General features: G+C 66.9%; 50 protein-coding genes and 1 pseudogene. 11 read left to right on the forward strand and 40 right to left on the reverse strand.

Translation table 11 applies throughout. The features are described from left to right. Window positions 1-504: 504 nt before the first annotated feature. Window positions 505-1,488, reverse strand: a complete 984-nt coding sequence (gene cysK, locus AC3A4T_RS13630) for a cysteine synthase A (RefSeq protein ID WP_487675875.1) — start codon at window positions 1,486-1,488, stop codon at window positions 505-507. A 31-nt stretch (window positions 1,489-1,519) separates the two neighbouring features. Then, the gene (gene cysG, locus AC3A4T_RS13635; RefSeq protein WP_487675876.1) at window positions 1,520-2,974 is read right to left on the reverse strand and encodes a siroheme synthase CysG; all 1,455 of its coding nucleotides are present in this window, start codon (window positions 2,972-2,974) and stop codon (window positions 1,520-1,522) included. A 335-nt stretch (window positions 2,975-3,309) separates the two neighbouring features. On the opposite strand from cysG, the gene AC3A4T_RS13640 reads away from it, so the two are divergent. Beyond that, window positions 3,310-4,293 (forward strand): LysR family transcriptional regulator, encoded by a 984-nt coding sequence (locus AC3A4T_RS13640; RefSeq protein ID WP_215497770.1) that lies wholly within the window; start codon window positions 3,310-3,312, stop codon window positions 4,291-4,293. Between the two features lie 231 nt (window positions 4,294-4,524). Here AC3A4T_RS13640 and AC3A4T_RS13645 read toward each other — a convergent pair whose 3' ends face one another. From AC3A4T_RS13645 to AC3A4T_RS13660, 4 genes are read right to left on the reverse strand one after another with little or no spacing between them, the layout of a single operon-like run. After that, a complete protein-coding gene (locus tag AC3A4T_RS13645) occupies window positions 4,525-5,277 on the reverse strand; it encodes a phosphoadenylyl-sulfate reductase (RefSeq protein ID WP_487675877.1) in 753 nt (250 codons plus the stop codon). Next, on the reverse strand, window positions 5,274-7,028 hold the full coding sequence (gene cysI / locus AC3A4T_RS13650) for an assimilatory sulfite reductase (NADPH) hemoprotein subunit (protein WP_487675878.1): 1,755 nt from the start codon (window positions 7,026-7,028) through the stop codon (window positions 5,274-5,276). The genes AC3A4T_RS13645 and cysI overlap by 4 nt, the downstream gene beginning before the upstream one ends. Continuing rightward, window positions 7,025-7,279: a hypothetical protein gene (locus tag AC3A4T_RS13655; RefSeq protein WP_487675879.1), complete on the reverse strand. Its 255-nt coding sequence runs from the start codon at window positions 7,277-7,279 to the stop codon at window positions 7,025-7,027. The genes cysI and AC3A4T_RS13655 overlap by 4 nt, the downstream gene beginning before the upstream one ends. After that, window positions 7,279-9,126: an assimilatory sulfite reductase (NADPH) flavoprotein subunit gene (locus AC3A4T_RS13660; RefSeq protein ID WP_487675880.1), complete on the reverse strand. Its 1,848-nt coding sequence runs from the start codon at window positions 9,124-9,126 to the stop codon at window positions 7,279-7,281. Before AC3A4T_RS13660 ends, AC3A4T_RS13655 begins: the two co-directional genes overlap by 1 nt. A 301-nt stretch (window positions 9,127-9,427) precedes the next feature. Here AC3A4T_RS13660 and cysD point away from each other — a divergent pair, with 301 nt between their 5' ends. Continuing rightward, window positions 9,428-10,405, forward strand: a complete 978-nt coding sequence (gene cysD, locus AC3A4T_RS13665) for a sulfate adenylyltransferase subunit CysD (protein WP_487675881.1) — start codon at window positions 9,428-9,430, stop codon at window positions 10,403-10,405. Next, window positions 10,405-12,399, forward strand: a complete 1,995-nt coding sequence (gene cysN / locus AC3A4T_RS13670; protein WP_487675882.1) for a sulfate adenylyltransferase subunit CysN — start codon at window positions 10,405-10,407, stop codon at window positions 12,397-12,399. Before cysD ends, cysN begins: the two co-directional genes overlap by 1 nt. Before the next feature lie 228 nt (window positions 12,400-12,627). On the opposite strand, the gene AC3A4T_RS13675 is transcribed toward cysN, so the two are convergent. The 10 genes from AC3A4T_RS13675 to AC3A4T_RS13720 form a co-directional block, all read right to left on the reverse strand. Beyond that, window positions 12,628-12,873, reverse strand: a complete 246-nt coding sequence (locus AC3A4T_RS13675) for a GlsB/YeaQ/YmgE family stress response membrane protein (RefSeq protein WP_487675883.1) — start codon at window positions 12,871-12,873, stop codon at window positions 12,628-12,630. Window positions 12,874-13,067: 194 nt separating this feature from the next. Then, complete coding sequence (locus tag AC3A4T_RS13680) at window positions 13,068-13,607, reverse strand: lipocalin family protein (protein ID WP_487675884.1); 540 nt, start codon at window positions 13,605-13,607, stop codon at window positions 13,068-13,070. Continuing rightward, window positions 13,561-14,697: an SAM-dependent methyltransferase gene (locus tag AC3A4T_RS13685; protein ID WP_487675885.1), complete on the reverse strand. Its 1,137-nt coding sequence runs from the start codon at window positions 14,695-14,697 to the stop codon at window positions 13,561-13,563. The genes AC3A4T_RS13680 and AC3A4T_RS13685 overlap by 47 nt, the downstream gene beginning before the upstream one ends. Beyond that, the gene (locus AC3A4T_RS13690) at window positions 14,694-15,476 is read right to left on the reverse strand and encodes a DUF1295 domain-containing protein (RefSeq protein ID WP_487675957.1); all 783 of its coding nucleotides are present in this window, start codon (window positions 15,474-15,476) and stop codon (window positions 14,694-14,696) included. Before AC3A4T_RS13690 ends, AC3A4T_RS13685 begins: the two co-directional genes overlap by 4 nt. Window positions 15,477-15,487: 11 nt before the next feature. Beyond that, on the reverse strand, window positions 15,488-16,042 hold the full coding sequence (locus AC3A4T_RS13695; protein ID WP_487675886.1) for a DUF2878 domain-containing protein: 555 nt from the start codon (window positions 16,040-16,042) through the stop codon (window positions 15,488-15,490). A 13-nt stretch (window positions 16,043-16,055) separates the two neighbouring features. After that, complete coding sequence (locus AC3A4T_RS13700; protein WP_487675887.1) at window positions 16,056-17,339, reverse strand: class I SAM-dependent methyltransferase; 1,284 nt, start codon at window positions 17,337-17,339, stop codon at window positions 16,056-16,058. After that, window positions 17,336-18,142: a DUF1365 domain-containing protein gene (locus AC3A4T_RS13705; RefSeq protein ID WP_487675888.1), complete on the reverse strand. Its 807-nt coding sequence runs from the start codon at window positions 18,140-18,142 to the stop codon at window positions 17,336-17,338. The genes AC3A4T_RS13700 and AC3A4T_RS13705 overlap by 4 nt, the downstream gene beginning before the upstream one ends. Continuing rightward, entirely contained in the window at window positions 18,139-19,443 is a 1,305-nt protein-coding gene (locus AC3A4T_RS13710; RefSeq protein WP_487675889.1) for an NAD(P)/FAD-dependent oxidoreductase, read from the reverse strand. Before AC3A4T_RS13710 ends, AC3A4T_RS13705 begins: the two co-directional genes overlap by 4 nt. 1 nt (window position 19,444) lies before the next feature. Further along, window positions 19,445-20,443, reverse strand: a complete 999-nt coding sequence (locus AC3A4T_RS13715) for an acyl-CoA desaturase (protein WP_487675890.1) — start codon at window positions 20,441-20,443, stop codon at window positions 19,445-19,447. An 87-nt stretch (window positions 20,444-20,530) separates the two neighbouring features. Then, complete coding sequence (locus tag AC3A4T_RS13720; RefSeq protein WP_487675891.1) at window positions 20,531-21,283, reverse strand: hypothetical protein; 753 nt, start codon at window positions 21,281-21,283, stop codon at window positions 20,531-20,533. 379 nt (window positions 21,284-21,662) lie between these two features. On the opposite strand from AC3A4T_RS13720, the gene AC3A4T_RS13725 reads away from it, so the two are divergent. After that, window positions 21,663-22,502: an outer membrane protein gene (locus tag AC3A4T_RS13725; RefSeq protein ID WP_487675892.1), complete on the forward strand. Its 840-nt coding sequence runs from the start codon at window positions 21,663-21,665 to the stop codon at window positions 22,500-22,502. A gap of 79 nt (window positions 22,503-22,581) precedes the next feature. Here AC3A4T_RS13725 and AC3A4T_RS13730 read toward each other — a convergent pair whose 3' ends face one another. Further along, window positions 22,582-24,075 carry a M20 family metallopeptidase gene (locus tag AC3A4T_RS13730; protein WP_487675893.1) on the reverse strand — a complete coding sequence of 498 codons (1,494 nt, stop codon included), beginning with the start codon at window positions 24,073-24,075 and terminating at the stop codon, window positions 22,582-22,584. Window positions 24,076-24,296: 221 nt separating this feature from the next. Here AC3A4T_RS13730 and AC3A4T_RS13735 point away from each other — a divergent pair, with 221 nt between their 5' ends. Together AC3A4T_RS13735 and AC3A4T_RS13740 are read left to right on the forward strand one after the other, a co-directional pair. Next, window positions 24,297-24,635 carry a ComEA family DNA-binding protein gene (locus tag AC3A4T_RS13735; protein ID WP_036110418.1) on the forward strand — a complete coding sequence of 113 codons (339 nt, stop codon included), beginning with the start codon at window positions 24,297-24,299 and terminating at the stop codon, window positions 24,633-24,635. A 409-nt stretch (window positions 24,636-25,044) separates the two neighbouring features. After that, window positions 25,045-25,659 (forward strand): HutD/Ves family protein, encoded by a 615-nt coding sequence (locus tag AC3A4T_RS13740; protein ID WP_487675894.1) that lies wholly within the window; start codon window positions 25,045-25,047, stop codon window positions 25,657-25,659. A gap of 12 nt (window positions 25,660-25,671) precedes the next feature. Here the strand turns inward: AC3A4T_RS13740 and AC3A4T_RS13745 are convergent, their stop codons facing one another. From AC3A4T_RS13745 to AC3A4T_RS13820, 16 genes are all read right to left on the reverse strand, one after another. Further along, a complete protein-coding gene (locus AC3A4T_RS13745) occupies window positions 25,672-25,992 on the reverse strand; it encodes an Imm1 family immunity protein (RefSeq protein ID WP_487675895.1) in 321 nt (106 codons plus the stop codon). Window positions 25,993-26,040: 48 nt separating this feature from the next. Beyond that, window positions 26,041-27,693 carry a sulfite reductase subunit alpha gene (locus tag AC3A4T_RS13750; protein ID WP_487675896.1) on the reverse strand — a complete coding sequence of 551 codons (1,653 nt, stop codon included), beginning with the start codon at window positions 27,691-27,693 and terminating at the stop codon, window positions 26,041-26,043. Beyond that, complete coding sequence (locus AC3A4T_RS13755; RefSeq protein ID WP_487675958.1) at window positions 27,690-28,604, reverse strand: FAD:protein FMN transferase; 915 nt, start codon at window positions 28,602-28,604, stop codon at window positions 27,690-27,692. The genes AC3A4T_RS13750 and AC3A4T_RS13755 overlap by 4 nt, the downstream gene beginning before the upstream one ends. Window positions 28,605-28,698: 94 nt before the next feature. Beyond that, window positions 28,699-29,514, reverse strand: a complete 816-nt coding sequence (locus AC3A4T_RS13760) for a DUF4198 domain-containing protein (protein WP_487675897.1) — start codon at window positions 29,512-29,514, stop codon at window positions 28,699-28,701. A gap of 128 nt (window positions 29,515-29,642) precedes the next feature. Continuing rightward, window positions 29,643-30,158 (reverse strand): DUF2271 domain-containing protein, encoded by a 516-nt coding sequence (locus AC3A4T_RS13765; RefSeq protein WP_046655827.1) that lies wholly within the window; start codon window positions 30,156-30,158, stop codon window positions 29,643-29,645. 32 nt (window positions 30,159-30,190) lie between these two features. Next, entirely contained in the window at window positions 30,191-30,802 is a 612-nt protein-coding gene (locus AC3A4T_RS13770) for a PepSY-associated TM helix domain-containing protein (RefSeq protein ID WP_487675959.1), read from the reverse strand. A 68-nt stretch (window positions 30,803-30,870) separates the two neighbouring features. Next, the gene (locus AC3A4T_RS13775) at window positions 30,871-31,557 is read right to left on the reverse strand and encodes a Fe2+-dependent dioxygenase (protein ID WP_056117021.1); all 687 of its coding nucleotides are present in this window, start codon (window positions 31,555-31,557) and stop codon (window positions 30,871-30,873) included. Between the two features lie 118 nt (window positions 31,558-31,675). Next, window positions 31,676-33,976 (reverse strand): TonB-dependent receptor, encoded by a 2,301-nt coding sequence (locus AC3A4T_RS13780; RefSeq protein WP_487675898.1) that lies wholly within the window; start codon window positions 33,974-33,976, stop codon window positions 31,676-31,678. 638 nt (window positions 33,977-34,614) lie between these two features. Beyond that, window positions 34,615-34,938 carry a Rieske (2Fe-2S) protein gene (locus AC3A4T_RS13785; RefSeq protein ID WP_036110399.1) on the reverse strand — a complete coding sequence of 108 codons (324 nt, stop codon included), beginning with the start codon at window positions 34,936-34,938 and terminating at the stop codon, window positions 34,615-34,617. Between the two features lie 88 nt (window positions 34,939-35,026). Beyond that, window positions 35,027-35,569 carry a GNAT family N-acetyltransferase gene (locus AC3A4T_RS13790; protein ID WP_487675899.1) on the reverse strand — a complete coding sequence of 181 codons (543 nt, stop codon included), beginning with the start codon at window positions 35,567-35,569 and terminating at the stop codon, window positions 35,027-35,029. Then, the gene (locus AC3A4T_RS13795; protein WP_487675900.1) at window positions 35,566-36,798 is read right to left on the reverse strand and encodes a cysteine desulfurase; all 1,233 of its coding nucleotides are present in this window, start codon (window positions 36,796-36,798) and stop codon (window positions 35,566-35,568) included. Before AC3A4T_RS13795 ends, AC3A4T_RS13790 begins: the two co-directional genes overlap by 4 nt. A gap of 235 nt (window positions 36,799-37,033) precedes the next feature. After that, entirely contained in the window at window positions 37,034-38,323 is a 1,290-nt protein-coding gene (gene sufD / locus AC3A4T_RS13800; RefSeq protein WP_487675901.1) for a Fe-S cluster assembly protein SufD, read from the reverse strand. Window positions 38,324-38,357: 34 nt separating this feature from the next. Next, entirely contained in the window at window positions 38,358-39,122 is a 765-nt protein-coding gene (gene sufC / locus AC3A4T_RS13805; protein WP_487675960.1) for a Fe-S cluster assembly ATPase SufC, read from the reverse strand. A 71-nt stretch (window positions 39,123-39,193) separates the two neighbouring features. Further along, entirely contained in the window at window positions 39,194-39,835 is a 642-nt protein-coding gene (locus tag AC3A4T_RS13810; protein ID WP_487675902.1) for a hypothetical protein, read from the reverse strand. After that, a complete protein-coding gene (sufB, locus tag AC3A4T_RS13815) occupies window positions 39,835-41,310 on the reverse strand; it encodes a Fe-S cluster assembly protein SufB (protein ID WP_487675903.1) in 1,476 nt (491 codons plus the stop codon). Before sufB ends, AC3A4T_RS13810 begins: the two co-directional genes overlap by 1 nt. A gap of 16 nt (window positions 41,311-41,326) precedes the next feature. Further along, window positions 41,327-41,788: an SUF system Fe-S cluster assembly regulator gene (locus AC3A4T_RS13820; RefSeq protein WP_046655838.1), complete on the reverse strand. Its 462-nt coding sequence runs from the start codon at window positions 41,786-41,788 to the stop codon at window positions 41,327-41,329. 257 nt (window positions 41,789-42,045) lie between these two features. Between AC3A4T_RS13820 and AC3A4T_RS13825 the strand changes: the two are divergent. The 5 genes and pseudogenes from AC3A4T_RS13825 to AC3A4T_RS13845 form a co-directional block, all read left to right on the forward strand. Beyond that, window positions 42,046-42,510: pseudogene (locus AC3A4T_RS13825) on the forward strand (SET domain-containing protein); the annotation flags it as partial. Between the two features lie 424 nt (window positions 42,511-42,934). Then, window positions 42,935-43,720 carry a 3-hydroxybutyrate dehydrogenase gene (locus tag AC3A4T_RS13830; RefSeq protein WP_487675904.1) on the forward strand — a complete coding sequence of 262 codons (786 nt, stop codon included), beginning with the start codon at window positions 42,935-42,937 and terminating at the stop codon, window positions 43,718-43,720. Between the two features lie 592 nt (window positions 43,721-44,312). After that, window positions 44,313-45,710 (forward strand): DUF3734 domain-containing protein, encoded by a 1,398-nt coding sequence (locus tag AC3A4T_RS13835; protein WP_487675905.1) that lies wholly within the window; start codon window positions 44,313-44,315, stop codon window positions 45,708-45,710. A gap of 303 nt (window positions 45,711-46,013) precedes the next feature. After that, the gene (locus tag AC3A4T_RS13840) at window positions 46,014-48,269 is read left to right on the forward strand and encodes a DUF5916 domain-containing protein (protein ID WP_487675906.1); all 2,256 of its coding nucleotides are present in this window, start codon (window positions 46,014-46,016) and stop codon (window positions 48,267-48,269) included. A 287-nt stretch (window positions 48,270-48,556) separates the two neighbouring features. Further along, window positions 48,557-49,033, forward strand: coding sequence for a hypothetical protein (locus AC3A4T_RS13845; protein ID WP_487675907.1), 477 nt, complete (start codon window positions 48,557-48,559; stop codon window positions 49,031-49,033). Between the two features lie 331 nt (window positions 49,034-49,364). Here AC3A4T_RS13845 and AC3A4T_RS13850 read toward each other — a convergent pair whose 3' ends face one another. The 7 genes from AC3A4T_RS13850 to AC3A4T_RS13880 all read right to left on the reverse strand — a co-directional run bounded on the left by AC3A4T_RS13850 (window position 49,365) and on the right by AC3A4T_RS13880 (window position 56,750). After that, window positions 49,365-51,449 (reverse strand): TonB-dependent receptor family protein, encoded by a 2,085-nt coding sequence (locus tag AC3A4T_RS13850; protein WP_487675908.1) that lies wholly within the window; start codon window positions 51,447-51,449, stop codon window positions 49,365-49,367. 290 nt (window positions 51,450-51,739) lie between these two features. Then, the gene (locus AC3A4T_RS13855) at window positions 51,740-52,714 is read right to left on the reverse strand and encodes a DMT family transporter (protein ID WP_487675909.1); all 975 of its coding nucleotides are present in this window, start codon (window positions 52,712-52,714) and stop codon (window positions 51,740-51,742) included. A 206-nt stretch (window positions 52,715-52,920) separates the two neighbouring features. Then, entirely contained in the window at window positions 52,921-53,745 is an 825-nt protein-coding gene (locus tag AC3A4T_RS13860) for an AraC family transcriptional regulator (RefSeq protein WP_487675910.1), read from the reverse strand. A gap of 31 nt (window positions 53,746-53,776) precedes the next feature. Then, entirely contained in the window at window positions 53,777-54,247 is a 471-nt protein-coding gene (locus AC3A4T_RS13865; protein WP_487675911.1) for a putative toxin-antitoxin system toxin component, PIN family, read from the reverse strand. Between the two features lie 22 nt (window positions 54,248-54,269). Beyond that, window positions 54,270-55,013: a hypothetical protein gene (locus AC3A4T_RS13870; RefSeq protein WP_487675912.1), complete on the reverse strand. Its 744-nt coding sequence runs from the start codon at window positions 55,011-55,013 to the stop codon at window positions 54,270-54,272. Further along, complete coding sequence (locus AC3A4T_RS13875; protein ID WP_487675913.1) at window positions 55,010-55,741, reverse strand: hypothetical protein; 732 nt, start codon at window positions 55,739-55,741, stop codon at window positions 55,010-55,012. Before AC3A4T_RS13875 ends, AC3A4T_RS13870 begins: the two co-directional genes overlap by 4 nt. A gap of 481 nt (window positions 55,742-56,222) precedes the next feature. Next, window positions 56,223-56,750 (reverse strand): hypothetical protein, encoded by a 528-nt coding sequence (locus tag AC3A4T_RS13880; protein ID WP_487675914.1) that lies wholly within the window; start codon window positions 56,748-56,750, stop codon window positions 56,223-56,225. Window positions 56,751-56,855 lie beyond the last annotated feature (105 nt).

Consider the following 56,855-nt stretch of genomic DNA (forward strand, 5'->3'; position numbering starts at 1 on the left):
GCACCTTCTCCCGCGGGCGGGAGAAGGGAGGGGCGGGGTTCGCCGAAGGATCGGGAGTGGCGCTCGTAGTGCTGCGAGGCGCGTGCGTCACTCGGCGCTGAGTGTCGTAAAGCCCTCTCCCGCGCGCGGGAGAGGGTGGGGTGAGGGCAGACACGCTCGCATCGCGCTGCCGTTCTCACGGATAGAAGTAGGGCGGAGCCCTCGCCGCAGGTTCCTCCAACGCAGTCGCCACCGCTGCCTTCGGATTTCCTGCGCCGACAACCCCGCCCTACAGGTACACCTGCATCAATCAAAACCGCTCAAGGAGAAAACCAGGAGAACAACTCAAGGAGAACAACTGCGTCTTTCAGCATCGACTGCTTTGCAACCAACTACCTAGGAACAACGAACCACACAAAACCGATCACATCCAATGAAGCGCGGGGCGAGGCCGGCGCGGCGCCGGGTCCCGCGTAGCGGCACGTGTACGCGGTTCCGTCGCGCACGGCCTCGCCCCGCCTGTTGCTAGGCCGCGACCGGCTCTTCGGTTTTATCCAGAGACGCCAGCCACTCGTCGTCCGATCCTTCCGATACGCCTTCGAACAGGAAGGTCGACAGATAGCGCTCGCCGGTGTCGGGCAGCATCGCCAGCAGCACCGAGCCTTCCAGCGCGCTTTGCGCGACCTGCAGCGCGGCGGCCACGGTCGCGCCGGCGGAGATGCCGACGAACAGGCCTTCCTCGGACGCGAGCCGGCGCGCGGTGTCGCGCGCGGTCACGTCGTCGACCGGACGGATTTCGTCAGCGACGCCGCGATCGAGCACGCCGGGCACGAAGTCCGGGGTCCAGCCCTGGATCTTGTGCGGCTGCCAGTTGGCGCCGCTGAGCAGGGACGCGCCGGCCGGTTCGGAGGTGACGATCTTCAAATCAGGACGCGCGAGCTTGAGCACCTGGCCGACGCCGGTCAGGGTGCCGCCGGTGCCCCAGCCGGTGACGAAGTAGTCCAGCCGCTTGCCGGCGAAGTCGAGCAGGATTTCCGGCCCGGTGGTGCTGCGGTGATAAGCGGGGTTGGCCGGGTTTTCGAACTGCCGGGCCAGGAACCAACCGTGTTTTTCCGCCAGTTCGGCGGCCTTGCGGACCATGCCGGTGCCGCGCTCGGCGGCCGGGGTCAGGATCACTTTCGCGCCGTACGCGCGCATCAGCTTGCGCCGCTCGATCGAGAAGGTTTCGGTCATCACCGCGACGAAGGGGTAGCCGCGCGCGGCGGCGACCATCGCCAGCGCGATGCCGGTATTGCCCGAGGTCGCTTCGACGATGGTCTGGCCGGGCTTGAGCGCGCCGCTGCGTTCGGCGTCGAGTACGATCGCCAGGGCGAGGCGGTCCTTGACCGAACCGCCGGGATTGAACGATTCGACTTTCGCGTACAGCGATACGTGCTTGGGCGCGATGCGATGCAGTTTGACGATCGGGGTGTTGCCGATGGTGTCGAGGATGCTGTCGTACAAAGGCATTGGAAGGTCTCCCGTGGCGTGGGTGATGAGGTCAGGCGGCCGCGGCGAGCGCGGTGTCGCTGGAGATTTCGAAAGCAGGAACATCGGTCAACGGCGCATCGCCGAACCAGTGCAGTCGCGTGGCGAGCGCGGCGACTTCGCCGACGATCAGCAAGGCCGGCGACTGCACCTCATGCCCGCGTGCGCGCTCGGCCAGATCGGCGAGGGTGCCGGTGACCACGCGTTGTTCGCGGCGTGAACCGTTTTCGATCAATGCGAACGGGGTGCTCGCGGCGCGGCCGTGTTCGATCAGCTTGTCGCGCAGCACGTCCAGGCCGGACACGCCCATGTACACCGCGAGGGTTTGTTTTTCCTGAGCCAGCGACTGCCAGTCGAGCGCGTCGGCGGAATCCTTCAGATGCGCGGTGACCACCCGCAGCGATTGCGCATGCTCGCGATGGGTCAGCGGAATGCCGGCATAGGCGGCGCACGCCAACGCGGCGGTGATGCCCGGCACCACTTCGAAAGCGATGCCGGCATCGGCCAGCACTTCGAGTTCTTCGCCGCCGCGACCGAACACGAACGGATCGCCGCCCTTGAGGCGCACCACGCGCTTGCCGGCGCGGGCGTGTTCGAGCATCAACTCGTGGATGCGGTCCTGGGTGGTGTGGTGGTTGCCGGCCTGCTTGCCGACTTCGATCAGTTCGGCGTCGCGGCGAGCGAGCCGCAGCACGTCGGCGCTGACCAATCGATCGTGCAGGATCACGTCGGCTTCGTTGAGCACGCGCAGGCCGCGCAAGGTCATCAACCCCGCATCGCCCGGGCCCGCGCCGACCAGCGCGACCGAGCCGGCCTGCGGCACCGCCGGCTTGTCGTCGATCAAGGCCACGCCGAATGCGCGTTGCGCCTCGTCGATACGGCCTTCGCGCAACAGCGACGGGATCGGACCGGACAGCACGCGGTCGAAGAAGCGCCGGCGCAGGCCCATGTCGGGGTAGTGCTTGCGGATGCGCGCGCGTTCGCGGGTCAGCAGGTTCGCGAGCGCGCCGAGCGATTCGTCGAATTGGGTTTCCAGGGTTTCGCGCAGATGGCGCGCGAGCATCGGCGCGCCGCCGCCGCTGGAAATCGCGATCTGCACCGGGCCGCGTTCGACCCGCGCCGGGACGTGGAAGCTGGAGGCCTCGACATCGTCGACCACGTTGACCCAGACCCGCTGCGCCAACCCGGCCTCGGCGACGGCGCGGTTGACCGCGGCATCGTCGGTCGCGGCGATCGCGAGCCAGGCGCCTTCGAGCCATTCGGGGACGAAGGACCCGTCGAGATGTTCGATCCGGCCCTGCGCGGCCCAGTCCGCGAGCGTGGCCGACAGTTCCGGCGCCCCGACCCGCACCCGCGCCCCGGCGTCCAGCAGCGCCGCGGCCTTGCGCTGCGCCACCGCGCCACCGCCGACCACCAGCACGAGACGCTCGCGCAGATCGGCAAACAGCGGGAACAGGAGGCTGGTCATGGCGGCGTGGACTGGATCCGGGGACGATGGGACGACCCTAAGGCCGCCGCCGGGCGACCGGAAATGACGCCGCCGCCTTTGCTCATGCCGTCACGTAATGAGTCGCAGCGTTGCGGCGCGGATACTGGACAAAGCCACCATACGCCGGCTAGCCTATAAATCCCTTTATCCGAATAGAGCGATAAATACGTGGACGCGACCCGTCAGCGAATGTCCTGCGCACCGGCTTCGGCCCCGGTCGTCCGGAAACGGAACGACGCGGGTTGTTGTCGCCCGTGCCGACAGCGCGCTGCCCATCGCCTCCACCGCGGTCCTCTTTTACGGATAGTTTCGCCATGACCCTGACTCAACTGCGTTATCTGGTCGCCATTGCCGATTCCGGCCTCAACATCACCCTGGCCGCCGAGCGCGTCCACGCCACCCAGCCCGGTCTGTCCAAACAGCTCAAGCAGTTGGAGGACGAGCTGGGTTTCCTGTTGTTCGTGCGCAAAGGCCGCAGCCTGGAAGCGATCGCGCCGGCCGGCGAGCGCGTGCTCGAACACGCGCGCCGCATTCTCGAAGAAGCCGGCAATATCCGCGCTTACGCCGCCAACGAGCGCGGCCAGCACGCCGGTCGTCTGGTGCTGTCGACCACGCACACCCAGGCGCGTTATGTGTTGCCGCCGATCATCGCCCAGGTCAAGCGCGACTTCCCGCAGGTCAGCGTGCATCTGCAGGCCGCGGCCGACGGCGAGGTGCTGTCGCATCTGTCGCACGGCAATGCCGATCTGGCGGTGATCAGCACCGCCGGTGCCGCGCCCGAGGGCGGGCTGGCGGTGCCGTTGTTCCGCTGGCGCCGGGTGGTGCTGGTGCCGCGCACGCATGCGCTGGCCAAGCTCGATCGCGCGCCGACGTTGGCCGATCTCGCCTCGCAGCCGTTGATCAGTTACGAATCCTCGACCCGGCCGGAATCCTCGTTGCGCCGCGCGTTCGCCGCCGGCGGGCACGAGCCGCAGCTGGCGATGACCGCGCGCGACGCGGATCTGATCAAGACCTATGTGCGCGCCGGATTGGGCGTGGGCGTGCTGGCCGAGATGGCGGTCACCTCGCGCGACGAAGACCTCAAGGCGCTGGTCGCGCCGGACGCGTTTCCCGAGTGCATCACCTGGGCGGTGATCCCGCGCGCGCGCGTATTGCGCGATTACGCGCTGGAGTTGCTGCATGGGTTGGCGCCGCAGATCGACCGGCGCGATCTGCGCCGGGTGCTGGAAGGCAATCTGGAGCCGCAGTGGCCGACGGCGCCGACCTGGGTTGAGTTGACCCAGCCGATCAGTTCCTGATCGCGCTTACCGTCGCTCCGTCTCCCGCTCCCTCTCCCGCTTGCGGGAGAGGGCTGGGGTGAGGGCGCGAGAATCCACAATCGCTGTTGTCGCCTGAAATCTTGATTCGAACTCACTACAAGACTTCACGATAATCGGATCGCCCGCGCGCCCTCATCCGGCCCTTCGGGCCACCTTCTCCCGCAAGCGGGAGAAGGACTCGGCATCGGGCCTGGCAAGCGCTCGAAGTCGTCAAGCCGCCTGATTCTCCGCCGCCGGCTCGCTATCAAAATGCAGCCCGCACTCGCGCTTGAGCCCGAAGAACCGCGTGTCCTCCTCGCGCATGCCCGGTTCCAGGCGGCGGGTGGTGTGGATATCGCCGATCGACACATAGCCGTCGTGCCACAGCGGGTGATACGGCAGATCGTGCGCCTGCAGGTATTGCCAGACTTCGCGGTCGCTCCAGTCGGCCAGCGGATGCAGTTTCCAGCGGCCGTCCTTGATCTGCAGGAAATCCAGGTTGGCGCGGCTGCCGGACTGGCTGCGGCGCAGGCCGGCGATCCAGGTGCGCACGCCCAATTCGTTCAAGGCACGCTGCATCGGCTCGACCTTGCGCATGCGGTTGTAACGCTCGATGCCTTCCAGCCCCTGCTCCCACAAACGGCCGAATTTCGCTTCCATCCAGGCGATGCCGATCTGCGGGCGATACACCTTGAGGTTGAGCTTGAGCCGGTCGCCGAGTTCGTCGATGAAGCGGTAGGTTTCCGGAAACAGATAACCGGTATCGACCACGATCACCGGAATCCGCGGCGCCTGCACCGTGACCATGTGCAGCGACACCGCCGACTGCGCGCCGAAACTTGACGACAGCGCGTGCTCGCCGGCGGTGTTTTCCAATGCCCAGGCGACGCGCTGTTCGGCGGTCTGCGTGCCCAGCCAGGCGTTGAGTTCGGCCAGCGCGCGCGGGGATTCGGCGGCGGTGACGGGATCGGTGGGAGCGCTCATGCGTGGGCCTCGGTGACCAGGACCACCGGGATGCCGGTGGGAGTGGGATAGGGGACGGATACGACGTCGCGGCGGACCAGGTAATCGCCGAAACCTTCCTCGCCGTCGCGCTCGCTGGCGTAGCCGGCGAACAGCGGATCGAGCGCGGCCAGGATCTCGGGTTCGGCGATGTTTTCGCGGTACAGCGTGTTCAAGCGCTGGCCGCGATGGTCGGCGCCGAGCATCAGGTTGTAGCGGCCCGGCGCCTTGCCGACCAGGGCGATCTCGCCCAGGTACGGACGCGAACAACCGTTCGGGCAACCGCTGATGCGCAGGTTGATCGAGGCGTCGGAAATCGCGTGCTTGGCCAGCAGTTTTTCGACCTCGCCGACGAAATCGGGCAGGTAGCGTTCGGCTTCGGCCATGGCCAGGCCGCAGGTCGGTAGCGCCACGCAGGCGAGCGCATTGCGTCGCACCGCGCTCGCGCGCACATGCCCGTCGAGGCCGTGCTGCGCGACCAGCGCATCGACCTGCGCGCGCCGCGCCGCCGGCACCCCGGCGATGACCAGGTTCTGGTTCGGGGTCATGCGGAATTCGGCGCTGTCGTGGCCGTCGAGCAACTGCGCGATCTCGCGCAAGCCGCTCAGATGGGTGACCGCTTCGCCCAGGCCATCGAGCGCGCCGTCGACGATACGGCCGGCCGGAATACGCAAGGTCAGATGCGCCACGCTTTCGCCGCCGGCACGGTCGTCGCTGTCGACCCAGCCGAAACGGTCGCCGTTATGGCGGAAGGCGAACGCACGCGCCGGAAGGAGAGGGAAACCGGCGCGGCGTTCGACTTCCGCCTTGAACCACTCGAGCCCACGGTCGTCGATGGTGTACTTCAGGCGCGCGCGCTTGCGCACCGCGCGATTGCCGAAATCGCGCTGCGCGGTCACCACCGCCACGCCGACATCGATCACCTGCTCGGGGGTGACGAAGCCGATCACGTCGGCGACCCGCGGATAGGTTTCCGCATCGCCGTGGGTCGCGCCCATGCCGCCGCCGACGGTGACGTTGTAGCCCAGCAGTTCGCCGTCTTCGATGATCGCGATATAGCCCAAGTCCTGGGCGAACACATCGACATCGTTGTACGGCGGAATCGCGAAGCCGATCTTGAACTTGCGCGGCAGGTAGGCGTTGCCGTAGATCGGCTCGTCCTCGCTGCCGCTGCCGTCGACCCGTTCTTCGTCCAGCCAGATCTCGTAATAGGCGCGGGTGTTCGGCAGCAGATGCTCCGACAGCGCCGCGGCCTGGGCGAACACTTGCGCGTGCGAGGCCGAGATCTGCGGATTGGCGGCGACCGCGACGTTGCGGTTGACGTCGCCGCAGGCGGCCAGCGTGTCGATCAGCGCGGCATTGATCGCCTGCATGGTCGACTTGAGTTCGGTCTTGATCACCCCGTGGAACTGGAATGCCTGGCGGGTGGTGATGCGCAGCCCGCGCTCGGCATAGGTCGTCGCGATCGCGTCGAGCTTGAGCCACTGCCGCGGCGACACCACCCCGCCCGGCGTGCGGGTGCGGATCATGAAGCTGTAGGCCGGTTCCAACAGCGCCTGGCGGCGTTCTTCGCGGACGTCGCGATCGTCCTGCTGGTAGCTGCCGTGGTACTTGATCAGGGTCTGATCGTCGTCGTTGAGCGCGCCGGTGACTTGATTGGCCAGACTCTCCAGCAGCGTGCCGCGCAGGCGCGCGCTGTTGTGCTTGATGTCCTCGACCGAATGCGCGCTCATGCGCGCGCTCCGCGCAGCGACGGATGCAGCCCGAACAGAACGCGGCCCGCCGGCGATGCCGCGCTCTTGCCGGCGCGTGCGGTCGAGACGGTGTCGTTTCCGCGTTCCATCCGGACTGCCGGGGCAACTGGCGTTCCGTCGCGATCAGTAGACACGAACATGCACACAGCGACCTGCGACGCGCGGCCCGATTCGATGAAGTGCCGCCCGATGAAATTCCGTTGCGAGCTGTGATGGCCTTGCGCGTGCATCAGTAAACGTCCCGGGCGTAGCGGCCCTGTTGCTGCAAATCGTTCAGATACTCTTCGGCGGCTTCGGCAGTCTTGCCGCCGTGTTCGGCGATCACCGCCAGCAACGCGGCATGCACGTCCTTGGCCATGCGGGTGGCGTCGCCGCACACGTACAGATGCGCGCCGCCTTGCAGCCAGTCGTACAGGTCGCGGCCGTGTTCGCGCAGGCGATGCTGGACGTAGATCTTCTGCGCCTGATCGCGCGAGAACGCGAGGTCCAGGCGGTGCAGCTGGCCGGCCTTCAACGCCGCCTGCCATTCCACTTGATAGAGGAAGTCGCTGCGGAAATGCGGGTTGCCGAACAGCAGCCAGTTGCGGCCGGCGGCGCCATCGGCGGCGCGGTCCTGGACGAAACCGCGGAACGGCGCGACGCCGGTGCCCGGGCCGATCATGACGATGTCGCGAGTGGGATCGCTCGGCAGGCGGAAGCGGTCGTTGTGTTCGATGAACACCGGCAGGCGTTCGCCTTCCTCGGCGACGGCGAGCAGATGCGAGGCCGCGCCCCAGCGCAGGCCGGCTTGCGTCGCGTACTCCAGGTGAGCGACGGTGAGATGGGCTTCGTCGCCGACCGCCTTCTGGCTGGAGGCGATCGAATACAGCCGCGGGGTCAGCGGACGCAACGCCGCGACCAGTTCCTCGGCCGACCAATCGCCGTCAAAGCGTTGCAGCAGGTCGATGACCTGGGTGCGCGACAGCAGTTCGGCAAATTGCACATTCTGGTCGGGCGCCAGCAGGCGGTTGAGTTCCTCGCTGCGCGAATGCGCGGCATGGCTGGCGACGAACGGCCGCGCCAGCTTGGTCAGTTCGCGCTTTTCGCTGAGCCACTGACGCAGCGGCAGGTTCTGGCCGCCGTGGCCGACGCTGGCCTCGCCGTCGAGTTGCAGCGTGTCGAGCACCGCCTGCACCAGCGCGGGCGGATTGCGCGGCCACAGGCCGAGCGCGTCGCCGGGCTGGTAATGCAGGCCGGAGCCTTCCAGCGACAGTTCGATATGGCGGATGTCCTTGTCGAAGCCGACCGCGCCGGCGGCGCTGGAGCCGCGCGCGATCAAGCGGCGGTTGGCGATCAGCTCGGCCGCGAACGGCGCGTCGCGATGGAACGCCGGCGCGGCTTGCAGCGGGCGCAGCGGCGTGACCGTGGCCAGATGCGCGGTGGTCGGCTTGAGTGCGTCGCGGGCGTGGCCCAGCGCCTGCTGCAGCCACGGCGTGGACACGGTTTCGAAATCCAGGTCGGCTTCGCCGCGCGCGAACAAGCGGGTCGCGCCGAGTTCGGCCAGGCGCGTATCGAGCTTGGCGCCGATCGCGCAGAACTGCGGATAGCTCGAATCGCCCAGGCCCAGCACGGCGAAACTCAGGCCCTTGAGCTCGGGCGCGCGCTTGCCGGCGATGAACTCGACCAGGCCGCGCGCGTCGTCCGGCGGATCGCCGTCGCCCTGGGTGCTGATGACGATATAAAGCAGTCGCTCGGTCTTGAGTTCGCGGATCGGGTAGGCGTCGGCGCGGACCAGCCGCACCGACAGCCCGGCCGCTTCGGCCTGGCCGGCGAGCTGTTCGGCCAGGCGCTTGGCGTTGCCGGTCTGGCTGCCGTAGACGATGCTCAGGCGCTCGCCGGTCTTGGCTTCCGCCGCGGGCGCGGCGGTGGCGGGCGCCAGGGCCGCGCCGGAGCGGGCCAGCCCGGCGGCATAGCCCGACAACCACCACAGACTGTTGTTGTCGAGGCCGTCGGTCAGGCGGGCGAGCGAATCGAGCCGGTCCGCGGGCAGCGGGCTGGCGAGCAGAGCGGGGGCGGCGAGCGGGGTGGCGGCGGGCACGGCGGTCGGCGTCTGGCTTGGGAGACTGCAGGCTACGAGCCGGACGGGCCACCGCGGAAAGGATGCTCGGTTATGCGGTCATGACCTGCGCTCATTTCTCCCCGAATCCGGGGGGATTTCTAATGGCCCCATCGAACGGCCGGTCCGGATGTGGTTCGATGGACGTCCGCGGAACCTTCCAGAAGGGTCCGCGCGGTGCTCCAGCCGCGTTGCAAGGACCGGGTTCACCGCTTCCGACTGGACGCCGCCGCGTCGTCCAGCCTGCCCTGGATACGCGGCCCTGCACCGAGTCCGTTGCCCGATGAGTGCCTCACCCGAACTCAGTCCGCTGTTCGATCCCGCAGCCGATGCGCCGCAGCCCGCGGGGCCGTTGTCGGCGCGGGCGCTGAGCCACCTCGACCGGCTCGAGGCCGAGAGCATCCACATCCTGCGCGAGGTCGCCGCCGAGTTCGCCAACCCGGTGATGCTGTATTCGGTCGGCAAGGACAGCTCGGTGCTGCTGCACCTGCTGCTCAAGGCGTTCTACCCGGCGCGCCCGCCGATCCCGCTGCTGCACGTCGACACCGGCTGGAAGTTCGGCGAGATGATCGCGTTCCGCGACCAGCGCGCGCGCGAAACCGGCGTCGACCTGCGCGTCCACATCAACCCCGACGGTCTGGCCCAGGGCATCGGCCCGTTCAGCCACGGCGCGGCGGTGCATACCGACGTGATGAAGACCCAGGGCCTCAAGCAGGCGCTGGACTGGAACAAATTCGACGCCGCGATCGGCGGCGCGCGCCGCGACGAGGAAAAATCGCGGGCCAAGGAACGCATCTTCTCGTTCCGTAACCCGCAGCACCGCTGGGACCCGAAGAACCAGCGGCCGGAACTGTGGAGCCTGTACAACACCCGCATCCACAGCGGCGAGAGCGTGCGCGTGTTCCCGATCTCGAACTGGACCGAGCTGGACGTGTGGCTGTACATCTACCGCGAGAAGATCCCGGTGCCGTCGCTGTACTTCGCCGCCGAACGTCCGGTGGTCGAACGCGAGGGCAGCCTGATCCTGGTCGACGACGAGCGCCTGCCGCTGCGCGACGGCGAGACCCCGCAAACCCGCAAGGTCCGCTTCCGCACCCTGGGCTGCTATCCGCTGACCGGCGCGATCGAATCGCAGGCCGACACGCTGGAGGCGATCATCGCCGAGATGCTGGTCGCCACCACCTCCGAACGCCAGGGCCGGGTGATCGATCACGATCCGGGCGCTTCGATGGAACGCAAGAAGCAGGAGGGGTATTTCTGATGAAGCCGGGATTGGGGATTCGGGATTCGGGATTTGCTGTGGAGCAGGACGTGGTGGCGGTTGATTCGAAGGCATCGGAAGCGAGGGTTCTGGCTTTTTCGAATCCCGAATCCCGAATCTCCAATCCCGCTGGCGACGCAATCGCCACCTACCTGCAACAGCACGAACACAAAAGCCAGTTGCGCTTCATCACCTGCGGTAGCGTCGACGACGGCAAGAGCACGCTGATCGGGCGGTTGCTGCACGACACTCAGTTGCTGTTCGCCGATCAGCTCGCCGCGCTCGATGCCGACAGCCGCCGTCACGGCACCCGCAACGGCGAGGTCGATTTCGCTTTGTTGGTCGACGGCCTGGCCGCCGAGCGCGAGCAGGGCATCACCATCGACGTGGCCTACCGTTTCTTCGGCACCGAAAAGCGCAAATTCATCGTCGCCGACTGCCCGGGCCACGAGCAGTACACCCGCAACATGGCGACCGGCGCCTCGACCGCCGACCTCGCGGTGGTGCTGGTCGATGCGCGCAAGGGCCTGCTGACCCAGACCCGCCGGCACAGCTATATCGTGTCGCTGCTCGGCATCCGCCACGTGCTGCTGGCGGTCAACAAGATGGACCTGGTCGGTTTCGACCAGACCGTGTTCGAGCGCATCGTCGGCGACTACCGCGAACTCGCCGAAAAGCTCGGCATCGACCACGTGCAGGCGATCCCATTGTCGGCGCTCAACGGCGACAACCTCATCGCCGCGTCGGCGGCGACGCCGTGGTATCGCGGGCCGAGCGTGCTCGAACACCTCGAATCGGTGGACGTCGCGCGCGATGCGTCCGCGCTCGGCCTGCGCTTGCCGGTGCAGTGGGTGAACCGTCCGCATCAGGATTTCCGCGGTTTCGCCGGCACCCTCGCCGCCGGTTCGGTGCGGCCCGGCGACGAGATCGTCGCGCTGCCCTCGGGGCGTCGCTCGCGGGTGCAGCGCATCGTCAGCGCCGACGGCGATCTGGCCCAGGCGGTCGCGGGGCAGGCGATCACCCTGACCCTGGACGACGAACTCGACATCAGCCGCGGCGACATCATCGCCGCCGCGACGCAGCCGCCCGAAGTGGCCGATCAATTCGCCGCGCATCTGCTGTGGATGGACAGCAAGCCGCTGCTGCCGGGCCGCTTCTATTGGCTGAAGATCGGCGCGCGCACGGTCAGCGCCAGCATCACCGAGATCAAGCACAAGATCGACGTCAACACCCAGGCGCAGCTGGCGGCGAAGCAGCTCGAACTCAACGAGGTCGCGTATTGCAACCTCGGCCTGGATCAGCCGATCGCATTCGAGGCCTATCGCGACAACCGCGAACTGGGCAGCTTCATCCTGATCGACCGCCAGACCAATGCCACCGTCGCCGCCGGCACCCTCGATTTCGCCTTGCGCCGCGCCGCCAACATCCACTGGCAGGCGGTCGACGTCGACAAGGCCGCGCGCGCGCGCAGCAAACAGCAGCGGCCGCGTTGCGTTTGGTTCACCGGCCTGTCGGGTTCGGGCAAGTCGACCATCGCCAACCTGGTCGACGCGCAATTGCATGCGCTGGGCCACCACAGCTTCATCCTCGACGGCGACAACGTGCGCCACGGTCTCAACAAGGACCTGGGCTTCACCGATGGCGACCGGGTCGAGAACATCCGCCGCGTCGCCGAAGTCGCCAAGCTGATGACCGACGCCGGCCTGATCGTGCTGGTGAGCTTCATCTCGCCGTTCCGCGCCGAGCGTCAGCTCGCGCGCGAATTGTTCGAGGACGGCGAATTCGTCGAAGTCCACGTCGACACGCCGCTCGCCGAAGCCGAGCGCCGCGACGTCAAGGGCCTGTACGCGAAGGCGCGCGCGGGCAAGATCCCGAACTTCACCGGCATCGATTCGCCGTACGAAGCGCCGCAGGCGCCGGAGCTTCGGCTGGCGACGCTGGACGAAGATGCGCAGGCCCTGGCTCAGCGGGTGATCGACTACCTGCGCGACTGAGCCGGCAATCCGCATGCCCCACCTGTAGGAGCGGCGCAAGCCGCGACCGCGACAACGCAACTACGGCGGGGCTGCCGTCGCGGGCGTGATTTCGCAGTCGCGGCTCGCGCCGCTCCTACAGGTAGGCCATGCGGGTCGCGACAGGGCCGCAAAAATAAAAACGCCCCGGCCTGAGCCGGGGCGTTCGTTTGTGCATCGTCCGAACCGAACGATCCGCGCGCGAAGAAACTAACCCTTCGCCGTCTTGCTGCGGATCATCTCGTACAGGAACAACAGCACGATGGCGCAGATCACCGAGATGATGATCCCCATGAAGCCGCCGCCGGCATAGAACAGGCTGCCGATGTAGGCGCCGGCGATGCCGAGCAGGATCGTGAGGATCCAGCCCATCGGGTCGGCGCCGGGTTTGAAGAAGCGCGCGAGAATGCCGATGATCGCGCCGATGATGATCGTATAGATGATGCCGCCGGGCATGGTGTTGTCCTCCTGAGGGACGGGGTGTTGGTGCGGCTGGATCATGTGAGCGCGGGCGTCGCCGTCGCGTGAGGGCGGGGGCGGGACGCTGGTCCGCGGTTAAGCCATGAGCGTCATGGGTCCAGACGGAACCGGACGGCACGCTCGCCGGCAACGTTTCGCGCGCGATACATCGCCGCTCAGGGCATCGCCGCTCAGGGCGACGCCTTCTCCGGCCATTGCTGCGGCACCTTGCGCAAGTCGTCGAGCGTGTAGCCCAGGCCGCGCAGGCGTTCGAGATGCGCGTCGTAGTCGGCCTGGGGGATGCTCGGCGTGCGGGCCATGATCCACACATAGTCGCGCTTGCTGCGGCCGACGATGGTTTGCTGATAGGCCGGGTCGACGTAGACGATGACGTACTCGGCCTTGATCGGCCAGATGAACTGCATGCCCCAGATCGCGTTATTGGTATCGGGCCGCACATAGCCGACCGGATGCATGGTCTTGACCGGCTCGTCGAAGCCGCCCTTGCGATAGCGGAACGTGGTCCGCACCCGGCCGCGTTCGTCGAGCTTGTACGACTCGATCGCATTGAACGCCTCGCGTTCGGGACGCGAGGGAATATGCGCGATCACGTACCAATCGCCCATGAAGCGCGGCAGGTCGACCTGCGCCACCGGCGCGATGGGCTGCGCGTTGCCGCTGCAGCTAAGCAAGGGCAGCGCGAGCAGCAGCGTCAGACGTTTCAGCGGCATGGCCGTTCTCCAGATTGCGGCGCGAAAACAGATAGTGGGCGACCCCCCATTGCTGGCCCTCGTCGTAGCCGAACATCTCGGCGCAGGCCATCCAGAACATACGCCAGCGCTGGAACCACAACGGCGCGGCGGCTTCGCCGTAAGCCGCTTCCAGGGTGTCCATGACCACGTCGCGGTTGCTGTCCTGGCGCGCCAGCCAGTGATCGGCGGTGCGTTGGTAATGACGTCCGTCGAGCAGCCAGCGCTGTTCCAGCGACAGGTGACGCTGGAAACACAGCAGGGTGTCGGCCGACGGCATCAGCCCGCCGGTGAAGAAATGCCGGCCCATCCAATCGTCCTGGCCGTCGACTTCGAACGGATACAGCAGGTCGCGGTGACAGAACACATGCACGAACAACTTGCCGTCCGGCCGCAGCCAACCGGCGATGCGGCCCAGCAGGGTGTCGTAGTTGCGCATGTGTTCGAACATTTCGACCGAGACGCAGCGATCGAAGCGCATCGGGTCGAGGTTCAGTCGATTCACGTCCTCGGTCAGCACCAGCACATTGTGCAGGCCGCGCTGGAAACACTGGGCCTGGATATGTTCGCGTTGCGGCCGCGAATTGGACACCGCGACGATCTGTGCGTTCGGAAAGCGCTCGGCCATCCACAGAGTCAGCGAACCCCAGCCGCAGCCCAGTTCGAGGATGTACTGGCCGTCGGCCAGTTCGGCGCGCTGCGCGTACAGCGCGAGCATCGCTTCTTCGGCCTGATCCAGGGTTTCGTCGCCGCGCGGGTAGTAGCAGCACGAGTACTTGAGCCGCGCGCCGAGGCAATCGAGGAAGAACTGCGCGGGCAGTTCGTAGTGCTGACGGTTGGCCGCATCGGTGTGGATCGCGACCGGGCTGTGGCGCAGGTCCTCGATGCGTTGGCGATGGCGCTCGTACTGCGCCTGCACGCCGCCGGTGCGTTCTTCGCGCAACCGCTGCGCGCACAGACGGCGGATGCCCAGGCGCACCAGCGCATCAGGCAGCGAGCCGCGTTCGGCCAGGCCCAGCAGGCCGGGCGCGGCGTGGTCGGGCGGATCGGATTGGTCCACGGCGATGTTCATGACGAGGTCTCGGTTCGGGAAGGCGAGCGGGGGAACCACGGAAACAGCATCGGCGTGCTGCGCTGGTAGTCGCGGTAGTCATCACCGCGACTGCGCAGCGCTTGCGCTTCGGTGTACGGAATGCCGCTGATCCAGCGCAGGAATACGTACATCACCACCGGCCCGGCCCAGGCCCAGCCGGACAGCGGCGAGCCGACCGCGAAGCAGACGTAGGCGAACCAATGGGTCCATTCGAAGAAATAATTCGGATGCCGCGAATAACGCCACAGACCTTCGCGGCAGGTGCGGCCGCGATTCGCCGGATCGGCGCGGAACCGCGCGAGTTGGCGATCGGCCAGGCTTTCGCCGGCCACGCTGAGCAGCCAGATCGCCACGCCCGCCGCAAGCCACATCGGCGCGAGGCGGCCGTTGAACGCCACCGCCAGGAACGGCAGCGCGAACAGCACGATCAATACCGCCTGGAACTGGAAGAATAGAAAGAACTTGCCCTGATGCCCGTTCCAGTGCGAACGCAGATGCCGGTAGCGGCCGTCCTCGGGTTCGTCGCGCACGCGCCGCCACAAGTGCAAGGCGAGCCGCAATCCCCACACACCGCCGCACAGCGCCAGCACGATCCGCACAACGCCATCGCCGGGACCGAGCGCGGCCAGGAACACCGCGCCGAAACCGACCCCGCCGGCCCAGATCGCATCGACGATGCCGGCATTGTCGTGGCGGCGTTGCCACCACCAGCCCAGGCTCATCGCCACCGCGGCGATCGCCCACAGGCTCGCGACCATCGCCCAGGCATTCATCGCAGCACCTGCGCGTCGACGGTCAGCGGCATGCGATCAGCGCGCGACCAGCGCTGCGCCAACTGCGCGAGCACCGGCATCGCCACGCCCCAACCCAACGCCAGCCATGCCAGCGCCGGCCAGCGCGGCGGCACGAATTCGACCGAATTCCAGCCGCGCGCAGCGCCCAGATAGGCCAACGGCCCGCCGATCGCGCCGAACAGCGCGGCCAGCGCGACGCGGCCATGGAGGAAACGCAGGGTATGGGTGAGGGTCATCGCGAACGCGCACCACAGGCCGAGAATCCACACCGGCGCGAACGCGCTCGACGGCCACGGTGCCGCGTACGTCGCCGCGCCGCTCGCGGCGAGCGCGCCGTCGATCAACGCGCCGGCCGGCAACGCGATTGCGAGCAGGCGCGCATCCGCGCCGCGATGCTCGGATACCGCCAGTTGCCACAGCACGAACACCGCCGCGGCCAACGCGCCCGGCCAAGCCAGCCCGCGTCCGGCCGCGATCACGGCGCAGAACCACACCAGTTGGTAACCGGCGAAATTCGCGAACCCCCTCATGCGCGCGCTCCGTTCATGCGCACAGCTCGCCTTCGGGCAGACGCGCCGCGCGGCGATGGCCGGGCTTGGCCATCAGCATCTGCACCACGCCGATCGAGCGCTCGCGGAAGCCGCCTTCGCAATACGCCAGGTAGAACGCCCACATGCGGATGAAGCGTTCGTCGTAGCCGAGCGCGCGCACCTCGGCCAGTCTGGCCTCGAAGCGGCGATGCCAGGCCTGCAGGGTCAGCGCATAGGACGGACCGAAGTCGTCGAGCTGGACCAGGGCCAGATCGCTGGCGCGGGTCTTGGCCGCGAGCATCGCGTTGATCGAGGGAATGAAACTGCCCGGAAACACATGGCGCTTGATGAAATCCACGCTGCGCAGCGCCTGCGCGTAACGGTGGTCTTCGATGGTGATCGCCTGCACCAGCGCCAAGCCGTCGGGCTTGAGCAAGGCGCCGAGCTTGCCGAAATAGGTGTCGAGGTAGGGCGCGCCGATCGCTTCGATCATTTCGATCGAGACCAGTTTGTCGTAACCGCCCTGAAGGTCGCGGTAGTCCTGCAGCAGCAATTCGACCCGGTCGCTCAGCCCGGCCGCGGCGACGCGTTCGCTGGCCAGCGCATGCTGTTCCTGCGAGATGGTCGTGGTGGTGACGTGGCAACCGTAGTGGCTCGCCGCGTGCAGCGCGAAACCGCCCCAGCCGGTGCCGATCTCGATCACGCGGTCGCCGGGTTGCAGGGCGAGCTTGCGGCAGATCCGCTCGAGCTTGCGCGACGATGCGTCTTCCAGCGATTCGTCAGGCGAGGCGAACACCGCCGAGGAATACATCAGGTCCGGCGACAGAAACGTGGCGAAGAATTCGTTGCCCAGGTCGTAATGCGCGGCGATGTTGCGGCGGCTGCCGCCGCGGGTGTTGCGGCGCAGCGCGTTCCAGCCGCGCATCGCCCAGCCGCCCAGGCGCGCCAGGCCGGTTTCCATGCCGTCGAGCAGATCGCGGTTGCGCACCAGCAGGCGGATCAGCGCGACCAGATCGCTGCAGTCCCATTGCGCGTCCATGTACGACTCGCCCGCGCCGACGCTGCCGTTGGCGGCGACCGCGCGATAGAAACCGCCGTCGTGGACCCGGATCGTCACATCGATCGGATCGGCACCGACCGCTTCGCCGAGAACGATTTCGCCGCAGGCGTCGTGCAAGGTCAATCGGCCGCCGCGCAACCGCGCCATCTGCGCGATCAGACGTTGACGCAGCCAGCGTTCGGGCAGCGGGTAGGCGATGTTGGGTGTCGCGTTGAGTTCGTCGGCTCCGGGGATCATGGCAGGCCTCGCGCATTGCGCGGATGGTCGTGGACGGGATTGCGTTTGAGCCATAACCGCAGCGCCTGCCAATGGATCGCGAGCATGACCTGCGCGGTCATCAGCGGATAACGCCACAGCACCCGCGCCAGGCCGGCGCCGTCGCAGGGCCGGCGGCGCAGGCTCAACGTGGCGGAAAATTCGCTGTGGTCCTCGCGCATCACCTCCATGTGCACCAGCAGATCGTCGCCGGGCGCGGTGAAGCGCCAGGCGTAGTCGCGCTGCATCGGCATGAACGGCGATACGTGGAAGGCCTTGGCGAACGACCACTCCAGCGCGCGTCCGCACGGCCGCGCCGCGTCGGCGGCCAGCACATAGGCATGACGCTCGCCCCAGGGCGTGTTGGTGATTTCGGCGACGACGTAGTCCAGCGCGCGGCCGTCGTCGGCGTAGCAGTAGTAGAAGCTGACCGGATTGAACACATAGCCGAAATAGCGCAGATGGGTGAGCAGGCGGATCGGCCCGGTCGGGCGCCGGCCGCAGTGCTGGAACACCCGCTCGCGCACCGCATCGGCCAGCGGCAGTTCGCTCGGGCCGAGATAATCTTCGCGGCGGAAACGGCCGATCGCGCCGCGCCGGGTCGACCACAGCCAGCGACGACGGAACACCTGTTCGATTTCGTCCAGATCCAGATACAACTGCGCGACCCGGTACTGGAACGCATGCGCCCGCGGCGAACGCCGGCGATGACGCACCACGCCTTCGTAGATCGCGCTGAGCAAGGGCGCTTCGGTCCGCGCCGGGTCGGTCCGCGCCGCGCTCACGCGGCTCTCCGCTCGACGCGGCCCGGCACGATCCGCTGATCGGGCTGACCGTAACGCGCGCTGCCGGCGGCGCCGAGCGCGGCGGCGACTTCGACCGCGCTGCGCATGCCGTCCTCATGAAAACCCCAGCCCCAGTACGCCCCGGCGAACCAGGTGCGGCGCTGGCCCTGAATCTCATGCTTGCGCCGTTGCGCGGCGACCGAGGCCAGGTCGTAAACCGGATGTTCGTAACGCATGCGCCGCAGGATCTTGCCCGGGTCGATCGCCTCGCTGCGGTTCAATGTGACCACCAGTGGTTCCGGTGACTCGATCCCTTGCAGCAGATTCATGCAATAGCTGACCGTGCAGGCGGCGGCTGGCTCGCGCGGAACATGCGCGTTCCACGCCGCCCAGGCCTTGCGCCGGCGCGGCAACAGCCGCGCGTCGGTATGCAGCACGGTGTCGTTGAGCTGATAGCGCATCGCGCCGAGGATCTCGCGCTCGCTGTCGTCGGCGTCTTCGAGCAGGCGCAGGGCCTGATCGCTGTGGCAGGCCAGCACGATCTGATCGAAAGCTTCCTCGCCGGAATCGGTCCGCACGATGACCTCGTTCTCGTCGCGACGCAGCGCGCGCACCGGGCAGGCGATGCGTTCGATCACGTTCCAGCGCGCGCGCAAGGCCTGCACATAGCGATCCGAGCCGCCTTGCACCACCCGCCACTGCGGCCGCCCGGCGACCTGCAGCATCTGGTGATTGGCCATAAACTGGACCAGATACCGCGCCGGGAACGACAGCACCCGCCGCGATGGAGTCGACCACAGCGCCGAGGCCATCGGCAGCAAGTGTTCGTCGCGGAAGGCTTCGCCGTAACGGTTGGCGTGCAGGTATTCGCCCAGGGTAGGGCCGGCGCCGTCGCTGTCGAGCAACTCGGGCGATTCGCGGTAGAAACGCAGCAGGTCGCGGACCATGCCGAGGAAGCGTGGCGACAGCAGATTGCGCCGCTGGCAGAACAGGCCGTCGAGGCTGCCGGCGTTGTATTCCACGCCGCTGAGTTCGCTGTGGACCGAGAAACTCATGGTGGTCGCTTGCGACGGCACCTCCAGTTCTTCGAACAGGCGCGACAGCAGCGGATAGTGCGCCGGATTGAACACGATAAAACCGGTGTCGACGCGGTAGTCGCGGCCTTGCAGGCGGATATCGTGGGTGTGGGTGTGGCCGCCGATGCGGTCGGCGGCCTCGAACAAGGTCACCTCGTGCTCGCGTTGCAACAGCCAGGCCGCGGCGAGGCCGGAAATGCCGGAGCCGACGATCGCGATGCGCATGTCAGGCCCTCGCCCTGGCCGCGACCCAGGCCGGGATCGGCTTGAGATCGCGCACCAATCCCAGCAGCGCCATCAGCCGCAAACCGTAATAGGTCAGGTCGATTTCCCACCAGCGAAAGCCCTGGCGCACCGTGCCCGGATAGAAATGATGGTTGTTGTGCCAGCCTTCGCCGAAGGTGATCAGCGCCAGCCACAGGTTGTTGCGGCTGTCGTCCTTGGTATCGAAACGGCGCTTGCCGTAGCGATGGGCCAGCGAATTGATCGTGACCGTGGCGTGGAACAGCACCGTGGTCGAAACGAAAAACCCCCAGACCAACATTTGAGAACCGCTGGTGCCGAGCTGCGGCGCGAAGCGCTGCAACAAGGCGCCCAGTCCGAACAGCGCCGCCGCGAGCAGCACCGGCACCAGCGTATCGTAGCGATCGAGCACGCGAAGTTCGGGGAACCTGGCCAGATCGGGCACGCGTTCCAGCTCGGTGCGGAACGCGCGCGGGGTGAGGAACCAGCCGACATGGCTGCGCAGAAAGCCGTACACGGTCGGCGAATGCGGGTCCAGCGCGGTCTCGGTATGGCGATGATGATTGCGGTGATGCGCCGCCCACCACAGCGGGCCGCGCTGCACGCTGGACGCGCCGATCAGCGCGAACACGAACTGCATCGCGCGCGAGGTGCGAAAGGTCTTGTGCGAGAAGTAACGATGGTAGAACGCGGTCAGCGCGAACATGCGGATCGCGTACATCGCCGCGGCCACGATCAGCGCGATCGGCGACACCCCGACCCACAGCACCGCGATGCAGGCCAGATGCATCGCGATGAACGGCGAGGTGCGCAGCCAGTCGATGCGATCGGCGCTGGTCTCGTCCAGCGGCGCCTGGGTGTCGGTATCGATCCAGCGGCGCACGGTCGCCGTCGCCCGTTGCCAACGCGTCAGGCGCGGCGCGGGCGCCGACGGCACGACGGCGTCGTCGTGCGTCGAGGGATAGCCGGGGTCGAGCGACATGCCGTGCTCCGATGCGATGCGTTACCGGGGTCTACGACGGATGCGCCTGGATGGATGCACTCGCGGCGGGGCGATGACGATCGAGGCTCAGGTGGCCGGGCCCGCGCAACTATTCGCCAGCGCTTGCGTCTGCGCGGCCTGGCGGTCGGCGCCGTCGGACTTGGTGGGCGGAGCGAACTCGATGCGCACGTTCTGATAGCGGCCGCTGGAATCGCGGATGGTGGCGATGCCGCGGAACTCCAGCAGCCGCCGGTCGGCGACCGCATAACGCAGCTCGATCGGCGCAATCGCGAAACCGTACCAGGTGTCCAGCACCATGCGCAGGCGGCGCTCGGATGCGGGGGCGTTCGCCTGCTTGAGCGGCTCGATCCTGAAGTCCAGAAACGACGCGCGGCTGGGCAACAGGAACGGCGCCGCGATCGGCTTGTTCGCCGACAGTGCGTCCCAGCGGCTGCGGATCATCGCGTCGAAGCCGGCATCGATGACCGCGCCGGTGCGTTCGGGCAAGGCGGTTTCCTTGCGCGCGGCCGCGGCGTTCTTGCGGGTATAGACATAACGCCGTCCCTGTCGGGTCGACGCGCCTTCTTCATAGCCGTCGCGCGCATCGACGAAGTCGAAGTCCGGGGCGGTGGCGCTGGGCGAATCGGTCACCACTTTTCGCGCGAACGCCTCGCCGCGCGGACAGCGGTACAGCACCAGACGCTGGCCCACGCCGCCCTGGGTGTAGCGCCAATGGGTTTCGCGATACAGCACGCGCTTGCTGTCGGGCGCATAGGCGGTGCCTTCGTAGCGGTCATCGGCGGAGGCAGTGACCGCGGCCGAAAGCAACAGCGTAGACACAACGACGACCGCAACGCGACGGCCGGAATCCAGAGACCTGCATGCACGCATCAACGCTCGCCTTGGCGGCCGATGGCCGATTACGCGACTGATACGACGATGCATTGGGCCCGGATGCACTTTCAGACTGAACTACCTGAACGATGTGCCATCGGCCGCATCGCTGAACACAACATAGGCAGGCAAGGCGAGATCAAACCTGGATTCGGTCATGTATTCAACGAAATATTTCCATTTTCTGCATCCCATCGCCATGGACCTGCGTACAGCCAACGAACCCGTGCAGTTCATCGGAGCGTAGTTCGCGCCGATGCACGGCCCTTCGCAAGCGATCCGCGCCAATTCCGCGCGGCAGGACCAGGAACAACGGAGAGTGATCATGAAAGCGGAATACCTTGCATCGATCGCGGTCGCCGTGATGGCGGCCAGCGCATCACCGGCTTACGCGCAGTCGGCTGAGCAGGACTGGAGCGGTTTCTATTTCGGCGGAAACCTCGGTGCGTCCGAACCCAACGGCAGCGGCGGGCGGATCTCGTTCGATAACAACCTCGACGGCGGCTACGGCGATACGGTGCGCACCGCGGCCGGCGCGGATGCGTTCTCGCCGGGCTTCTGCGACGGCGCCGCGGCCGGGCGCACGCCGGCCGTGGGGTGCAGCGACGACAAGGGCGGCGCCGACTACGGCCTGCGCGCGGGTTACGACTGGCAGAGCGGCCGCCTGGTGTTCGGCCTGGTCGCCGAATACACCCAGGGCGATTCGCGCGACAGCGTGGCGGCGTTCAGCACCACGCCGGCGTTCTACACGATGACCCGCGATCTCGACACCACCACCGCCTTGCGCGGACGGATCGGCTGGACCTTCGGTGGGCAGGGCGATTATCTGGTCTACGCCACCGCCGGCGCGGTCCGGGCCAAGATCGATCATCGCTTCAGCACCAGCAACACAGCCAATGCGTTCGCCTTGCGCGGCGACGACGAGGCCGACGGCTGGCAGGCCGGGGTCGGCATCGAGCGTAAGGTGCTCGATCATCTTTCGCTCGGCCTGGAATATCTGTACAGCCGGGTCGACGACGACGATTTCCGCGTCGGCGTATCGCGCGGCACGGCGCCGGCCAATAACCCGTTCCTGCTGGTCAACGCCAACGGCACCGATTTCCGCCGCAGCGACAGCGATTTCGAATTCGGCAGTCTGCGCCTGACCGCGACCTATCGTTTCTGATCGTTTCGATCCGTGCCTTGAAACGAAGAAGGCGAGCCATCGGGCTCGCCTTCTTCATTGAATGATCGCTGCGAACGACTCAGCAGCAACCGTGCCCGCCATGACGATCGCCGCTGTCGGCGACCGCGCCCACGCCGGTGGTTTCACCGCGCTGACTGGCCTGATGATGCTCGGCGACCACGCGCGCGACGCAGGCGGTGACACGCTTGCCCATCGGGATGTGCAGGAACTCGTTCGGGCCGTGCGCGTTGGAATGCGGACCCAGCACGCCGGTGATCATGAACTGCGCGCCCGGGAATTTCTCGCCGAGCATGCCCATGAACGGAATCGAGCCGCCTTCGCCCATGTACATCGCCGGCTGGCCGAAGAAGTCGCGGCTGGAGGTATCGATCGCCTTCGACAGCCACGACGACATCGCCGGTGCGTTCCAGCCGCTGGACGACTTCTCGAGTTCCAGGGTGACCTGCGCGCCGTTCGGCGGATCGCGCAGCAGCACTTCCTTCAACAACTCACCGGCGCGCTTGCCATCCAGCGTCGGCGGCAGACGCAGCGACAGCTTCACCGAAGTGTATGGACGCAACACGTTGCCGGCCGAAGCCAGCGACGGCATGCCGTCCACGCCGGTCACCGACAGCGCCGGACGCCAGGTGCGGTTGAGCACCAGTTCCGACAGATCGTCGGCCATCGGCTTCATGCCGGGCAGGAACGGGAACTTGTCGTAGATCGCGGTGCCGAGCACCTTGGCGGCCTGACGCGCCTGCTCCAGGCGTTCTTCGGGCACGTCGACGTACAGGCCTTCGATCAGGATCTTGCCGCTGGTTTCGTCTTCCAGCCGAGACAGCAACTGGCGCAGCAGACGGAAGCTCGACGGCACCACGCCGGACGCATCGCCCGAATGCACGCCTTCGCTGAGCACCTTGACGGTGAAATTGCCGCCGGCCAGGCCGCGCAGCGAGGTGGTGCACCACAGCTGGTCGTAATTGCCGCAGCCCGAGTCCAGGCACACCACCAGCGACGGCTTGCCGATCCGTTCGGCCAGATGATCGACATAGGCCGGCAGGTCGTAGCTGCCCGATTCCTCGCAGGCCTCGATCAGGATCACGCAGCGCGAGTGCGGGATCTGCTGTTCCTGCAGCGCCAGGATCGCCGCCAGCGAGCCGAAGATCGCGTAACCGTCGTCGGCGCCGCCGCGGCCGTACAGCTTGTCGCCCTTGATCACCGGCTTCCACGGGCCGAGATCGTCGTCCCAGCCGGTCATCTCAGGCTGCTTGTCGAGGTGGCCGTACAGCAGCACGCAGTCTTCATCGCTGCCGCCGTGAGCGGCCGGGATATCGATGAAGATCAACGGCGTGCGGCCTTCCAGGCGCACCACCTCGACCTGCATGCCCGGGATCGACTGGGCCTTGGCCCAGGACTCCATCAACTTGACCGCATCGTCCATGTAGCCGTGCTGGACCCAGTCGGCGTCGAACATCGGCGACTTGTTGGGAATGCGGATGTATTCGACCAACTGCGGGACGATTTCGTCGTCCCATTTCTGGCTTACGTAGCTATCGACCTTGTTGGCGTCCATCGGGCGGGGCCTTGGAAACGGGAAAGGCGCCAGTTTACCCCTCCCGGGCCGTGTAGGACTTTTCCTACCCTGCGCTGCGGCTCTGCCCGACTTCATTGAGGCCGGCTTGGCGATAACCTGATCCCGTCGAGACATGGAGACTGTCTCCACCGGCGGACACAAGGACTCAGGGACGTAAGGCCGCCGGTTCGGAATGGAATCCAAATCTCAGGAGCTGAATCATGAAATCGTTTGCCCTTATCGCCAAGTCGCTGGTCCTGTCGCTGATGCTCGCCGGCAGTGCCTTCGCCTCTGAACAGGTCAATATCAACAGCGCCGACGCGGCCACACTGGATCGTGTGTTGCTCAACGTCGGAGCGTCCAAGGCCGAAGCCATCGTCGCGTATCGCAAGGCCAATGGGGCCTTCCGCAGCGTCGAACAGCTGGCCTTGGTCAAGGGGATCGGTCTGAAGACGGTGGAAAAGAACCGGGATCGCATCGTGGTCGGTGGCGCGCCGCAAGGCCGTCCGACCAACACAGCCGGAGCCATCGCGGCGCCGCGCTCTGCCAGCAAGCGTTGAAACTAGTCTGCCGGACACCGTAAGGACGCGGAGCTGGCAGTTGATCGGGCAAGGAGGCCCGGTAGGATTCGGGGGGAGGTCCCTGGACACGGAAGTACGTCGCCCCGCCGCAGAAGGATCTGCGGCGGGGCACATCTGTTTTTGGGGCCGGGATTCGGGATTTGTGAGTCGGGAGTCGGGTTCCGAAGCCGCTCGGTTTTGCGGTCAGTCAGGCCGGCACCGATTCGAATCCTCTCCGAAGCGGCAATCTTCCCAAGCCCATTCAACCCTGCCCGAAGTGTTCCCACCTTTGGAAAAGGGGGGCAGGAGGGATTCGCTTTTAGCCCGTCCACTCCCACCCCGCACCGCCCCTGGGCCTGGCTCGACCGAGCCACTAGACTCAGCGTCCCGCCGCGATCCGACCCGCGCCATGTCCGACAGCCTGTCCTGGACCATCCCCGCCAACGAATACCGCCGCGAGCGCTGGCGCAACCAGTTCGGTTGGACCCGCGAGATCGTGCGCATGCGCCGCGGCGAGGACCTGGACCGTCCGGCGACCGGCGAGGACTGGGACTGGCGCCTGTCGATCGCCGAGATCGAGGCCGACGCGCCGTTCTCGGCGTTTCCTGGAATCGATCGCGAACTGGTCCTGCTCAGCGGCAACGGCCTGCGCCTGCGTTTCGACGACGGCGAGTCGCACGAACTCATGCCGCCGCACGACAAACTGCGTTTCGCCGGCGAGCGCGGGGTGCGCGGCGAATTGCTCGACGGGGTGACCCACGATTTCAATCTGATGTGGCAGCGTGAGCGGGTTCGCGCCGAGCTCTGGCACCGGCCGCTGGTCGGGCCGATGGTGATCTTCGCCGACCCTCACCAGACCTGGGCGGTGCATCTGCTGGCCGGACAGGCGCGCTTCGCCCCCGACGCCGGCCTGCCGCCGCTGCAGGCCGGCGATACCGCGATCCTCGCCGCGGGCAGCGAACGGCTGCGGCATGTGCTGGAAGGCGGCGGCGAGGTGCTGCTGGTGCGGGTGGCGCCGGTCTAGGCCGCGAGCCGCTTAATCGTCCCGATGCCATAGGACGAACGCGGGCGGCAGGCCGTCGGCGCGGAAGGCGTCGATCGCGCGTTGCAGGGTCGCGATCGGCAGCGCCCAACTCGCCGGATATTCATCGCGCTGGCCGTTGTCCTGCAGGTAGTCGATGCTGGCCGCCTCGGGACCGTCGTAGTCCGGATTGCGCGAACTCATGCCGGCGTCGCCGGGTTCGCGCAAGTACATGAGCCAGCCGACTTCGCCGTTGATCAGCGCGCACAACTGCTGTCCCTGCGGGCCTTCGACCCAGATTTCCCGATACTGCGCAGCACGTGCGTCGTGGCTCATGGCGTCGGCCCGGGTTCGATCGGCTGCGGTCGCGGCGCAGCGCAATCGTCAATAGACATCGCGGCGATAACGCCCATCGGCCGCCATCGTCTCCAGCAGATCCACTCCCAGCGCATCGTGCAGCACCGCCTCGACCCCGGGCGCCATGCCTTCCAGACTGCCGCAGACATAGATCGCCGCGCCCTGCGCGACCCACTCGCGCAGCGAGTCGATGCGTTCGCGCAGCAGATCCTGCACATACACCCGCGCCGCGCCATCGCGCGAAAACGCGTAGTCGGCGCGTTCGATCGCGGCCTGCGCATGCCAGTGTTCGAGTTCATCGCGGTAGTGCAGATCGCAGGCGGCGTTGCGCTCGCCGAACAGCAGCCAGTTGCGATTGTGGCCGGCGGCGATGCGGGTCTTGAGCAAGGCGCGCAATCCGGCCAGGCCGGTGCCGTTGCCGATCAGGATCATAGGCCGCGCGTCGGCGGGCGCATGGAAGGACGGGTTGTCGCGGATGCGCAGATCGATCGGCGCATCGAGCGCGGCATGGGCGGTCAGCCAGCCGCTGCCGCTGCCCAGGCGCCCGTCGTCGCGGTGCATCTGCCGGACCAAGAGCTGCAGCGACCCATCGGCCGGAACCGAGGCGATCGAATACTCGCGATGCGGCAACGCCTTGAGCGCATCAGCGATCGCCTGCGCGCTGCGCCCCGCCATCGCCGCCGCATCCGGCAAGCGCGAGCGCGCCAGCACCTCGGACAAGGTCGTGTTCGCATCGTCGATGCGTACCGAGGCATCGCCGTCGAGGCCGACCGCGAGCAACCACTGCGCGACCTCATCGGCGCTGTTGCGCGGACCGATTTCGGCGATATCGCCGGCCCGCCATTCCAGCGCCGCGCCATCGGCCGGAACCAGCGCGATATGGAACGCCGCGCCACCGACGCTGCCGGGATTGGACAATCGCCGCTCGCTCAAGCGCCAGGGGCGATACGAAGGCGTGCTCCAGTCGGGCAGGTCGGTGCGTCCGGCGAGTTGACCCAAGTGGTGCTGCCAATGCCGCAACGCGCCGGCTTCGCCGTTGTCGACTTCGACCAGATCGAACAGCGGCTGCGCGCCGGCATGACGCAGCCAATGGTCGAGGCGATGGCCGAACGCGCAGTACTCGGCGTATTCGCGATCGCCCAGGGCGAGCAGGCCATAGCGCATCGACGCGAGATGCGCGCCGTGCGCCATGACCCGGCGCACGAAGCGCGCCGAGGAATCCGGCGCGTCGCCTTCGCCGGTGGTGCTGACCACGAACAGCACGCGCGAATACTGCGAAAGTTGCGCGGCGTCGAGATTGCCGAGCAGCGCCAGATCGGCGCGCAGGCCGGCATCGCGCAACGCGTCCCAACTGCGCCGCGCGAGTTGTTCGGCGAAACCGGTCTGGCTCGCGAACGCGACCAGCCAGTCGCCGCGCTGTTGTTCGACGATGGCCGGCAGCGCGGATGCGCGCGCGCGGCGGCGACGCGAATACGCGACCGCGGCGACGAAACCGGCGTAGGCCGCGACCAGCGCGGCGGCGAGCCACAACCGCCCGCGGCCCGGCGACGACCATTGCAAGGGTTCGGCCTGCCATTGCGACAGGCACAGCGCGAGCGCGATCAATCCGATCACGACCAGCGAATTGCCGATCAGACTTAGATCGATACGACGGCGGGACGGTGCGGGCGCTGAGGTCATACGGAACGTTGCAAGGCGACGAAGGCCGGTGTGGCGCGGGTGATGAAGCTATCGCCGTCGCGTAACACGAACAAGGCGGCAAGATGATGGCGATTGGCGTAGGCGAGACCGGCATGCGGGCCGAGTACGCTCAGCGCGGTGGCCAGCGCGTCGGCCTGCATGCACTGCGCATGCGCCACGGTGACCGAAGCGATTTCGTTGGCGATCGGCCGGCCGCTGCGTGGATCGAGGGTATGTGCGTAACGTTGGCCTTCGTCATCGAAGTAGCGACGGTAATCGCCGGAGGTCGCGATCGACAAGCCATCCAGACCGATGATCGCGGCGGCTTCGTTGTCGCCGCCATCGGGTTGTTCGACCGCGACCCGCCAGGCGCCGCCATCGGGCTTGCGGCCATGCCCGCGCAACTCGCCGCCGACTTCAACCAGACAGTTGTTCACGCCTTGCTGCAACAACCAATCGGCGACGCGATCGACGCCGTAGCCTTTCGCGATCGACGACAGATCGATGGACGCATCGCCGGGTTGGGTGAGTTCACGCGCGGCCGCATCCCAGCGCAAGCGTTGCCAGCCCACGCGTTCGCGCGCGTGAGCGAGCGACACCGCATCGGGCGCGTGCGCGCAGGGGCCGGAGGGACCGAAACCCCACAGATCGACCAGCGCACCGAGAGTCGGGTCGTACGCGCCATCGGTATCGGCGGCGAGCGTCAGCGCGGCATCCATCACCTCGGCGAATTCGACCGGCAAGGCATGCAAGCTGCCGGCCGGCGCGCGGTTGTAGCGGCTGATATGCGAATCGGTTTCCCAGGTGCTCATCTGCGCGACGACGACGTCCAGTCGCGCCTGGATGCCGCGTTCGAGCGCGGCCAGGGCGGACGCGGCGGCGATCAGCTTGACCGACCACAGCGTGCCCATCGTCACGCCGCGCAGCTCGTGCATAGCCGCGGCCGGAGCGCCCCAGGCGCCCGACCACGACCACGTCGGTTGCGGCACGGCTTGCGACATCGACTTACTGCGGCAGCACTTCGAACACGGCGACGTAGCTCAGACGGCGCTGCTTGGCCTGCGGCAGCGTGGTCTTCTTGTCTTCGCTCGCGGTTTCCAGCCAGTACATGCCCGGCTGCGCCCACTTCACTTCGAACTTGCCGTCGGCGCCGGTGGTGGCGTGGATTTCGTTTTGCTGATCGCGGTAGCGGGTCGCGCCCGGAACGATCTCGATCTTCAGGCCCGAGGCCGGCTTGCCGTCGACCAGCAGCTGGAACGTCGCCGACTCGCCGGCGAACAGATCGTTCGGATGAGTGACCGGCACCAGCTCGATGCCCTTGCCGGTGGTCGCGAACACGGTGGTGCTCGGCTTGCCGACGGTGGCGAAGGTTTCCACCCGGCCCAGGCTTTCGGAGGCTTCGACTTCGGTCGCGCCGGCCGGAATGCCGCTGGCGAACTCGCTGGCCTTGCCGCGCCAGCGCTTGGCTTCGCCGCCGAGCTTGTAGCTGGCGAACATGCCTTCGTTGTTCATCGCGATCTTGTAGGTGCCTTCCTGCTGAAGCTGCAGGTCGAACACACTGCGCAGCTTGCCGGTGGAACCGTTCTGCGGTTCGACCTTGCTGCCGTCCGGCGCGGTCACCTGCAGGCGTTCCAGCGGCAGCGGCACATGATTGAAATAGAACAGGTCGTTGGACACGGCCGCATCGACCGTCATCCACGAGCCCTTGTCGGAGAACACCGTCTGCGACGGTTGCAGCCAGGCCTTGTGCGCCTGCGCGGTGGTGGCCAGGCCGAGCGTGGCGAGAGCGAGCGCGGTGACGAGGGTGAGTTTGGTCTTCATGATTTTTGTCCGGGAATGGGGAATCGAGAATCGGGAATCGGGAATCGTAAGAGCAGCAGTGCGGGATCGGCCTGGGTCGAAGCGGGCTTTAACGATTCCCGACGCCCCCATTCCCGATTCCCGGCCTTTCAGGGCTTGACGACCAGCCCGACCTTGCCCAACTCAGTCTTGCCCTGCGCCGACAGCGTCTGCGCCTTGGCCGGCCATTCGAACGGAATCGTCAGCATTTCGCGGCCGCCGACTTCGCGCGCGGCTTCGACCACCAGGGTGTAGCTGCCCGGGCTCAGGCCGGCGAGTTGCTTGCTGTTGCCCTTGAACGACACCGCGTGGCTGCCGACCGGACGGGTCGCGCCGCTGACGCCGTCGACCGGCATGCTCAGGGTACGGCCGCTGCGGCGCCACCACTGGCGCATGTCCTTGAGCCACTTGGTGCCTTCGCCGTTCTTCATGTCCAGGTCGTACCAGACGGCGAGATTGCTGGCGACGGTGTTGTCGGATTTTTCGATCCATGCCGCGACATAGGGACGGTGGTACTCGGCCGCGTTGATCCGCGGAATTTCGATCTTGAGTTCCAGATCGGCCGCGAACGCCGGCAGCGGCAGCGCCAGCGCGGGAATCAGGACCTTGAACGACGACAGTTTCATGGATCGCTCCTGCAGTGCTTGAAAACGGATGTTCAGTGCATGAAAAGAAGGATGACCAGCAGCGGGATCGCCAGACCGGCCACGACCAGCGGCCAGGTCTTGCCGCGCTGACGCGCGTGCAATTGCAGCAGCCACAGGCCGGTGAACGCGAACAACAGACAGGCCACCGCGAACAGGTCGATGAACCAGCGCCACGCGGCGCCGGTGTTGCGGCCCTTGTGCAGGTCGTTGAGCCAGGCGATCCAGCCGCGATCGGTGCGTTCGTATTCGATCGCGCCGCTCTCGCGGTCGATGCTGATCCAGGCATCGCCGCCGGGACGCGGCAACGACACGTAGACATCGCTGTCGGACCACTCGCCCTTGCGCCCGGAGGTGCGCACATCCAACGCATCAGCGAGCCAGTCGTTGACCGCGCCGGGCAACGGCGCATCGGCCGCCGGTTCTTTCTTCAGGCTGCGCAGCAGGCTGGCCGGCAGGGTTTCCTTGACGTTGACCACATGCGGCTCGGATTCGATCTGCGCGGCATGGTTCAAGGTGATGCCGGTGACCGAAAACAGCAGCAGCGCGACCAGACTGAGCGCGGCGCTGATCCAATGCCAGCGGTGCAGGGTCTTGAGCCAAAAGGAACGACGATTAAGCTCGATCGTTCCCGAAGTGGCCTTGGTCGGTCCGCCTTTGATCTTGATCGCGCGATCGTCCTCGCCGATCGCGCTCACGGCTGGCTCCAGCGCCGCAGCAGGTTGTGATAAACGCCGGTCAACTGCACCAGCGCCGGATGATCGGGCACGTCGGCGGTGAGGCGGCGGATCGAGATGTCGAGCTCGAACATCAACCGCCGCTGCGCGTCTTCGCTGACCAGGCTCTGGATCCAGAAGAACGAGGCGATGCGCGCGCCGCGGGTGACCGGGGTGACCTTGTGCAGGCTGGTGCCCGGGTACAGCACCAGATCGCCGGCGGCGAGCTTGACGTTGTGGGTGCCGTAGGTGTCTTCGATGACCAGTTCGCCGCCGTCGTATTCCTCCGGCGCGCTCAGGAACAAGGTCGCCGACAGATCGGTGCGCACCGCGTCCATGCCGCCGCGGCTGCGGTCGTAGCGGATCGCGTTGTCGACATGGAAGCCGAACGACTGGCCGCCGGCGTAGCGGTTGAACAGCGGCGGGTAGACCCGCTGCGGCAGCGCGGCGGAGAAGAAGGTCGAGTTCTTCGCCAGCGCGTCGAGAATGAGCGGCCCGAGTTCGCGCGCGACCGGATCGGTTTCCGGCAACTGCGCGTTGTCCTTGGCCTTGGCCGACTGATGGCCGGCGGTGATGCGTCCATCGGCCCAGCCGGCTTGATCCAGGCGCGCCCGGCAATGGGCGACCTGTTCGGCGGTGAGGACCTTGGGAACGTGCAGCAGCATGGTTTTCCTCAATGCGGCCGCCCGGGAGGGCCCGGGCGGCGCGCGTGGACGATGGAAGTCCGATTAGAACGTGAACCCGATGCGCCGTGCCACTGGCGCGCCGCACCGATGCGCCCGCTTAGAAGGCGAAGTTGGCGCTCAGCACGAACTGGCGGCCGTCGCCCGGGGTCGCCCAACCGTTGTTGCGGATACGGGTGAAGTAATCCTCGTCGGTCAGGTTGTTGACGTTGAGCTGCAGCGAGGCCGAACGGTTGATCTTGTAGTTGACCATCGCGCGGTGGGTCCAGTAGCTGCCGTAGGTGGTCAGCGGGCCGTTGACGTTGGTCGCGCTGTGCTGGGTCAGCCAGATCTTGCCCTGATAGGTCGCGCCATAACCGATCTGCCACTTCGGGCTCAGGTCGTAGGTGGTCCACAGGCTGAAGGAATGCTCCGGCACGTTGGTCAGGCGGTCGCCCTTGGTGTAGTCCAGGCCCAGACCGGCCTGACGGTTCGACACGCCCTGCAGCACTTCGCTGTCGAGGAAGGCGTAGTTGGCGTACACCGCCCACTGGTCGGTGATCAGGCCGGACACGCCGAGCATGACGCCGTCGACGCGCGCCTGGCCGTCGAGCTGCTGCAGGCCGGACAGGTTGGCCGGGTTGTCGAGGTCGGCGACCTTGTAGTTCTTGCGGTCGTTGCGGAACACCGAGCCGGTCAGCGCGATGCGGCCGTCGGCGAAGTCCCACTTGGTGCCGATTTCGTAATTGACCGCGGTTTCCGGATCGACCGAGCAGGTCTGCGCGGTGCACGAGCCGTTGACCGAAGCCTTCGACGGGGTCTTGGAGTTGCCGTAGGCGATGTAGATGCTGCCGTTCTCGACCGGCTTGTAGACCAGGCCGGCGCGGTAGGAGAACAGATCGTCGTTGCTCTTGAACGGGACGCCATAACCGGTGATGGTGCCGATCGGCAGCGCCGGCAGCGCGCCGCCGACCGTGGTCGGGGCCTGCACGACGACGGCGTTGTTGGTCTTGCCCTCGTTGCGCTCGTAGCGCGCGCCCAGGCTCAGCTGCCAGTGTTCGTTGAACTTGAGCGTGTCGAACACGTACAGCGCGCGATTGTCGAGCTCGCCTTCGGTCTGGCCGGTGAGGGTGCGATTGAGCGGGCCGCGATAGATGTGATCGGGGTTGGCGATGTTCATCTGCGGCAGACCGGCGATGTACGGGTTGGTGCCGTTCGGGTTGCGGAAATCGCTGGTGACGTCGAGGTCGAACTTTTCGTGCAGGATCGAGAAGCCCGCGACCAGATTGTGTTCGATCGCACCGGTGTTGAAGGTGGTGGTCAGATCGGTCTGGTTGTAAATCGTGGTGTTGCGCGTATCGCGACCGTAGCCGCGAGGGCCGCTCGGGCTGTAGTTGCCCGGGCGCGTGGCGCCGCAGGTGGCGCCGGTCGGGGTGCGGTTGTTAGCCAGGCACCAGGTGCCCTGCACGGCGTCGACCAGCGAGAACTGGTCGACCTGCTGCCAGCGGGTCAGGTTGCGGATCTTGAACTTGTCGTTGAACGAATGCTCGATGGTCGAGGTCAGCGAGTCGAGCTCGATGTCCTGCCGGTCGATATTGCTGTAACCGTAGTAGTTGCCGCGATCCACGCCCGGCAGGCCGTCGCCGTTGAAGAACGGCAGGCCGTACTGCGGGGTGTTCTCGTCTTCCTGGTGCAGGTAGTTCAAGGACCAGGTGGTGTCGCTGCCCAGGCCGAACGCCAGCGAGGCGGCCGCGCCCCAGCGTTCGTTGGTTTCGATATCGCGGCCCGGCACATCGTTCTGGTGGCCCATGATGTTCAGGCGCAGCGCGGAGCTTTCGCCGATCACGAAGTTGCTGTCGGCGGTGACGCGCGCGTAGCTGTCGGTGCCGGCGGCGATGGACGCCTTGTGGAATTCGTTGAGGCCGGCGCTCTTGGTCACCAGGTTGATGGTGCCGCCGACCGAGCCCGCGCCGGAGTACACCGAGTTGGCGCCGTTGATGACTTCCACCGATTCCAGATTGAACGGATCGGTGCGGCTGTACAGACCGCTGTCGCGCACGCCGTCGACGGTGATGTCGCTGCTGGCGTCGAAGCCGCGCAGGTTGATCTTGTCGCCGAAACCGCCGCCGCCTTCGCCGGCGCCGAAGGTGATGCCGGGCAGGGTGCTGAGGATGTCGGTCAGCGACAGCAGGTTCTGGCCGTCGATGGTGTTGCGGTCGATCACGGTGATCGTCTGCGGGGTGTCGCGCAGGTTCGCGGTGTACTTGCCGCTGCTGGCCTTCTGGATGCGCTGGCCGTGGACTTCGACGCCTTCGACGTCCTTGGCCTGGGGGTCCGGCGCCGGGGCGGCGAACACGGGCAGAGTGAGGGCAAGGGCGAGCGCGCCGGCAAGCGGCGACACGACGAACTTCGTGGTCGACATGGGAATCTCTGGGAGGGGGCAGGTAAGGGCGGCGCAAGGCCGCGTCAGGCCGCGATCTTAATGAGATGAATTCTCATTTGCAACGAAAAGTGAATGCGAACGCCGGCCTGTAACCGTTTTCGTCACATAAATGTGCGTAAACGGTGCGTCGATTGAGCGCTGGGTCGCGGTTTAACGAGCCCCTCTCTCGCAGCGCGGGAGAGGGGTTGGGGTGAGGGCCCGAAAGCCGAATCTCCCTCGGCGACTCGGTCGCGCTTGCCTTCATCCGCCCTTCGGGCACCTTCTCCCGCTTTGCGGGAGAAGGGAATGTCATGGCTCGTGTTGCTCAACGCTGCATGAGGTCTCGCCCAACTGACCATTCGTTTTCGCAATGCGGCGCCAACGCATCCCGCCAGACGTCAGCGTCGCGTCAGCAGCGAGGGAAGGGCTGGTCCCGAGGCTTCCGGCTCGGCTCGCTGCGCACTGCCTCTTGCCGCACGGGGCGAAGCAACGTGGTGATCTGAAAGAAGAACGTCGGAGCTGAAGCCCCGCCTACAAAAAACTTCGCGGCCAAGGCCGCGCATGTGGGAGCGATTGGCTTCAGGCGGTGCAGCGGCGACGCTGGAAGAAGGCGAACGAGGCGTTCGCGCTGGAGCGTTCTACTCGCGATCGTCGCGGGTCCACACCCCGCCGTCTTCGACCTTGACCGGAAACTTCGGCACCGGTTCGTAGGCCGGCGCGCACAGCGGCCGGCCGTCGCGGACATCGAACCGCGCGCCGTGCAGCACGCATTCGATCGTCGCTTCCTCGCTGTCGAAGGTGCCCGAGGACAATTCGAAGTCCTCGTGCGAGCAGCGGTCTTCCAGCGCGTAGTAATCGCCGTCGTAATTGCAGACGAAGATCGCGGTGTCGCCGTCCCAGGCGACGGTGGATTCGCCCGGCAGCAGTTGCGAAGTGGCGCAGACGAAAATCCAATCGCCCATGGCGGCTTCCTTTGGTACGCGATTCGGGGTTGGGGATTCGGGATTCGCAACAGCGCGGCTGGCGCCCGTCCCGAATCCGAATCCGGTGTTACAGCTTCTTTTCCAGGATTTCGAAACTCAGGTCGTCGCGCTTGGGCAGGCCGAAGCGCGCGTCGCCGTAGGGGAACGGTTCGAATCGACCGGTGCGCTCGTAGCCGCGGCGCACGTAGAACTCGATCAGTTCCTCGCGCACGTTGATCACGCTCATGCGGATCAGGCTCAGGTTCCATTGCTCGCGCGCGACGCGTTCGGCTTCGGCCAGCACGCGCTTGCCGATGCCGCCGCCCTGCAGGGTCGGGTTGACCGAGAACATGCCGAAGTAGCCGCTGCCGTCGTCCTCGACCGCGATATGCGCGCAGGCCAGCAGTTCGCCCGATGCGTCGGCGCGTTCGGCGATCAGGATCATGCCCTGCGCCTTGCCCAGCACGCTTTCGATTTCGTCCGGGCCGGTACGGCGGCCGTCGAGAATGTCGGCCTCGGTGGTCCAGCCGCGGCGGCCGGAATCGCCGCGATAGGCAGATTCGACCAGCGCGACCACCGCGTCGGTGTCGGCGAGGGTGGCGGCGCGGAATTTGATGGTGTCGTCGGTCATGCGAGCAGTTTGCGTACTTTGGTCAGGGCGGTCACGAAGGCGTCGATCTCTTCGAACGTGTTGTAGTAGGCCAGCGAGGCGCGGCAGGTCGCCGGCACGCCGAAGTGTTGCATCAGCGGGTGCGCGCAGTGATGGCCGGAGCGGATCGCGACGCCTTCCAGGTCGAGCAGGGTGGCCAGGTCGTGCGCATGCGCGCCTTCGACCAGGAAGCTCACCACCGCGGCCTTGTCGGCGGCCTCGCCGAAAATACGCAGGCCCGGCACTTGCTTCAAGGCGTCGGTGAAACGGCTCAGCAAGGCCTGTTCGCGCGCTTCGATATTGGCCATGCCCAGCGCCGACAGATAGTCGACCGCGGCGCCGAGCCCGGCGAAACCGGCGATGTTCGGGGTGCCGGCCTCGAAGCGGCGCGGGCCGTCGGCGAACACCGTACCTTCGAACCGCACTTCCTTGATCATTTCGCCGCCGCCGATGAACGGCGGCATCGCGTCGAGGTGTTCGCGCCGCGCCCACAGCGCGCCGGTGCCGGTCGGGCCGCTCATCTTGTGGCCGGTGATCGCGTAGAAATCGCAGCCGATCGCGGCGATGTCGAGCGGCCGGTGCGGCGCCGCCTGCGAACCGTCGATCAGGGTGACGATGCCGCGCTTGCGCGCCTCGCGGCAGATCTCGCGCACCGGGTTGACCGTGCCGAGCACGTTGGAGACGTGGGTCAGCGCCAGCAGTTTCACTTCCGGCGTGAGCAGCGAATACAGCTGATCCAGATCGAGCTGGCCGCGTTCGTCGATCTCGGCGACCTTGATGACCGCGCCGGTGCGCTGGGCGACCAATTGCCACGGCACGATGTTGGCGTGGTGCTCCATGCGCGTGAGCACGATCGCATCGCCGGCCTTGAGCCGCGGCAGCGCCCACGAGTACGCGACCAGATTGATCGCGAAGGTCGTGCCGCTGCACAGCACCAACTCGTCGCCGCGCACGTTGAGGAAGCGGGCGAGCTTGCTGCGCGCGCTTTCGTACAGTTCGGTCGCTTCCGAGCCCAGCGCATGCACCGCGCGGCTGACGTTGGCGTTGTGGCGGCGATAGAAATCGTCGACCGCGGCGATCACCGCTTCGGGCTTCTGGCCGGTGTTGGCCGAGTCGAAATAGATCAGCGGCTTGCCGTGGACTTCGCGGGTCAGCACCGGGAAGTCGGCGCGTACCGCGGCCCAGTCGGTGGGGTTGGGGACGGCGTTCATTGATCAGGCCTTGGTGGGGGGAGAGAAACGAGTGGAGAAAAGTGAGGAACGAGTAAGTGCGCCGGTTCAACCGTCGTAGCGCGGCCGTACTCGTTTCTCACTCCTCTGCACTGTTTTCCTCGCTCTTAGGGGCAGGAACGAGTGGAGAAAAGTGAGAAACGAGTAGGGCGCGGCGCTCAAACGTCGCAGCGCAGCCGTACTCGTTCCTCACTCCTCTCCACTGCTTTCCTCGCTCTTAAATCAATCGTTCCAGCGCCAGATTCAACCGCACTTCCAGCATCGCCCGCGCGCTGTCGTCTTCGAACAGCGACAAGGTCTCGCGGCAGAACGCGGTGGTCAGCAGGGCGCGCGCCTGTTCGGCCGGCACGCCGCGCGAGCGCAGGTAGAACAGCGCGTTGGCGTCGAGCTGGCCGACGGTCGCGCCGTGCGCGGCCTGCACTTCGTCGGCGTGGATCTCGAGCACCGGCTGGGTGTCGATCTCGGCGCCCTCGCTGAGCAGCAGGTTCTTGTTCGACAGCATGGCGTTGCTGCCGTCGGCGCCTTCGCGGATCAGGATGCCGCCGTGGAACGCGGCGCGCGAACGGCCCGCGCCGAGACCGCGCCAGATCAGTTCGCACTGGGTGTCACGGCCGACATGATCGATGCCAAGGCGGGTGTCGAGATGACGGCGGCCGGTCGCCAGCAGCACGCCGTTGGCGTGGACCTGCGCGGCTTCGCCGTGCAGCGCTGCGTTGAGTTCGTGACGCGACAGCGCCGCGCCCAATTCCAGATCGATGCGGCGATAGCGCGCGTTGCCCGCGAGCACCGCGTCGGTGCGCGCGATCACGGTCGCGCCCAATGCTTCGTCCTGCACCCGCGCATGCGACAGCTGCGTGTTCGGCGCGAGGTGGACGTGGGTCAGGCTGTTGCTCAAGTGAGTGTGGCTGTCGGCGGCGAGCTGATGCTCGACCACGGTCAGGCTGGCGCCTTCGCGCAGCTCGATCAGATGACGCAGATGCCAGGCGCGGTCGCCCGCAGCCGGGCTGCCGACGAACACCAGATGCACCGGCACCTGCGCCTGCACGCCCGCGTCCACCCGCAGCACCGCGCCTTCGTCGGCGAGCGCGGCGTTGAGTCGTGCGAACACTTCGTCGGCGCGCTCGTAGCGGCGGGCCAGGAAATTGGCTTCGCGCACGTCGCCTTGCGCCAGCACCGACGACAGCGGCTGCAGCGACACGCCGGCCGGCAAGCCGGCCAGGTCGGACTGCGCGGGGTCGTAGCGGCCGTTGTGGAAGACGATGCGCGGCGCCGGGATGCCGGCGATCGCGGCGCTGTCGAACGCGGCCGGGGCGGCGTCGGCGGCGACGAAGGCGCGGCGCTCCAGCGCGCGCAGCGGGGTGTATTTCCAGGCCTCGGTGCGCGGGCCGGGCAGGCCGTCGCGCACGGCCGCGTCGAGCGCGGCGCGGCGGGTCGCGCCCAAACCGGCCGATTCGCGCAACGGCAGCGCATCGAACGTCGAGACGAATGCGTCGAGCAGGGCGCTCATCGGGTGCGCTCCTGCAAGCGTTGATCGCCGCGCATCACGCCGCGTTCTCCGGTGCGACGCGGTCCTTGAGCCATTCGTAGCCGTGCGCTTCCAGCTCCAGCGCCAGCTCCGGGCCGCCGGTCTCGACGATGCGGCCGTCGGCGAGCACATGCACCACGTCGGGCTTGATGTAGTCGAGCAGGCGCTGATAGTGGGTGATGACCAGGAACGCGCGATCGGGCGAGCGCAGCGTGTTGACGCCGTGGGCGACCGCCTTGAGCGCGTCGATGTCCAGGCCCGAATCGGTTTCGTCGAGGATCGCCAGCTTGGGTTCGAGCAGCGCGAGCTGGAAGATCTCGTTGCGCTTCTTCTCGCCGCCGCTGAAGCCTTCGTTGACGCCGCGATGCAGCAGTTCGTCCTTCAGGTGCAGCACGGCGAGTTTCTCGCGCACCAGCTTGAGGAACTGCATCGAGTCGAGTTCGGCATGTCCGCGCGCCTTGCGCTGCGCATTGAGCGCGGTGCGCAGGAAATAGGTGTTGTTCACGCCCGGGATTTCGACCGGGTACTGGAACGCCAGGAACACGCCGGCGGCGGCGCGCTCTTCGGGCTCCAACGCGAGCAGGTCGCGGCCTTCGAACTCGACCGTGCCCTGGGTGACCTCATAGCCTTCGCGGCCCGACAGCACGTTGCCGAGGGTGGATTTGCCGGCGCCGTTGGGACCCATGATGGCGTGGACCTGGCCGGGCCGCAGATCCAGCGACAGGCCCTTGAGGATGTCCTTGCCGGCGACTTGGACGTGAAGGTTTTCGATCTTGAGCATGGAATGGGTCATCGGAAAGTCGGAATGAGTCGATGCGACGAAACCCGCGCGGCTGCGCGCGGGGGGCGCGCTCAGGCGCAGACGCCTTCGTACGCGAGGCGGCGCTGCGCGCCGGCCGCGTCGGTGACGTCGTAGCACTGTTCGTAATCGGATTCGGCGAAGGTCGGCAGCTTCGGGCAGTCGATCATCTTCGAGCGATCCGCCAGTGCCTGCGCCTTGTCGGCGATGGCTTCGATGCGGCCGGTCACGTCGATGCGGAACTCGTGCGATTTGTCGTCGCTGTCGTTCGCGCGCACGCGCAGCCAGTCGCCTTCCAGGCCGATCACGTCGGCTTCGTAAGGCTTGCCCCAGCGGCGCAGTTCGCGCCCGGCCTTGTCGAATTCGACCACGTAGTCGGCCAGCAGCGATTTATCGTCGAGCGGAATCGAAGTCACCCGCGCGTACGGCGTCGCGCCGCAGGGGCCTTCGCCCCAGCGCACGATGCGCGGATCGTCCGGCGCGCCTTCCTCGGCCTGGCTGGTGAACGGCAGCACGTACTGGGTCGTCGCGACCGTCGTCGTCGGCGCGGCCGGCGCGGAGGCTTTGGCTGCTTGCGCGGGATTGGCCGCTGGCGCGGTCGCGGACGCCGCGGGCGCTTGCGCGGCCGGCGTTTCCGGGGTTTTGGAGCATGCGGCCGTCAACGCGGCCAGGCAGCACACAGTGAGTACACGCATCATCCGACCGATCCTTCCAGGCTGACTTCCAGCAGTTTCTTCGCTTCGACCGCGAACTCCATCGGCAGCTCGCGGAACACCGACTTGCAGAAGCCGTCGACGATCATCGACACCGCGTCTTCCTCGCCGATACCGCGCGAACGGCAGTAGAACAGCTGGTCGTCGCTGATCTTCGAGGTGGTCGCTTCGTGTTCGACCGTCGCATCGGGGTGCTTGACCTCGATGTACGGGAAGGTGTGCGCGCCGCATTTCTTGCCGATCAGCAGGCTGTCGCACTGGGTGTGGTTGCGCGCGCCGGCGGCGTTCTTCTCGACCTTGACCAGGCCGCGGTAGGTGTTCTGGCCGCGACCGGCGCTGATGCCCTTGCTGATGATCTTCGACTTGGTGCGCTTGCCGACGTGGATCATCTTGGTGCCGGTGTCGGCCTGCTGACGGTGATGGGTCAACGCGACCGAGTAGAACTCGCCGGTCGAATCGTCGCCGAGCAGCACGCAACTGGGGTATTTCCAGGTGATCGCCGAACCGGTCTCGACCTGGGTCCAGCTGATCTTGCTGCGCGCGCCGCGGCATTCGCCGCGCTTGGTCACGAAGTTGTAGATGCCGCCCTTGCCGTTTTCGTCGCCCGGGTACCAGTTCTGCACGGTCGAGTACTTGATCTCGGCGTCTTCCAGCACGACCAGCTCGACCACCGCCGCGTGCAGCTGGTTTTCGTCGCGCATCGGCGCGGTGCAGCCTTCCAGGTACGAGACGTAGGCCTTGTCTTCGCAGATGATGAGGGTGCGCTCGAACTGGCCGGTGTGGCCGGCGTTGATGCGGAAATAGGTGCTCAGTTCCATCGGGCAACGCACGCCCTTGGGAATGAACACGAAGCTGCCGTCGGAGAACACCGCCGAGTTGAGCGCGGCGAAGAAGTTGTCGCCGGTCGGCACGACGCTGCCCAGATACTTCTTGACCAGCTCGGGCTGCTCGCGGATCGCTTCGGACATCGAGCAGAAGATCACGCCCTTCTCGGCCAGCTCCTTGCGGAAGGTAGTGCCGACCGAGACCGAGTCGAACACCGCGTCGACCGCGACGCCGGCCAGGCGCGCGCGCTCGTGCAGCGGCACGCCGAGCTTGTCGTAGGTATCGAGCAGTTCCTGCGGCACTTCGTCGAGCGAGGCGTACTTGGCTTTCGGCGCGCTGTAGTAGCTCAGCGCCTGGAAGTCGATCGGCGCGATATTGAGCTTGGCCCAGTGCGGCATCGGCATGGTCAGCCAATGGCGATAGGCGTCAAGGCGCCAGTCGGTCATCCACTGCGGCTCGTCCTTCTTGGCCGAGAGCGCGCGGATGACGTCCTCGTCCAGTCCGGGCGGCAGGCTGTCGGACTCGATGTCGGTGATGAAACCGGCCTCGTAGCGGCGACCCAACTGCTCGTGGATCTCTTTATTGGCGATGTCGCCCGCCTGCGCGGGAGTCGGTTTGATGTCGGTGGCCATGGCGGCTGCCTACTGTCTAAGCGCCGGCCAGGCGCAGATCGATGCGCTTGGCGGCTGTGTCGTGAGGAAGGGGTGCGGTGGGTGCGAGCATTTGAGCCAGGGTGACGTTGCTGAGCGCTTCGATGACCACGTCGTTGATGCGGCGCCAGTTGGCGCGCACGCCGCACTGGTTTTCCAGGCCGCAATGGCCTTCGTGGACGCTGCATTCGGTCATGCCGAGCGGGCCTTCCATCGCCTCGACGATCTCGATCAGGCCGATGTCGTCGGCGGCGCGGGCCAGGCGATAGCCGCCGTTGGCGCCGCGGAAGCCTTCGACCAGCCCGGCCTGGGCCAGCGGCTTGAGCACCTTGCTGACCGTGGGCGCTTCCAGACCCGCCCGTTCGGCCAGTTCCGACGCGCTCAGCACGCGGTCGGGCCCGGCCGCCAGGACGGTCAGGACGACCGTGGCGTAATCGGTGAGTTTGGTGACGCGGAGCATCGTGGGGAGGCTCGGGGGTGAATTCGTACCGAAATTGTACGTTTTTATGCCGGGCGGGGCTAGCCGGCGATTTTGCCCAATTCAGCGGGGTGTTCAGTGGTCCAGGCGGGGACCGCGGTGGATACGCCGTTGCGGACCGTCGTGGCCGGACGATGGGCGGGCGATCGAAGCAGGTCGCGGAAGAAAGGCGACGGCTGCCGATAGCGGCGACCGGCGCGGCAGGTCAGAATGCGCGTTCGTCATTGTTGGGAATCCCCATGCCGCGCAAGATCGCCGCCCGTCGTTCCGCCATCCACGGCAACGGTGTATTCGCCGTCGCCCCGATCGCCAAGGGCGAACGCGTCATCGAGTACAAGGGCCGCCGCCGCAGCCACGAAGAGGTCGATGCCGGCGACACCGGCGACGCCGATTCGGGCCACACCTTCCTGTTCACGCTCAACGACGAGTTCGTGATCGACGCCAATTACGAAGGCAATTCGGCGCGCTGGATCAACCACAGCTGCTCGCCGAGCTGCGAAGCGGTGCTGGAAGAGGACGACGGCGACGACCGCCGCAAGGACCGGGTGTTCATCGAGGCGATCCGCGACATCGCCGCGGGCGAGGAGCTGTCGTACAACTACGGCATCACCCTGGCCGAGAAGCACACCAAGGAACTCAAGAAGATCTGGGAATGCCGCTGCGGCTCGGAAAATTGCACCGGCACGATGCTGCAGCCCAAGAAGGACAAGAAGTCCAAGAAGAAAGACAAGAAGAAAGACAAGAAAAAGAAGAAGGATAAGAAGGGCAAGAAGAAGGATTGAGGGGCGCGAACGTCCCTTCTCCCGCGGCGCGGGAGAAGGTGGCCCGAAGGGCCGGATGAGGGCGGGCGGCAGGCTGGCGTGAAGCCGCCTTGAGCGCTCGGGCCCTCACCCCAGCCCTCTCCCGCTGGGCGGGAGAGGGAGCACATGCAAGAGCGGGCGTGGCCGGTCAATCATTGACCGCGTACGAAAGTCCGATAGCTCACCCGCGTCCCGCAACGGGACACTGCGATGCATCCGCCGCCACGCTGCGATAACACCGGGCGGCGACAATGGCCGCCGGTTCGCCCGCATGGGCCACGTTTTCTTCCCGTCTGTCCTTCCGCATCGCATCCCAGGAGTTCCCCGCATGAGCTCGATCCAAGGCAAAGTCGCCGTCGTCACCGGAGCCGCCAGCGGCATCGGCAAGGAAATCGCCCACGAGCTGGCCCGCGCCGGCGCCGCGATCGCGATCGCCGACCTCAACAAGGCCGGCGCCCAGGCGGTGGCCGACGAAATCGTCGCTAACGGCGGCCGCGCCATCGGCGTGGCGATGGACGTCACCGACGAAGCCGCGGTCAACGCCGGCATCGAGCGAGTGGTCGCCGAGCTCGGCGGCATCGACATCCTGGTGTCCAACGCCGGCATCCAGATCGTCAACCCGATCGAGAACTACGCCTTCGCCGACTGGAAGAAGATGCTCGCGATCCACCTCGACGGCGCGTTCCTGACCACCAAGGCGGCGTTGCCGCATATGTACAAGGGCGACAAGGGCGGCACGGTGATCTACATGGGCTCGGTGCATTCGCACGAGGCCTCGCCGCTGAAATCGGCTTACGTCACCGCCAAGCACGGCCTGCTGGGACTGTCGCGGGTGCTGGCGAAGGAAGGCGCCAAGCACAATGTGCGCAGCCACGTGGTCTGCCCGGGCTTCGTGCGCACGCCGCTGGTCGACAAGCAGATTCCCGAGCAGGCGAAGGAACTGGGCATCAGCGAGGACGAGGTGATCAAGAAGGTCATGCTCGGCAACACCGTCGACGGCGTGTTCACCACGGTCGAGGATGTCGCGCAGACGGTGCGCTTCCTGGCCGAGTTCCCGAGCGCGGCGTTGACGGGGCAGAGTTTTGTGGTGAGTCATGGGTGGTATATGCAGTGAGGCGGCTTACGCCGACGATTTGATCGCGGCGGTTGCTTTTCTCGTCATTTCCGCGGGTGAGAAATGTCAGGCCGCCTGTGCTCGTCATTCCCGCGAACGCGGGAATCCAGTGGCTTTCGCTCTGCCAGTCACGACGATTCCCATTGGCGAGAAAGTCGCTGGATTCCCGCGTTCGCGGGAATGACGGTGATGAGAGAGTCGAGGGAAAGACGGTGTTGATAGTTCGTGCTGAAGTTTCTGGATCCCCGCCTTCGCGGGGATGACGAGCAAACAACTAATCCGCAGTTTGAAAGCAGTACCTCGCAGCCCACAGCAAAAGGCGGTCAGCATGGCAACCACGCGCACTCCGACCCGGCGCAACGCCGCTCCTTCCGGCAGCGCGAAGCGCGCCAGCGACTCCGAGCCGGCCAAGCGCGAGCCGGCGCGTCGCGAGCCGGCCAAACGCGACCCCAAGCCGGCTAGCCCGGCGAAAAAAGAGCCGCCTGCCAAGGCACCGGCGCAAAAAGAGCCGCCCAAGTCCGCGAATACAGCCCGGGCGGCGGCCACGCCTACGGCACGCAAACAAGTCGCCAGGCAAACGGCGGGCAACCGCGTGGTTAAGCAAGCAGGGAGCAAGCGCACCACCCAGCGAGCGGCGTTCATCGATCCGGCTGACGCGCCAGCCGCGGCCGTCGAAGCCGTCAACGCAGCACAGGGTCGAAATCGAAACACCGAGCAAAAGCGCGCGCCCGACAAGGCGGCGACGTCGCGCGCGACCAAGCGCGCCGATGACGGTCGCGCCGATGGCAACGCCGATCCGCGTCGCAGCGACGGCGCGCGCCGGACTCACACCCGCGACACCGCCCCCGTCCTGCCCGACAACATAGCTCTGGTCCTGCAAGGCGGCGGCGCGCTCGGCGCATACCAGGCCGGGGTCTACCAGGGCCTGTTCGAAGCCGGCATCGCGCCGAACTGGATCGCCGGCATTTCGATCGGCGCGTTCAACACCGCGATCATCGCCGGCAATCCGCCGCAGCGGCGGATGGAGGCGTTGCGCGAATTCTGGGACACGATCTCGCGTCCTTATCTGTTGCCGTCGACCACCTTCGGCCAGGAAGCGCGCTTCGCCGACATCGACGCCGACAGCCGCGCCTGGCTCGACACCTGGGAAGCCTGGCGCGCGATCGTCGAAGGCCAGCAGGGCTTCTACCAGCCGCGCAGTTGGCTCGGCCAGGACCCGATGGCGCTGTTCGGCGCGCCGCCGGGGCCGGCGGCGGCGAGTTTCTACGACACCTCGCCGATGATCGCCACGCTCGAGCGCATGGTCGATTTCGATCGGCTCAACGACGGCGGCATCCGGGTCAGCGTCGGCGCGGTCAATGTGCGCACCGGCAACCTGGAGTATTTCGACAACACCCAGATGCGCTTGGACGCACGGCATATCCTCGCCTCGGGCGCGCTGCCGCCGGCGTTTCCGGCGGTCGAGATCGACGGCGAGTTCTACTGGGACGGCGGCCTGGTGTCCAACACGCCGCTGTCGCAGGTGCTGACCGCGACACCGCGCCGCGACACCCTGGTGTTCCAGGTCGACCTGTGGAATGCGCACGGCGATCTGCCGCAGAACCTGCTGGACGTGGCCGAGCGGCAGAAGGAAATCCAGTATTCCAGCCGCACCCGCCTGATCACCGACACCCAGCGGGTGTTCCAGCATTACCGGCGGCTGCTGCGTGAATTGCTGGAAGAAATCCCCGAGGCCGTGCGCAAGACCAATCCCTGGGCGCAGCACGCGGCCGAACTGGCCTGCGACCGCCGCTACAGCGTGGTCCATCTGATCTATCGCGACCGCGCGCGGATCGGCCACTTCAAGGACTATCAGTTCGGCCGGGTGGCGATGCGCGAGCATTGGCTGTCGGGGCAGAGCGATATCGCGCGCGCGCTGAGCCATCCGGAGTGGTTGCAACTGCCGCACGGCGAATCGGCGTTCGTCGCGCACGATGCCACGGCGCCTTGAGCGGAGCGATTGCATCCGGATATGTAACGGCCCGATGACAGCGTGCGCTGATTCGGCCCACCGACGAGCGCACGAAGTCAGTCACTGCCGCTGATGGTTGTCACGCCGCGACTACGCCGCAACCTGAACCAATGGCCCATGGCGCTGAGATGCACATGAACGCCCGATGGTTGCCATGACTTACGCCATTTAGCCAACGCTCGTCACGCGGCTAGTCTGCGCGGCGTCGCGGTGCCGTATGCCGCGACTCGAACCCGCGACGGGGGTGCGTCGCGGGTCGGTTCACCGGCTCGGGGTCGCAGCATGCGCAATCCACTGTTCGTTTCGTTGTCGGCGGCCTGCGCCGTATTGGCCGCGCCGTGCGCGCAGGCGCTGGAGATCGACGGCCGCATCGATCCGCAGGAGTGGAGCCAGGCCCAGCACATCGAGGATTTCCGCCTGACCCAGCCGCTGTCGCGCGAAGCCGCGTCGCAGCCGACCCAGGCCTGGATGATGGCCACGCCGGAGGGCCTGGCGATCGCGTTCCGCAACGTGCAGCCGGCCGGGGTGCAGCGGCTGCGTCAGCACACCGAGCGCGACGGCGACGGCACGGTCGACCGGGTCAATCTGTACGTCGACTTCGATGGCGACGGCCGCATGGGCTACAACTTCACCGTGACCCTGGCCAACAGCATCACCGACGCCACCATCACCAGCGAAAACCAGTTCAACAACGACTGGGACGGCGACTGGCGCCACGCCACCAGCGAAGACGACGAGGGTTGGTCGGCGGAGATGCTGATCCCCTGGCATATCGCGCCGATGCGCAAGGCCGACGGCGGCAACCGCACGCTCGGCATCCAGCTCGACCGGGTGATCGCCTCGACCGGCGAACGCACCTCGTGGCCGGCGGTGCACTACACCCAGGCGCGTTATCTGTCGGCGTTCAATCGCGTGCAGATGCCGGCCTACGGCCAGACCCTGCTGGCGATCACGCCGTACGTGGTCGGCGTGCAGGACGCGGTCAAGCACCAGGGCGATTTCGACGGCGGCCTGGACCTGTTCTGGAAACCCAGCGGCAAGTTCCAGCTCAGCGCGACCGTAAATCCGGATTTCGGCCAGGTCGAAAGCGACGAACTGACCGTCAACTTCAGCGCCACCGAAACCTTCTTCAGCGACAAGCGGCCGTTCTTCACCGAGAACCAGAGCTTCTTCGACGTGCCGTTCGGTTCGTACAGCAGCAACAGCCGCCTGATCTACACCCGCCGCGTCGGCGGCGGCCGCGACGACGGCGACGGTTCGGGCGATGTGACCGCGGCGCTCAAGCTCAACGGCAGCGCGGCCGGCTTCAATTACGGGCTGTTCGCCGCCAGCGAGGGCGACGAGGTCGGCCGCGATTTCTACGCCGCGCGCGTCACCCGCGATTTCGCCCGTTTCGGGCTCGGCGCGATGGTGACCCAGGTCGACCGGCCGTTTCTGGATCGCCAGGCCAACGTCTACGAATTCGATCAGCGCTGGACGCCGAACCCGCAATGGTCGATCCGCGGCGCGGTGGTCGCCTCCGATGTCGAGCAGGCCGGGCGCAGTTTCCGCGACAGCGGCGGGCAGGTCCGCATCGATTACGACATGGGCAAGGGCTGGCGTCAGCAGCTGTACGGCCTGCATCTGGGCAAGGACCTGATGCTCAACGATTTCGGCTATCTGGAGCGCAACAACTTCAACTACATGCGCTACGACCTGGGCCGGCGCGTCACCGACCTGCCGGCCGATTCGGCGTACTCGGGCCACGACTGGCATTACGCGGTGTCGCGTCGCTATACCGACGACGGCGTGCATATCGCCGATGCGTTCGCGATCAACCGCCGCAGCGATCTGCGCAATGGCGGCCGCGAATTTATCGAAGCGGCGCTGTGGGGCAGCGGTCACGACGATCTGATCACCCGCGGCCACGGCGTGCTGCGGGTGCCGGCGAAGTTGTTCATGACCTACGAAAGATTGCGTCCGCGCCAGGGCGACAACCCGTGGTCGCTGTACACCGAGGCCGGCTACAGCGCCGGGGGGCTGGGCGGGCTGGACGAGGGCGAACTGAGCCTGTACCTGGAGCCGAACTACCAGTTCAGCGATCGCATGCTGCTGTTCGCCGGGGTCGAGTACAGCCACAACCCCGACTGGCTGCTGTGGCGGCAGGATAATCGCGTCGCCAGCTTCCGGGCCGATTTTCTGTCGCTCAACGCCGGCCTGCAGTGGTTCATCGACAGCAAGCAGGAGCTGCGCTTGCGGCTGGAAACCATCGGCGTGGATGCGCGCATGCGTCAGGCCTATCGGGTCGGCAGCGACGGCCGCGCGCTGGCGGTGGCTGAAGAAGTTCCGGATTTCAACGTGCGCAATCTCGGTTTCCAGGTGCGCTACCGCTACGAACTGGCGCCGCTGTCGTACCTGTACGTGGCCTACGTGCGCGGCGGCGAGATGTTCGAGGAAGGCATGCGGCACGACGGCGTCGGTCGCCAGTTCCGCGATGCGTTCGATCTGCGCGACAGCGAGCAGTTGCTGGTCAAGCTGTCGTACCGATTCGAGATTTGATCGCGGTCCGGCGCGTACAACGACCTGGGTTGCAGTACCAAGTTGCCGCCGTCGCCGCGTTTTAACGGCGAGCGCTTGCGCCGCGTGTGACCGGTTGCCTGAGCGTGCGCGCGCGCGGGCCAAAGGGCTTAGGAATACCGGTTACGGCGCGCTCGGGATGATAGAGATCGCGCCGGCACGCCATCCCCCGACGTGCCGGCGCGCATCGCTGCTGCGGGCAGGCCGTGGTTGCACGGCGGACGTTGCGCGAGGCGCGCCTTTTCGAATCTTCCGACAAGGAGCAAGCAATGGATGTTCGCGCAATCCGTATCGCCACGGCCGCGGCCCTGATCATGGTGGCATTCTCCGCGGTCGCCGCCGGCGGCAAGGGCGTGACCTGGCGCAAGGCCGGTCACGTCAACGGCGTCGACCACGTGGGCTGCTTCAGTCCCGAGTGCGACGCCTACCAGGGTGACACCGAGTGTTCGGTGCGCCTGCCGGTGCTGTGTCTGAAGCAGGACGGTTCGCCCGCGCCGGTGCCGACCGACTATTACAACGGCTGGGCCAAGGGCAACATCGCGCTGAGCCGCGCGGTGCGCGGCGATTCGTTCGCCACCCGCGCTCAGGCCGATGCGTTCTGCCGCGCCGAGTTCGGACCGGGCTATCGCCTGGCCACGCACCACGACGGCGACGGCGGCTGGAGTTGGCGGGCCTACGGCAACATCGACGCCACGACGCGCTTCTGGGTGACGGTGATCGATCAACCCAGCAGTTGCTGGAACTGACTCGGGGTGCCCGCCGGCCGTTGGGTCGGCGGGTGTTTCGGGTTCCGGTGAGTTGGCGTATCGGTCCGGGAGGCGGGCTCTGCTTCCGGATGGGTCGATGCAGGACGGTGCTTTGTTGCGTTGGGCGTGGAGAAATTCTCTTGCGCAAGCTTGCGCCGTTGTTCGTGGTGTCGCGGTCGCGGCTCGCGCCGCTCCTACAGGTAGCGTACGAAGCTTCACGCAAGCCCCTGTAGGAGCGGCGTAAGCCGCGACCGCGACACCGCATCGACGACGCTGCCGACCAAAGCACCGAGCGGCCGCACGAATTCGACGGCTCATAAGCGAACGGACATCAATCCTTCCGCCACTGCACCCCGAAATACACTGCCCGCCCATCGCCCGGCAGGAAATTGCATCCGTCCAACCCGCGCGCATCGGCGATCACGTTGGTGCTGGCGATCCACTTGCGGTCGCCGAGGTTGCGCGCATCGGCGAACCACGACCATTGCTTGGCGAGCTTTCCGCCGACGCGCAAGCCGGCGATGGTGTAACCCGGCGCCTTGAAGCTGTTGGCGTGGTCGATGTAGTACGACTGCGGGGTCCATTCCATGCTCGGCGCAAGGTACAGATACTCGCCCGGCGACCAGCGCAGTTCGGCGCGCAGTTGTTGCGGCGGCACGCCGGCCAAGTCGTTGTCGCCGTAGACGCGGTCGCCGTCGAAACGGAAGTCGTTGTAGAGGTAGTTGGCCGACACGGTCCACTGCGCCGCGGGCGTCCAGCCCAGGCCGAGTTCGATGCCCTGATGCACGGTGCGATCGGCGTTGACGGTGCCCAGCGGGTTGCCGTTGCCGTCGCTGAGCGAAAGCAGTTCGCCGCGGACTCGCGCGCGGTACACGGCCAGGTCCAGCGACATCGTGTCGCGATTGAGGCGAAGGCCGATCTCGCCACTGTCCGCGCGTTGCTTGTCAACCGGGGTAATGCCCGGGCCGCCGCTGAGTTCGCCGAAGCTCGGCGGTTCCAGGCTGCGGCTGAGGTTGGCGTAGAGCTGGGCATGCTCGTCGATGACGTAGCGCAGGCCGAACTTGGGGCTGATGCCGGAATAGTCGGCGGCGAAACTCTCGTCGCGGCCGCCGGTGATGAAGCGGTCGCGCGAGCGACGGTCGGCGTCGAGCGCCTGCGCGCCGAGCGACAGCACCCATTGCGGCGCGAGCCAGGCCTGGTTCTCCAGATAGAGTTTGCGATTGCGTGCGTGTTGATCGAAGCGGTTGCTGCGCGCGCCGACGCGGCCGGCGATGTTGAAGTAACGGTCGTCGTCGATGTCGCCCTGGGCGAAGGCGGCGCCGGCGATCAGCACATTGCGCAGGCCCCGCCATTGCGACTCGTGGCGCCAGTGCAGATCGATACCGACATCGGAACTGTCCTGCTGCAACACCTGGAAAATCGGATGATGCAGCGACTTGTCGGCGTAATAGGCCGAAACGGTCAGAGTGCTGCGTTCGGACGCGGCCCAGGCCAGCTTGCCGGCGATGCGGTCGAGACGGTAATCGCGGCGCTGGTTCAGGGCGAGGTTGCCCGGTGCGGCCAAGCGCGGATCGCGGCGCGATTCGTCGAGGGTCAGATTGCCGGGCAGGGCCGAGCGCGTATCGACATGGGTCAGGTAGACGCGTGCGTCGAGCGTGTCGCTGAAGCGATAGCCGGCGTTGGCGAACAAGCGGTAATTTTCCTGTTCGGCGTGATCGCGATAACCGGTTTGATTGATGCCGCTCAGGCTCAGATAGCCGTCGGCCTCGCCGCGCACGCCGGCGAGCGCGATCTGGCCGCGGCGATAGCCGAATGCGCCGGCCTCGGCGCGCACGGTCACGGGCGCGGCGTCGTAACCGGTCGGCGAAACGAAGTTGATCGCGCCGCCGAGTGTCGCCGCGCCGAATTCCAGCGCATTGGCGCCGCGGTAGACCTCGATGTAGCGTGTCGCCAGCGGTTCGACCGCCTGAAAATCGAAACCGCCGTCGGCTAGGTTGAGCGGGCTGCCGTCCTGCAGCAGTTCCAGGCCGCGGCCGTGGAAGGTGCGTTGCAGGCCCGAGCCGCGGATCGACAGGCGCGCTTCCTCGGTGCCGAAGCGCGGTTGCACGAACACGCCGGGCGCGTAGCCCAATGCATCGGTCAGGGTGCTGACGCGGCCGTCGCGATACGACTCGCCGTCGACCAGCGCGGTCGCGCCGGCGCGCTGGTCCAGGCGCGTGCGCGCGGCCTCGGGGCTGTCGACCGCGCGGCCTCGCGCGTAGCGGCCGAGGACGCGGACCGTACCGAGGGTTTTGGCGGAGGCGTCGTCGGGCGTTGGCGCCGCATCGGACTGCGCGGCGCCGTCGAAGGCGGCCGCATCGAAGGCGACGGCGGTCGCCAATGCGAGCGCGGCGATACGAAGTGTGACGATGCGCATGACGGAGTGATCGCAGGCTGAAAGCCGGCAAGCTTAGGCGGCGTTTTTCTCGCACGAGTGCGGCATATCGCCGCACTCGTGCATGACGACGCGTGATGGCCGTCGGCGCGTCGCTTTGACGTTTGCAGTGGTTGCGGATGCTGCGCGACGGTGTTCGTGCTCCGATCGAAGTAGCGGCTCACGAACCGCGATCACGCATTCGCAATGCACGACGTACGCAAACGAAGCCGACACCAATACGGCGACGACTAGCCGTTCAAGACCCAACCATCATCGATCTTTCCGATCACTCACGCCGCATCGCCTACCGATGCCACATGCGCATGCACCGGCTTGACCCGCAGCGCCCAGATCACGCCCGCGATCAACAAGCCGACCCCGATCAGGGTCAACGGCTTCGGCGCCTGGCCGCGCAGGATGAAGGTGTAACTCAACGCCGCCAGGGTTTCGAACACGATCAGTTGCCCGGCCAAGGCGGTGGGCAAGCGCTGGCTCGCCTGATTCCAGCACAGGGTGCCGACCCATGAGGCGAACAAGCCGATCGTCGCCATCAAACCGATGAAGAACGCCGGGCGCGGCCCGAACGGCATCGCGAACGATGCGCCGCTCGCGCTCATGTACAGCCACAGCGCGATGTAGCCGAGCAAGGCCAGCGGCAGGATCGCCACGCCCTGCGCGGTGGCCCAGGTGCGCGGGTTGCGGCCGGGATGCGCGCGCAGCCAGTCGGCGTTGCGCAGCGGGTACCAGGTCCAGCAGGCGACGCCGCCGAGCGCGAGCAGTGCGCCGACTGCGTAACGGCTAAGGTCGGCATTGGCGTCGGCGCGCAATGCCTCGAGTTCGACCTGATTGACGCAGGCGATGCCCAGCGCGATCAGCAGCAGCGACGGCGCCAGCCGCCGCCATGGCAGGCGGCCGTCGCGTTTGCTGTCGCGCAGGTTGGCGCTGATCGCGATCACCACCGGCAAGGTGCCGATGATCATGGTCGGCAACGGGCCGCCGGCGCGCTGGATCGCGCTGGCCAGGCACAGGTAATAGAGCAGGTTGCCGATCGCCGACAGCTTCAGTGCTTCGATCCAGTCGGCGCGGGTGAGCTGACGCAACGCACCGCGGTCCAGCCAGGCCAGCGGCAGTGCGATCAGGCCGAAGGCGAGGTAGCGCCCGACCGATTGCAGCGCGGCCGGGTATTCGGGCAACAGCAGCGGACCGATGAAGACCAGGCCCCAGATCAGGCCGGCGAGCAGGGCGTAGAGGGTTCCTAGCAGCATGCGCGCAGTGTGGCGGGTGGCGATGGCGGGGTCTTGTAGCAGATTGCGGTTTTGGCGGGGCGCGCGGGTTCGGTGGTTTGGCGTCGGGTGTGAGGTGGCGTGGTCGCGGCTTGCGCCGCTCCTACAGGGGCTTCGGAGGCATGTCGGCCCCTGTAGGAGCGGCGTAAGCCGCGACCGCGTCACAACGCCAACGCCGCCGCCAACCCTCAGCCGCGAACCTGCTTCTGATACCGCGCCGGGGTGATGCCATAGCGCCGCACGAACGCACGGGTCAGATGCGCCTGATCGCTCAGGCCGGTGTCGGCGGCAATGCCGGCCGGCGCGGCGCCCGCGGCGAGCAGACGCTTGGCCTGATACAGACGCAACGCCATCAGCATCTGCTGCGGAGTGACGTGATACTGCGCGCGGAACCGGCGCAGGAAATGGAACGGACTCAGGCCGGCGATCACGGCGAGTTCGTCCAGGGTGATGCGCTCGGCCAGATGCGCGCGCAGGTAGTCGACCACGCGGTCGAAGCGATGTGCCGGTTCGTCGCGCAAGCGCCGCGGGATGCGCGCGTGATCGCGGAATTCACCGAGCAGCGCATGCAATTGACTGTCGAAATCCAGCGGTTCGCGCGCCCGCCACAAGCTGTCCAGGCGCGCGGTGATGCGGCGCGCGCGCAGCGGATCGTGCTGCACGGCCTGATCGAACCACCAGCCGGTTTCGCCGGTGATCTCGTCGGCCACATCGGGGTCGACGTAGATCATCCGGTAACGCCAGCCGCCTTCGGTTTCGGCGCGGCCGGTGTGCAGCACGTCGGGGTTCATCAGCACCAGCGAGTCGGGCGGAGCGAGATGATCGCTGCCGCGATAACGGAAGCGTTCGACCCCGGACTCGATCGCGCCTAGGCCGTAGGCCTCGTGGGTGTGCGGTTCGAAGGCATGGCGGACGATGTGCGCGCGGTACAGCTCGATGCCGCGACGATGCGCCGGCTGGCGGAATTCGGCCGCGTCAAAAGCATCGACGAATTGGGCGGGGACGCCTTGCATGCGCCGAGTATGGCATGCGTCCGCGCGGGCTTCAGGCGGGCGTGGCGTCGTCGTCGCGCAATTGCCGCAGGGCGACCCAGGCGCGCGCGGTCAGGATCTCGAACAGCCCGGCGCGCGCGGTGCGGCGGCCGAGCACCAGCAACGCGTGGTCGCGCGTGAGCAACCAGCGCGCGTTCGCCGCCAGCGCCAGTTCGAGGAATTTCTGGTCGTCCGGATCGGCGCAGCGGGGCAGGGCGACGGTCTGCGCATCGGCGTCGTGCTGCAGCACATGCAGCCAGCGGTCGTAGTCGAGCAGGCTGCGTTCGCGCGCGGCCGGTTCGAGTTTCAATTGCGGATAGGTCAGCACGCGCTGCCATTCGGCGCGGCATTCGGCGTCGGTGACCGCTTCGATCGCGCCGCTGCGCAGCGCGTCGAGCAAGGGCGCGAGATCCGGCGCCTGGAATGCGAACAGGTCCAGGCAGACGTTGCTGTCGAGGACGATGCGCGGCGGATGCGCGCTCATGCGCGGACGATCGTGGCGAGGTTCAAAGATCGTCCTCGCCCGGAAACGACACGCTGAGTTCTTCGACCCGCAGCAACTCGCCCTGCTTGGGGAATTTGGGATCGTCGCTGGCGTAGTCGGCGTCGCTGGACGGCACCGCGTCGGCTTGCGTGGACGGGCCGCCAGGTACGAGCCCCAGGCGTGCGCCGCGCATCACCGGGTCGCCGTCGCGGCTGGCGAGCTTGCCGCCGTTCCAGTCGGTGATGGTGCCGCCGTAATCCCAGCCCATGCCGCTGAAGCGGATCGGTTTGCCGTTGAGCCGTACCAGTTCGCTCAGGCGCATGCCCATGACGATGCCGTTGTCGAGACGCCAGCGCGTGTCCGCTTCGCGCACGCTTACGAAGGTCAGGCCGCGCAGTTGTTGCTCGTCCTGGTAGTGCAATTCGGCGCGGCGAGCGGGGTCGTCGGCGAACAGGATCACGCCGCGGAAGTCTTCGCCTTCCGGGCCGGGCAGATGATCGTCGATGCGGACATTGGCCGCGCCGAACAATTGCTTCAGCCGTTCGGGCCCGACGTCGGGTGCGAGCGCGCCGGGCAGGACGTACTCGGTCACCGCTTCGACCGCGGGTTCGGCGGTGATCGTGGGTGCGGCTGGTGCGGGCACCGCGGGCGCTGGCGTGGGCTTGGCGACAGGCGCGGGTTGCGGCGTTGCGGCCTGACGCTCGCAGGCGCTCAGCAGCACGCACAGGCTCAGCGCGATCGCTACGCGCGACGCGGCGAGGTTCACGGCTTCACTTCGCGGATGTCGGCGCTGCCGATCCGCCACGCGCGTTGCGCGTCGCTGGCGCCGTCGACCACCGCGCGGCGCAGGGTGTAGGCGCCGACGTACTTGTGCTGGCTGCCGTCGCGCTGGGTCGAGGCGATCGCGACCGGCACTTCGACATAGCGCTGGCCGGCGCCGGCATCGACGCGGCCGGGCGGCATCACTTCGACCGAAACGCCGACGGTTTCGGCGAACCCGTCGGCGAACTGCTGCGGAGTCTGGCCGCTGGCGCGGCCGCCGTCGGACCACAGCGCGTAGGCGCGTTCGAAATTCTTGCCGTTGATCGCGGCGTAGTAATCGCGGATCACGGCGACCGCGTCTTCGGCGCTGGGTTCGGCGGGCGTGGCGGGCGGGGTGATGGGATCGACCGGCGCGGCGATCGGCAGGGTGCCGTCGACGGGTAGTGCGGCCGGGGCGGTGGGTTCGACCGGTGGCAGCGGGTTGCCGTTTTCGTCCAGCGCCGGCGGCGCGTTCGGGTCGACCACGGGCAGGCCGATCTGGCCGGGGCCGGGCCGGTCGGGCATGCCGGTCACGCCGCCGCGGTTCGCACCTTCGGGCGTCGGCAGGGATTCGCCGGCCGCGCCTTCGGTGCCGCCGTCCGCGGCGGTGCCTTTGTCCTTACAGCCGGTCACCAGCCACAGCGGACAGGTCAGGGCGGCGATCAGGGCGATCAAGGAGCGAGACGGGCGCATGGCGGAGTCCGAGGCGGTTGGGTGCGCGGTCGGTTTCGATCAGGTCTTTCGATCAAGCCGGCGCGCGATCGAGCGAGTGTATAGGCGTAACCGCGATGTCGGCGACGTGCCGGAAGTTGCTGGGCGGGGGCGGCTCAGCTTGCTGGATGGGGGCTGACTTGGGGGCGTGTGCGGCTTTATTTTCTCGCTGTGGGCTGCGAAGGCGGTTCTTTCGGTTTGGGGATGGGTTTGCGCGGTGCCGGTAAAGACAACAGCAAAGCAAAAGCGAATCCCCCCTGCCCCCCTTTTCCAAAGGGGGGAACAGCAAGAGCGGGCGCTGCGGCGACGAATCGCACGAGGGAATCGCACCGGCGAATCGGATCTTGCCGCTAACATCGATCTAATTTTTTCTGCAGTTGCTTTTCCCCCCTTTGGAAAAGGGGGGCAGGGGGGATTCGCTTTGGCTCCGCGCTTTCATGCGCCGCACCGCCCCGCGCAAAACTCAGCGCAACACCACCGCGATCGACACCCCGATCAACTCCCAGCGCCGATCCACCGGATTGCGCTTCATCCGATACCAGCCCTTGTAGCGACGGTTCTCGCCGTCCTGCAGGCTCACCCGCAGGTCGACCGGAATTTCCAGCAGTTCGGGCTGGGGTTCCTGATCGATCTGCTTGGGTGCGTCGTTTTCGATGCGGATCGCGCGCAGGTTGTCGAGCGCGCGCAGGTCGGCTTCTTCGTTGCCGCGCGGCAACCGCTGGTAGGCCCAGTGCTTGTCGGCTTCCTCGCGTTTGCCGCTGCCGAGTTTCTGCAGGTATTGGTGCAGTTCGTCGACCGCATCGGTCATCGCCTCCAGACGTTGCTGGCTTTGCGCCTGGGCGCGTTGCGCGGCGGCCGCCTGCGCGCGCGTCTGCGCGTCGTCGGGCGCTTGCGCCGCGGGCGGCGTCACCGCGGCGTCCGGGTCGGGTTGGCGTTGGCAGGAGCAGCCGACGAAGCTCAGTGCGAGCAGGGCGGGAATCAGCAGGCGCATCGGCGAAGTCCATTCAACGCGGCTGCACGATTACAGCCACGGGCGATGCTAGCGTTTGCGGGCGGGGTGTAGGAAGCCGCGACGGCGCGGCGCGGCATAAAGCGG

This window comes from Lysobacter sp. Soil_N_51 (genome assembly GCF_057655755.1).

Bases quoted from the DNA above. Each gene is read 5' to 3' on its own strand.
- sufC (WP_487675960.1), bottom strand. From the start codon at position 39,122: ATGCTCAAGATCGAAAACCTTCACGTCCAAGTCGCCGGCAAGGACATC.
- AC3A4T_RS13850 (WP_487675908.1), bottom strand. From the start codon at position 51,449: ATGCGCATCGTCACACTTCGTATCGCCGCGCTCGCATTGGCGACCGCC.
- AC3A4T_RS13725 (WP_487675892.1), top strand. From the start codon at position 21,663: ATGAAAGCGGAATACCTTGCATCGATCGCGGTCGCCGTGATGGCGGCC.
- AC3A4T_RS13755 (WP_487675958.1), bottom strand. From the start codon at position 28,604: ATGGGCACGCTGTGGTCGGTCAAGCTGATCGCCGCCGCGTCCGCCCTG.
- AC3A4T_RS13795 (WP_487675900.1), bottom strand. From the start codon at position 36,798: ATGAACGCCGTCCCCAACCCCACCGACTGGGCCGCGGTACGCGCCGAC.
- AC3A4T_RS13830 (WP_487675904.1), top strand. From the start codon at position 42,935: ATGAGCTCGATCCAAGGCAAAGTCGCCGTCGTCACCGGAGCCGCCAGC.
- AC3A4T_RS13760 (WP_487675897.1), bottom strand. From the start codon at position 29,514: ATGAAGACCAAACTCACCCTCGTCACCGCGCTCGCTCTCGCCACGCTC.
- AC3A4T_RS13840 (WP_487675906.1), top strand. From the start codon at position 46,014: ATGCGCAATCCACTGTTCGTTTCGTTGTCGGCGGCCTGCGCCGTATTG.
- AC3A4T_RS13655 (WP_487675879.1), bottom strand. From the start codon at position 7,279: ATGCACGCGCAAGGCCATCACAGCTCGCAACGGAATTTCATCGGGCGG.
- AC3A4T_RS13710 (WP_487675889.1), bottom strand. From the start codon at position 19,443: ATGCGCATCGCGATCGTCGGCTCCGGCATTTCCGGCCTCGCCGCGGCC.
- AC3A4T_RS13695 (WP_487675886.1), bottom strand. From the start codon at position 16,042: ATGAGGGGGTTCGCGAATTTCGCCGGTTACCAACTGGTGTGGTTCTGC.
- AC3A4T_RS13750 (WP_487675896.1), bottom strand. From the start codon at position 27,693: ATGACCTCAGCGCCCGCACCGTCCCGCCGTCGTATCGATCTAAGTCTG.
- AC3A4T_RS13735 (WP_036110418.1), top strand. From the start codon at position 24,297: ATGAAATCGTTTGCCCTTATCGCCAAGTCGCTGGTCCTGTCGCTGATG.
- AC3A4T_RS13765 (WP_046655827.1), bottom strand. From the start codon at position 30,158: ATGAAACTGTCGTCGTTCAAGGTCCTGATTCCCGCGCTGGCGCTGCCG.
- AC3A4T_RS13875 (WP_487675913.1), bottom strand. From the start codon at position 55,741: ATGCGCCCGTCTCGCTCCTTGATCGCCCTGATCGCCGCCCTGACCTGT.
- cysN (WP_487675882.1), top strand. From the start codon at position 10,405: ATGAAGCCGGGATTGGGGATTCGGGATTCGGGATTTGCTGTGGAGCAG.
- AC3A4T_RS13810 (WP_487675902.1), bottom strand. From the start codon at position 39,835: ATGCGTGTACTCACTGTGTGCTGCCTGGCCGCGTTGACGGCCGCATGC.
- cysK (WP_487675875.1), bottom strand. From the start codon at position 1,488: ATGCCTTTGTACGACAGCATCCTCGACACCATCGGCAACACCCCGATC.
- AC3A4T_RS13880 (WP_487675914.1), bottom strand. From the start codon at position 56,750: ATGCGCCTGCTGATTCCCGCCCTGCTCGCACTGAGCTTCGTCGGCTGC.
- AC3A4T_RS13845 (WP_487675907.1), top strand. From the start codon at position 48,557: ATGGATGTTCGCGCAATCCGTATCGCCACGGCCGCGGCCCTGATCATG.
- sufB (WP_487675903.1), bottom strand. From the start codon at position 41,310: ATGGCCACCGACATCAAACCGACTCCCGCGCAGGCGGGCGACATCGCC.
- cysI (WP_487675878.1), bottom strand. From the start codon at position 7,028: ATGAGCGCGCATTCGGTCGAGGACATCAAGCACAACAGCGCGCGCCTG.
- AC3A4T_RS13745 (WP_487675895.1), bottom strand. From the start codon at position 25,992: ATGAGCCACGACGCACGTGCTGCGCAGTATCGGGAAATCTGGGTCGAA.
- AC3A4T_RS13730 (WP_487675893.1), bottom strand. From the start codon at position 24,075: ATGGACGCCAACAAGGTCGATAGCTACGTAAGCCAGAAATGGGACGAC.
- AC3A4T_RS13640 (WP_215497770.1), top strand. From the start codon at position 3,310: ATGACCCTGACTCAACTGCGTTATCTGGTCGCCATTGCCGATTCCGGC.
- AC3A4T_RS13775 (WP_056117021.1), bottom strand. From the start codon at position 31,557: ATGCTGCTGCACGTTCCCAAGGTCCTCACCGCCGAACAGGTCGCCCAT.
- cysG (WP_487675876.1), bottom strand. From the start codon at position 2,974: ATGACCAGCCTCCTGTTCCCGCTGTTTGCCGATCTGCGCGAGCGTCTC.
- AC3A4T_RS13785 (WP_036110399.1), bottom strand. From the start codon at position 34,938: ATGGGCGATTGGATTTTCGTCTGCGCCACTTCGCAACTGCTGCCGGGC.
- AC3A4T_RS13680 (WP_487675884.1), bottom strand. From the start codon at position 13,607: ATGCCGCTGAAACGTCTGACGCTGCTGCTCGCGCTGCCCTTGCTTAGC.
- AC3A4T_RS13690 (WP_487675957.1), bottom strand. From the start codon at position 15,476: ATGGTCGCGAGCCTGTGGGCGATCGCCGCGGTGGCGATGAGCCTGGGC.
- AC3A4T_RS13700 (WP_487675887.1), bottom strand. From the start codon at position 17,339: ATGATCCCCGGAGCCGACGAACTCAACGCGACACCCAACATCGCCTAC.
- AC3A4T_RS13675 (WP_487675883.1), bottom strand. From the start codon at position 12,873: ATGCCCGGCGGCATCATCTATACGATCATCATCGGCGCGATCATCGGC.
- AC3A4T_RS13780 (WP_487675898.1), bottom strand. From the start codon at position 33,976: ATGTCGACCACGAAGTTCGTCGTGTCGCCGCTTGCCGGCGCGCTCGCC.
- AC3A4T_RS13865 (WP_487675911.1), bottom strand. From the start codon at position 54,247: ATGAGCGCGCATCCGCCGCGCATCGTCCTCGACAGCAACGTCTGCCTG.
- cysD (WP_487675881.1), top strand. From the start codon at position 9,428: ATGAGTGCCTCACCCGAACTCAGTCCGCTGTTCGATCCCGCAGCCGAT.
- AC3A4T_RS13790 (WP_487675899.1), bottom strand. From the start codon at position 35,569: ATGACCGACGACACCATCAAATTCCGCGCCGCCACCCTCGCCGACACC.
- AC3A4T_RS13685 (WP_487675885.1), bottom strand. From the start codon at position 14,697: ATGAACATCGCCGTGGACCAATCCGATCCGCCCGACCACGCCGCGCCC.
- AC3A4T_RS13740 (WP_487675894.1), top strand. From the start codon at position 25,045: ATGTCCGACAGCCTGTCCTGGACCATCCCCGCCAACGAATACCGCCGC.
- AC3A4T_RS13820 (WP_046655838.1), bottom strand. From the start codon at position 41,788: ATGCTCCGCGTCACCAAACTCACCGATTACGCCACGGTCGTCCTGACC.
- AC3A4T_RS13855 (WP_487675909.1), bottom strand. From the start codon at position 52,714: ATGCTGCTAGGAACCCTCTACGCCCTGCTCGCCGGCCTGATCTGGGGC.
- AC3A4T_RS13715 (WP_487675890.1), bottom strand. From the start codon at position 20,443: ATGTCGCTCGACCCCGGCTATCCCTCGACGCACGACGACGCCGTCGTG.
- sufD (WP_487675901.1), bottom strand. From the start codon at position 38,323: ATGAGCGCCCTGCTCGACGCATTCGTCTCGACGTTCGATGCGCTGCCG.
- AC3A4T_RS13645 (WP_487675877.1), bottom strand. From the start codon at position 5,277: ATGAGCGCTCCCACCGATCCCGTCACCGCCGCCGAATCCCCGCGCGCG.
- AC3A4T_RS13860 (WP_487675910.1), bottom strand. From the start codon at position 53,745: ATGCAAGGCGTCCCCGCCCAATTCGTCGATGCTTTTGACGCGGCCGAA.